The following is a 56180-nucleotide window of genomic DNA, read 5'->3' as shown; positions in this document are numbered from 1 at the left end:
CCTGCGGCACGCTGGCCGAACGCTTCGACCTGCCGCTGGCGCTCATCCCCGACGCCGGCCATGCCTGCTACATCGAGCAGGCCGCCGCGACCGCGCGGCTGATCCGCTCGGCGCTGCCGCCCCAAGGCGACGCCTGACCCTACCCGGCGCCGCCAGCCGCTTGGCGCCGCTCCCTTGGCGCGCCGCTTGCGCCACCTGGCTCCGGCTTCGCGGGTTTACCCCAGTCAATTTTTACGGTTGTGTTGTCTATAGTCGTACCTGTGTTCAATATCTAAACCAGTGTTTCATTAGTAAAACACGACGGGCGCAAAAGCAGGTCGCGCCCGGGCGGCGTCGGAACACGGTCCCCCAAGCTGCAAGACATGGAGCAAAGCGCAATGGAAAGCCTCTCGTACAACCCGAACCTGGTGCCCTGGGAGCGTCCGGCGCCGAACAACGTCGCAGGCAAGGGCCATATCGAACAACCCGGCAAGGTTGCCAACATTGTCTGGCAGACCCGCGCCACCGCGCCGAGCGCCTACGAGAACGCGCTGGGCGACGCGCTTGAGGCCGCCTTCGAAGGCGGCGCGCAGAACCCGCAGGACATCGTGCGCGCGTTCAACGCCGCCGGCTTCCTGGGCGTCGACGGCCAGCCATGGACCGAAGAGCGCTTCCTCTCCGAAATGCGCCGCCTGGGCGCCTGAACCGCGTCCGCATCGCGACCATAGCGAGAACAACATGGAATCGAACAAGCAAGCCCGCGCCGAAGCCCGCCTGAACACCGGCCTGCGCAACTACTGGTACCCGGTCGCCGCCTCGTGGGCGGTGAGCCATGCCCCGATCGGCATCACCCGCCTGAGCCAGAACATCGTGCTGTGGCGCGACGGCGCCGGCCAGGTCCACGCGCTGGAAGACCGCTGCCCGCATCGCGGCGCGCGCCTGTCGATGGGCTGGAACCTGGGCGACCGCGTCGCCTGCTGGTACCACGGCGTGGAAGTCGGCGGCGACGGCCAGGTCAAGAGCGTGCCGGCGGTGGAAAGCTGCCCGCTGGAAGGCCGCACCTGCGTGCGCAGCTACCCGGTGCAGGAAAAGGCCGGCGCGATCTTCCTGTGGTTCGGCGACCAGGCCCCGCAGGGCGAAGGCAGCCCCGACGAGCTGCGCCTGCCGGAAGAACTGGTCAGCGAAGAACACAGCAACTTCCTGTGCGTGGCGCACTGGGACTGCAATTACCGCTACGCCATCGACAACGTGATGGACCCGATGCACGGCGCCTACCTGCACGCGGTGTCGCACTCGATGGCATCCGGCGAGAAGTCCGCCGTGATGCAGATCCGCGAGACCGAGCACGGCCTGGTGTTCGAGAAGACCGGCCAGCGCGGCGTCAACTTCGACTGGGTGGAGTTCGGCGAGACCGGCACGCTGTGGCTGCGCCTGGCGATCCCGTACCGCGCCAAGGTCGGCCCCGGCGGCCCGTTCGGCATCGTCGGCATGGCCACGCCGGTGGATGAAGACCACTGCATGGTGTTCTTCTGGCGCACCCGCCACGTGCAGGGCTGGGAGCGCGACGTGTGGCGCTTCCTGTATCGCAACCGCCTGGAGCAGCTGCACTGGGACGTGCTGGAGCAGGACCGCGTGGTGCTGGAAATGATGGCCCCCAACGCACGCGACCACGAGATGCTGTACCAGCACGACGCCGGCATCACGCGCGTGCGCCGTCTGCTGAAGCGCCGCGCCGACCAGGAAATCGCCGACGAGCCGGTGGCGATGCTCAAGCCCACGCAAGCCGCCGGAGCCGCCAGCCATGCCTGAGGCCATCACCAACAACGCTCTGCTGGCCGGCCGCAAGGTGCTGGTCACCGGCGCCGCACGCGGCCTCGGGCTGGCCTTCGCGAAGTCGCTGGCGGAAGCCGGCGCCAGCGTGGCCATGGCCGACATCCTGGCCGAACGCCTGCAGCAGGAAGCCGATGCGCTGCGCGCCCGCGGCCTGAAGGTGGTGCCGGTCCTGCTGGACCTGTCGGACCCCGCCTCGGTGCAGGCTTGCGCCGATGCCGCGGTGAAGGCACTGGGCGGCCTCGACGGGCTGGTCAACAACGCCGCCGTGACCGACTCGGGCGGCCGCGATGCCAGCGCCATCGACATCGCCACCTGGGACCGCGTGATGAATGTCAACGTGCGCGGCACCTGGCTGATGACTTCCGCCTGCCTGCCGGCGCTGCGCGCCAGCGGCCGTGGCGCGGTGGTCAACCTGGCCTCGGACACGCCGCTGTGGGGCGCGCCCAACCTGCTCGCCTATGTGGCCAGCAAGAGCGCCATCATTGGCATGACCCGTTCGCTGGCGCGCGAGCTGGGCCGCGACCAGATCACTGTCAACGCGGTGGCCCCGGGCCTGACGCTGGTGGAAGCCACCGAGTACGTGCCCCAGCACCGGCACGACCTGTACCGCGAGCAACGCGCGATCTCGCGCGAGCAGCTGCCCGACGATGTCTGCGGCGCGGTGCTGTTCGCACTGTCCGACCTTGCCCGTTTCGTGACCGGCCAGACGCTGGCGGTCAACGGCGGCTTTGTCATGCATTGATCCGAAATCCACTGAAGAAAACCGAAGGAATCCAAATGAGCGATCTTTCCCAACAGCAAAACATCAAGCGTTCCTGGGACCAGCCGGACGGCGCCTCGTTCGACCAGTGGATGGAAAGCCGCGTGGCGCGCTTCTCCACGCGCAAGTACGACTGGGACGCGCTGAAGTTCCAGGCCGACTACGACCCCAAGTACCGCCGCGCGCAGATGCGCTACCTGGGCACCGGCGGCACCGGCGTGGCCGCGGACACCAACACCGTGCCGTCGGAGCACTTCACCTTCTCCACCATGATCATCCCGGCCGGCCATGAAGGCCCGTCGCATATCCACACCGACGTGGAAGAGGTGTTCTTCGTCCTGCGCGGCAAGATCAAGCTGATCCTGGAAAAGGATGGCGAGCGCTTCGAGACCGTCCTGACCGACCGCGACCTGGTCTCGGTGCCGCCGGGCGTGTATCGCGAGGAAATCAATATCGGCGAGGAAGACGCGCTGATGTGCGTGATGCTCGGCGCCAAGAAGCCGGTCACGCCGACCTACCCGCCCGAGCACCCGCTCGCGAAGATCAAGCGCTGATGCGCCATCGGCCTGTTCGCACGCACTGACCATGAGCACCAACGCCATCCCGACGACGCCAGCCGCCAACGAAACCCCGGACAAGTACATCGTCCCGGGCCTGGAGCGCGGGCTGCGCCTGCTCGGCGAGTTCAGCAGCAAGGACCGCACCATGTCGGCCGCCGAACTGGCGCGCCGCCTGAAGGTGCCGCGCTCCACCGTGTTCCGCCTGCTGGCCACGCTGGAAATGCTGGGTTTTGTCGAGCGCGCCGATGGCGGCCGCGATTTCCGGCTGGGCATGGCGGTGCTGCGGCTGGGGTTCGAGTACCTGGCGTCGCTGGAGCTGACCGAACTGGGCCGCCCGCTGCTGGAGCGGCTGCGCGACGAGATCGGCTATCCGACCAACCTGGTGGTGCGCGACGGGCGTTCGATCGTCTACGTGGCCAAGGCGGTGTCGCCGCGGCCCTTCGCCAGCTCGGTCAACGTCGGCACGCGGCTGCCCGCGCATGCCACGGTGCTGGGCCGGGTGCTGCTGGAAGACCTGCCGCTGGCGGAACTGCACGCGCTGTATCCGGAGGCGCAGCTGGAAGTGTTCTCAGACAGCACGCCGCGCACGGTCGATGCGCTCTTTGCCATCGTCCAGCGCGACCGCGAGCGTGGCTACGTGCTGCAGGAAGGCTTTTTCGAATCGAGCATCTCGACCATTGCCGCGCCGGTGCGCGACCGCACCGGCAAGGTGGTGGCGGCGCTGGGCGCCACCATCCCCGCTGCGCATATCGATCCGGAACAGCTGGACGCGATGGTGGAGAAGGTGAGGAGCACAGCGGGCGAGCTGTCGCGCCTGCTTGACTACCGGCTGTCGCTGCACAGCGCCGGCAAGGTCGTGAATCTGTATCGGGAGTGAGGACAATGTCCATGATTGAACTCGGCGGCAAGGTTGCCGTCGTTACCGGCGGGTCCTCCGGCATCGGGCTGGCGACCGTCGAACTGCTGCTCGAAGCGGGCGCCGCCGTCGCCATGTGCGGCCGCGACGAAGCCCGCCTGCGCAGCGCCGAAGCGCAGTTGCGCGAGAAATTCCCCGGGTGCCGGCTCCATGCCGCCACCTGCGACGTGCTCAAGCCGGAACAGGTCGCCGCCTTCGCGGCCGACGTGCAGCAGAAGCTCGGCAATGTCGACATGCTGGTCAACAACGCCGGCCAGGGCCGCGTGTCCACCTTCGCCAATACCGAAGACGCGGCCTGGATGGACGAACTGCAGCTCAAGTTCTTCTCGGTGATCCACCCGACGCGCGCCTTCCTGCCGCAGCTGGAGAAGTCGGGCCAGGGCGCGATCGTCTGCGTCAACTCGCTGCTGGCGCAACAGCCCGAGCCGCACATGGTGGCGACCTCCGCCGCGCGCGCCGGCGTGCTGAACCTGGTGCGCTCGATGGCCACCGAGTTCGCGCCCAAGGGTGTCCGCGTCAACGGCATCCTGATCGGGCTGGTCGAATCGGGCCAGTGGCGCCGCCGCTTCGAGGCGCGTCCTGAAGCAGACCGCCACCTGGACTGGGCCGCGTGGACCGCGCGCCTGGCCCAGCAGAAACATATTCCCCTTGGCCGCCTGGGCCTGCCCGTCGAGGCAGCCCGCGCCATCCTGTTCCTTGCCTCGCCGTTGTCTTCGTACACCACGGGCAGCCATATCGATATCTCCGGAGGACACTCCCGTCATGCCTAATCAACACCAGTACGAACAACAGCAGGTCACCGTCGGCTGCGCCATCACGGCGTTTCTCGAGCAGTGCGGGGTCAAGGCCGCGTTCGGCGTGATCTCGATCCACAACATGCCGATCCTCGACGCCATGGGCGAGCGCGGCCACATCCGCTTCGTGCCGGCACGCGGCGAAGCGGGCGGCACCAACATGGCCGACGCCTACGCCCGCACCACCGGCGGCCTGGGCGTGTGCCTGACCAGCACCGGCACCGCCGCGGGCAATGCCGCCGGCGCCATGGTCGAAGCGCTGACCGCCGGCACGCCGATGCTGCATATCACCGGCCAGATCGAGACGCCGTACCTGGACCAGAACCTGGCCTACATCCACGAAGCGCCGGACCAGCTCACCATGCTGAAGGCCGTGTCGAAGGCCGCCTTCCGCATCCGCAGCGCCGACACCGCGATCAGCACCATCAAGCTGGCGGTGCAGACCGCGCTGACGGCGCCGACCGGCCCGGTCAGCGTGGAGATCCCCATCGACATACAGGCCGCGCTGATCGACCTGCCGGCCGACCTGCAGCCGCTGCCGGTGCCTAAGCATGTGCCGTCGGCGCACGCGCTGGACGCGCTGGCCGAGCGCCTGGTGAATGCCAAACGCCCGCTGCTGTGGCTGGGCGGCGGTGCCCGCCACGCCAGCAAGCAGGTGCAGCGCCTGCTGGACCTGGGCTTCGGCGTGGTCACCAGCACGCAAGGCCGCGGCATCGTGGCGGAAGACGATCCGCGCTCGCTGGGCGCCTACAACCTGCACAAGCCGGTCGAGGCCTTTTACCAGACCTGCGACGCGATGCTGGTGGTGGGCTCGCGCCTGCGCGGCAATGAAACGCTGAAGTACGAACTGAAGCTGCCGCGCCCGCTGCTGCGCATCGACGCCGATCCCGCCGCCGAAGGCCGCTGCTACCAGAGCGATTACTTTGTCAGCGGCGATGCCGCGCTGGCGCTGGACGCGCTCGCAGACCGGCTCGAAAAGCGCATGAATGTCGATCCGGCCTTCGCCGCCGACCTGCGCCGCGCGCATGACGTCGCCGTCAACGGCCTGGTCGATGGCCTGGGCCCGTACTCGGCACTGGTGCAGGCGCTGCAAGGCGCAGTCGGCCGCAACTTCAACTGGGTGCGCGACGTGACCGTGTCGAACAGCACCTGGGGCAATCGCGAACTGCGCATCTTCGACTCGCGCGCCGGCGTGCATGCGCTGGGCGGCGGCATTGGCCAGGGCCTGGCCATGGGCATCGGCGCCGCGATCGGCGCGGCGGCCACCGCGTCGGGCAAGAAGACCTTCACGCTGGCCGGCGACGGCGGCTTCATCCTGAACCTGGGTGAGCTGGCGACTGCCGTGCAGGAACGTGCCGACATGGTCATCGTGCTGATGAACGACAAGGGCTACGGCGTGATCAAGAACATCCAGGACGCGCAGTACGGCGGCCGCCGCCACTACGTCGACCTGCATACGCCCGACTACGCCGCGCTGGCCAGGTCGCTGTCGCTGCGCCATGCGCGCGTCAGCAGCCTGGCCGAAGTCGGCGCCGCGCTGGAGCAGGCCACGGTGGAGCCCGGCCCGTTCCTGCTGGAAATCGACATGCTGTCGATCGGCAGCTTCAAGACCGTGTTTGCCGGCCCGCCGGTGAACAAGGAAACCCCGGCTTCGGAACAGGCCACCGTCAGCGCCTGAGGAGAGCAGAAAAATGCTGCATGTGTCCATGATTGGGTGCGGTGCGATCGGCCGGGGCGTGCTTGAGCTGCTCAAGAGCGATCCCGACGTCGCCTTCGACGTGGTGATCGTGCCCGAGAGCGCGATGGACGAGGCCCGCGGCGCGCTGTCCGCGCTGGCGCCCAGCGCCCGCGTGGCCACGCACCTTGACGACCAGCGCCCCGACCTGCTGGTCGAGTGCGCCGGCCACCATGCGCTGGAAGAGCACATCGTGCCGGCGCTGGAGCGCGGCATCCCGTGCATGGTGGTGTCGGTGGGCGCGCTGTCCGAGCCCGGCATGGCCGAGCGGCTGGAAGCGGCGGCACGCCGTGGCGGCACGCAGGTGCAGCTGCTGTCCGGTGCCATCGGCGCCATCGACGCGCTGGCCGCGGCGCGCGTCGGCGGGCTGGATGAAGTGATCTACACCGGCCGCAAGCCGGCGCGCGCCTGGGCTGGCACCCCGGCCGAGAAGCTGTTCGACCTGGATGCGCTGACCGAGGCGACGGTGATCTTCGAAGGCACGGCGCGCGACGCCGCGCGCCTGTACCCGAAGAACGCCAACGTCGCCGCCACGGTGTCGCTGGCCGGCCTCGGGCTGGATCGCACTGCGGTGAAGCTGCTGGCCGATCCGCATGCGGTGGAGAACGTGCATCACGTGGAAGCGCGCGGGGCGTTTGGCGGGTTCGAGCTGACGATGCGGGGCAAGCCGCTGGCGGCGAATCCGAAGACGTCGGCGCTGACGGTGTTCAGCGTGGTGCGGGCGCTGGGCAACCGCGCGCATGCGGTATCGATCTAGTTCCGGCAGCCACGCCCCACAGACTTAGCAGGCAACGACATGAACCCACAAGAAGTCCTCCCCATCTGCATCGCCGGCGAATGGCGCCTCGGCACGGGCGACCGCTACGGCACGCGCTATCCGGCGACCGGCGAGGTCGTCGCAGAACTGAATGCCGCCAGCCCGGCTGACGTGGAAGAAGCCGTGCAGGGCGCGCACCATGCCTTCCTTACCAGCGGCTGGGCCCAGCGCAAGCCGCACGAGCGTGCCGCTGTGCTGTACCGCGTGGCCGAACTGATCCGCGCACAAGCCGAGCCGCTGGCACAACGGCAGCGCCTGGACAACGGCAAGCCCATCAGCGAAACGCGCGCCCTGGTCGCCAGCGCAGCCGGCACCTTCCAGTTCTTTGCCGCCGCCTGCGAAACGCTGGAAGAAACCATCACGCCGCAGCGCGGCGACTGCCTGACCATGAGCGTCTACGAGCCGATGGGCGTGGTCGCGGCGATCACGCCGTGGAACTCGCCGATCGCCAGCGAGGCGCAGAAGATGGCCCCCGCGCTCGCCGCCGGCAATGCCGTGGTGGTCAAGCCGGCCGAAGTCACGCCGCTGATGGCACTGGAACTGGCGCGCATTTGCGAAGAAGCCGGCGTGCCCAAGGGCCTGATCAGCGTGCTGCCGGGCAAGGGCTCGGTGATCGGTGATGCCATCACCAAGCATCCGCTGGTGCGGCGCGTGTCGTTCACCGGCGGCACTACCACCGGCAAGCACATCGCGCATATCGCCGCCGACAAGATGATGCCGGTGTCGCTGGAGCTGGGCGGCAAGTCGCCGACCATGGTGTTCGACGACGCGGACCTCGACCACGCGGTCAACGGCGTGCTGTACGGCATTTTCAGCTCGTCGGGCGAGTCGTGCATCGCCGGCTCGCGCCTGTTCGTCGCGCGTTCGCAGTATGAGCCGTTCATCGACCGCCTGGCGGCCGCCGCTTCGCACCTGCGCGTTGGCGACCCCGCCGATGAACGTACCCAGATGGGCCCCCTGATCACCGACCGCCACCGCGACAGCATCGAATCCTACGTCGCGACCGGCGTGCACGAAGGCGGCCAGCTGCGCACCGGCGGCGTGCGTCCCGACGTGGCCGGCCTGCCCAACGGCTACTTCTACACGCCCACCATCATCGAAGGCCTGGATAACAACGCCCGCATCTGCCAGGAAGAGATTTTCGGGCCGGTGCTGGTGGCGATCCCGTTCGACGACGAGGACGACCTGATCGGACAGGCCAACGACAGCGTCTACGCGCTGGCCGCCGGCATCTGGACGCGCGACTACAAGCGCGCCTGGCGCGTGGCCCGTGCGGTGCAGGCGGGCAATGTGTGGATCAACACCTACAAGCAGTTCTCGATCTCGACGCCGTTCGGCGGCTGGCGCGACAGCGGCCTGGGCCGCGAGAAGGGACGGCTGGGCATCCTGCAGTACATGGAGCAGAAAAGCGTGTACTGGGGCCTGAACGAACAACCGCTGCCGTGGGCCAGCCACTGAGCCCGGCAGGCAGGAGAGAAGCAATGATCAAGGTATTGGGAATCGACGAGATCGTCTACGGCGCGGATGACTTTGACGCCTGCCGTGGCTTTTTCTCGGACTGGGGCCTGGCCATCAAGCGCGATGACGCGCAGGGCCTGGACTTCGAAACGCTGAACGGCTGCCGCGTGCTGGTGCGCCGCATCGACGATGCTTCGCTGCCGCCTGCGATCGAGGCCGGCCCGACGCTGCGCGAAGTGGTGTGGGGCGTCGAGTCGCAGGCATCGCTCGACCATCTGGCTGACGCGATCGCCGATGCGCCGGGCTTCGTGAAGCAAGGCGAAGGCGCCACGCTGCGCATCGGCTGCACCGACCCGAACGGCCTGGCGGTGCGCTTCCAGGTCACGCGCAAGCATGACGTGCAGGTCGAATGCGCGCTGATGAATACGTGGAACGACAAGCCGCGCCTGAACCAGCGCAGCCCGATCTACGACCACGCCACGCCGATCGAAGTCGGCCACGTGGTGTTCTTCGTGAAGGACGTCAAGGCCACCGAGCAGTTCTATGTGGAGAAGTTCGGCTTCGTGCCGTCGGACCGCTACCCGGACCGCGGCGCGTTCCTGCGCTGCACCGCGGATGGCGGCCACCACGACCTGTTCCTGCTACAGCTGCCGGAACCGAAGAGCGGCCTGAACCACGTCGCCTTCACCGTGCGCGACATCCATGAAGTCTTCGGCGGCGGCATGCATGTCTCGCGCAAGGGCTGGGACACGCAGCTCGGCCCGGGCCGGCATCCGATTTCCTCGGCCTACTTCTGGTACTTCAAGAACCCGGCCGGCGGCCTGATCGAATACTACGCCGATGAAGACCAGCTCGACGAGCACTGGGAGCCGCGCGCCTTCGAGCCGGGTCCGACCATGTTCGCCGAATGGGCGATCGAGGGCGGCATCGACGGCAACACCCGCCGCCAGAAGAACGCAGGCGGCCCGGCAGGCAAGTTCCTGACCGAGAAGCGGTAAGAGAGAGAAGCGCGACAGAAGGAAGCAGCAATGAGTGCCCACCAGTCCCTGACCCTGCGCGTCCAGGCCATGCGTTTTGAAGCGCGCGGCGTGGTCAGCATCGAACTCCAAGATCCCGAAGGCAAGACCCTGCCCGAGTACAGCCCGGGCGCCCATATCGACCTGCACCTGGGCAATGGCCTGGTGCGCAGCTACTCGCTGTGCGGCGCGCCGGAAGCGCGCAACCGCTACACCGTGGGCGTGCTGCTGGACCGCGGCAGCCGCGGCGGCTCGCGCTACGTGCATGAGCAGCTGCGCGTGGGTGCCACGCTGACGGTGGGTGCGCCGCGCAACAACTTCGAGCTGGACGAGAGCGCCGCGCATACCGTGCTGGTGGCCGGCGGCATCGGCGTCACGCCGATCGTCTGCATGGCGCGCCGGCTGGCGGAGCTGGGCAAGTCGTTCACGCTGATCTACTGCGCCCGTTCGCGCGCCGAGGCGGCATTCGTCGAACCGCTGTCGGCCTATGGCGATGCGGTGCGCTTCCACTTCGACGACGAAGCGGGCGCGCCGCCGGACCTGAAGGCGATGCTGGGCGGACAGGACGCGCAGACGCATTTCTATTGCTGCGGCCCGGGCCCGATGCTGAATGCGTTCGAGGCCGCATGCGAGGCGCATGCCTACCCCAATGTCCATATCGAGCGCTTTGCCGCCGACCCGTCGACCGAGGCGGTGCAGGAGGGCGAATACGTGGTGCAGCTGTCGCGCACCGGCTCGCTGGTCAAGGTGCCGTCGGGCAAGTCGCTGCTCGATGCGCTGCTCGATTCCGGCGTGGAGGTCGAGTACAGCTGCCGCGAAGGCGTGTGCGGCTCGTGCGAAACCGCCGTGCTGGAAGGCTGCCCGGACCACCGCGACAGCGTGCTGAGCAACAGCGAGCGCGCCAGCAACAAGACCATGATGGTATGCGTGTCCGGGTGCAAGGGCAGCAAGCTGGTGCTGGACTTGTAATTCGCGATTGCTCGTTCCGAGAGTGTTTTCGCCCCTCTCCCGCGCGCGGGAGAGGGGCGGGGGAGAGGGCCAGCGCTGGCCGCAGCCAGCGCGTTGCCAGGTCCCGATTTCCTCATCCAAGGCCGCCGGGCAAGCCGGGCGTATGCCGCCTGCAGCGCCTGCCCTCTCCCCAAACCCCTCTCCCGCAAGCGGGAGAGGGGAGCAACCCCCGAAGAATCAAACCGAGAAGTACCGTGTTCACACAGAGACAAGACGCAGCGTCCCCCGGCGCACCGGTGGCCGCCACCGCAGGTATCGTGACCACGGCCGACAGCGCCGGCCAAAGCGCTGCGGCTGCCCGCAGCGGCCCGGTCACGCGCGGCAACATCGTCGCCCGCATTGAACGCATGCCGGGCAACGCCATGCATATCCGCGCCCGGCTGCTGATCGGCCTGGCCACCTTCTTCGACGGCTTCGATGTCATCGCCATTGCCGCCACGCTGCCGCTGCTGATCGCGCAATGGTCGCTGACGCCGGCGCAGATCGGGGTCCTGATCGCCGCGCCGTCGGTCGGCCAGCTGGTCGGCGCGCTGCTGTTCCCGGGGCTGGCCGAGCGCTTCGGCCGGCTGCGCTCGATCGGCTGGAGCGCGGGCATCATCGGCCTGATGAGCATTGCCTGCGGCTTCGCGCCGTCGTTCGAGATCTTCCTGCTGCTGCGCATCGTGCAGGGCCTGGGCCTGGGCGGCGAGCTGCCGGTGGCCGCCACCTATATCAATGAAGTCACACGCGCGCATGGCCGCGGCCGCTTCGTGCTGCTGTACGAGGTGGTGTTCCCGATCGGCCTGATGGTGTCCAACGGCGTCGGCGCCTGGCTGGTGCCGCACTACGGCTGGGAGGTGATGTACTTCATCGGCGGCGTGCCGCTGGTGCTGTTCTTCATCCTGAAGCGCGTGATCCCGGAATCGCCGCGCTGGCTGGCCGAGAAGGGCCGCCTGGAAGAAGCCGACGCGGCGCTGCGTGCGTTCGAGGCACGCGCCAGGGGACCGCTGCCGCCGCCGCAGAATGCCAGCGCCTATGACCGCATGACCCAGCATCCGCGCCGGCGCGTGCGCGACCTGGTCAGCAAGGCCTACCTGGGCCGCACGATCGCGGTGTGGATGCTGTGGGCAACCTGCGGCTTTATCCAGTACGGCCTGTCGACCTGGCTGCCCACGGTCTACAAGACCGTCTACCACGCGCCGCTGCAGCTGGCGCTGAACCTGGCCGCGGGCGCCTCGGTGCTGGGCGTGGTCGGCTCGCTGGTGTGCGCGATGATCGTCGACAAGGTCGGCCGCAAGCCGGTGATCAACGTGTCGTTCCTGCTGTGCGCGCTGTCGCTGGTGCTGGCCGGCGTGTTCCACGCCGCGTCGGTGTATGTGGTGGCGACCTTCTGCGCGCTGGCGATGGGCTTTTTGGCCAGCGGCTTTATCACCGCCTATGTCTATACGCCCGAGCTGTACCCGACCAGCGTGCGCGCGATGGGCTGCGGCCTGGGCGGCGCCTGGCTGAAACTGGCCGCGATCTTCGCGCCGACGCTGATCGCCGGCACCATCGGCAACGGCACCCTCAACGTGGCGTTCTTCGCGCTGGCCGTGGTGCCCGCGCTGGCAGCCGTCACCGTTCACTTCTTCGGCATCGAGACCAAGGGGCAGGTGCTGGAGGAACTGGAGGTCTGAACGGGCGCGTGCTTGTCCCGTTTATCTTTGAAGGCCGCGCCGGGATCCGGGGCGGCCTTTTTCTTTTGCTGTGCGACCTGGCGCTGCGCTATCCCTGCGCCCGCAGCAGCTTGCGCAGCCCCTGATAAACCGCCTCCCTTTCCTGCGGCGACAGCATCCGGATCACTTCTGCCTGGCCCTTGCGTGCCAGCGGCATCACCTGGTCGTGCAGCGTCGAGCCGGCCTCGGTGATGGCGCAGATCAGCTTCTTGCGCGGCGTGTTGCCGGCCGAAGTCAGGCGTACCAGCCCGCGGTCTTCCAGCAGCCGCAGCGTGCGGCTGACCAGCGCCTTGTCCGAGGTCGATTGCGTGACCAGCTCGGAGAAGGGCAGTTCTTTCGCATGCGCCAGCAGCGCCAGGATGCGCCACTCCGGCACGGTCAGGCCGAACTGCTCGGCGTAGGGCTTGGTGACGGTGCTGCGCAGCGCGGTCACCAGCTGGCTCAGCATGGTGGTCAGGAAATTGTCGACAGTCAGGCCGTTGCCGGCCTCGTCGAGATCGGTCCAGGGGCTGGCGGTCAGTTCTGGCGCGGGCTGGCCCTGGGCGGGCGCGGCGTCACGGGGCATGCGGTCCTCTTGTCTGGGGTCTGCCGGCAGGTTGGTCGGGGCCGGTGGGCGGGCCAGATTGTCTCACAGGCCGCAGCGAGTCCGGTGCCAATGTCTCGTCATTACCACCAGAAAAAATCAATGAGCGAATATAAAAAGTCAATTGGTGTTTTCAGTAAGTTGAGTTGTCAATATTTGCCACCTACAGTAGTCACGTTCCTGATGTGAACATGTGTTTTACCAATAAAACAACCGCAGTGTTGTGATCCATAAGCCAACCCTGTTTCGCGGTGTGCACAACAGCCCACCTCCAACGCCGCGACTGCGCCCCCTCAGGAGCTGTTGATGAGACATGATCGCCCCCGCCGCCATTTTCTCGCCGCCACTGCCATGGCCGCGCTCGCACTTGCCGCGGGCAGCGCGGTGGCCGCGCCCTATCCGGCAAAGACCGTGACCATGGTCGTCGCCTATCCGCCCGGCGGCGATACCGACGCCATGGCGCGGCTGTATGCCGACAAGCTGTCCGCGCGCCTGAAGCAGCCGGTGATCGTCGAGAACCGTCCCGGCGCCGGCGGGGTGGTCGGCGCCAGCTTTGTCAGCCGGGCGCCCGCCGACGGCTACACGCTGCTCTACACGCCGAACCCGTTCACGCTCGCGCCGATGGTGCTCAAGCTGGCGCCGGCCGCCAGCTACGACCCGCTGCACGGTTTCACGCCGGTGATCCAGACAGCGGTGCAGGCGGTGCTGCTGGTGGCCAACCCGGCCGCTGGTGTCAAGACCCTGCCGGAAATGATCGCGGCGGCCAGGGCGGGCAAGACCTTCACCTACGGCAGCCCGGGTGCCGGGTCGCCGATGCACATCGCCGGTGAAATGCTGAACCGCGCCGCCGGCGTGAAGATCCAGCACGTGCCGTACAAGGGCGTGGCGCCGGCGGTCAACGACGTGGTGGCGGGGCATGTGAACTTCGCCTACGTCACGCTGGGTCCGGTGGCCCAGTACATCAACACTGGCCGGCTGATCCCGCTGGCGATCACGGACGCGAAGCGCTCGCCGCTGCTGCCCAACGTGCCGACGCTGGCCGAGCTTGGCTACAAGGACGTGGTAGTCGGTGCCTGGCATGGCGTGATGGCGCCAAAGGGCACGCCGCCGGAAGTGGTCAAGGTGCTGAACCAGCAGCTCAATGACGTGATCCGCCTGCCCGACGTGGCCGAGAAGATGGCCACGTTCGGTGCCATCCCGGTGGGCGGCGCGCCGGCCGCGCTCGACAAGGTCAATGCGGGCGACTACGAGCGCCTGGGCAAGGTGATCCGCGACCTCGGCATCACCGCGGAGTGAGAGCAGCCAGCGCATCGATTCATGCAACACGCTATTTGCAGCACGACACGCAGGAGGCCGGCATGAGCAAGGCCATCGTGGGAACGTCCACGCCGCAGGTGACCGCGCGGGAAAAGGTCATGGGGCGCGCGCAGTATGCCGGCGACATCAAGCTGCCCGGCATGCTGCACGCCAAGGTGCTGCGCAGCCCGCACCCGCATGCGCGCATCGTCGGCATCGACACGTCGGCGGCGCGCGCATTGCCCGGCGTGAAGCTGGTGGTAACGGGACACGACGTGCCCACCCGCAGCTGGGGCCCGCACCGCAAGGAACAGCGCATCCTGGCCTGCGGCGTGGTGCGCCACGTGGGCGAGGAAGTGGCGGCCGTGGCGGCAGTCAGCGACGAGGTGGCGCGCGATGCGCTGGACCTGATCCGCGTCGAGTATGAACCGCTGCCGGCATTGCTGACGCCGGCAGCGGCGCTGGCCGAAGGCGCGCCTGAGCTGCACCCCGGCACGCGCAATATCGGCCACCAGATGCGGATCGAACGCGGTGACGTGGAAGCGGGCTTCGCCGGCGCCGCCGTTGTGTATGAGGCCACCTACGACATGCATTCGCAGTACCCGGGCTACCTGGAGCCGATGGCGTCGGTCGCGGCGCAGGACGGCAACGGCCGGCTGACGCTGTGGGCCTCGACCCAGTCGGTGTTCCTGGCTCGCATGCGGCTGGCCGAGGCGCTGGACCGGCCGGTGTCGACCATCCGCGTGGTGCAGGCCACCACCGGCGGCGGCTTTGGCGCCAAGATCGTCGAGGAGAACAACAGCCTGATCTGTGCGTTCCTGGCCAGCAGGCTGGACCGGCCGGTGCGGCTGGTCAACAGCCGGCTGGAGGACTTCCAGGGCGCGCGCGCCAGCGTGCCGATGACGGTCTGGTTGCGCATGGGCCTGTCCGCGGACGGCATGATCGTGGCCAAGGACGTGCGCATCACCGCCGAGTGCGGCGCGTATGCCGGCCTGGCCGGCGACGTGATGCATGTCACCGCCATGCGCAGCGACAACATGCACCAGGTGCGCAACGTGCGCTCGCACGCGGTGATGGCCTATACCAACAACCCGCCGCGCGGCGCGTTCCGCGGCTTCGGCGGCCAGCAGATGCAGTTTCCGCTGAACTGCCACCTGACGGTGCTGGCCGGCATGCTCGGCATCGACCCGATTGAAGTGCACAAGCGCAATGCGATTCCCGCCGGCGCGACCAGCGTGCATGGCTGGAAGATCAGCAGCACCGGCATGGCCGAGTGCCTGGAGATGACGCGCAAGGCGATCGGATGGGATCAGAAGCGCGCCACCCTGAACTTCGCCGCGCGCGGCACCGGCACGCGCCGGCGCGGCGTCGGCATCGCGGCGGCGATGCATGTCAGCGGCAACCGTACGCTGGGCAACTGGGACGGCTCGACTATCCTGCTCAAGCTCAACGAAGACGGCCGCGTGATGCTGCAGACCAGCGAATGCGACATGGGGCAGGGCGCCAACACCATGCTCAGCCAGATCTGCGCGCAGGAGCTGGGCATCCCGCTGTCGCACGTGACGGTGATGGTGCCCGACACCGACACCGCACCGTTCTGCCTGGGATCGCTGGCGTCGCGCGTGACCATCATCGCCGGCAACGCGGCATTGCGCGCCGCGCGCGAGGCGCGGCAGAAGCTGCTGGCGCTGGCGGCGGAGAAGCTGGGCGTCGCGGCCGAGCTCCTGACGATTGCCGATGGCCGCATCGTTGCATCCGGACAGACGGACAAATCCGCCACGCTGGCCGAGATCGCGCGGCTGCACATCTTCCGCCACGGAGGCGAAGGCATCCATGTGCGCGCCACCTACGACGCGCCCACCGTGATGCATGACGACAACTACTACGGCAACGTCGCGCCGTCGCACTCGTTCGCGGCGCATGCGGTCGAGGTGGAAGTCGATACCTGCACGGGCCAGGTCACCGTGGTCGACAGCTTTGTCGCCGACGACTGCGGCAAGGCCATCAACCCGCTTGCGGTGCATGGCCAGACCCATGGCGCCACGGTGCAGGCGATCGGCTGGACGCTGTACGAAAACCTGCACTACGAGGAAGGCCGCCTGATGAACGGCAACCTTGCCGACTACACCATGCCCACCGCCGACGCGGTGCCGATGCTGCGCACCGACGTGGTTGAATCGAACGATCCCAACGGGCCGTATGGCGCCAAGGGTGCCAGCGAAACCGCGATCCTGCCTGGTGCGGCGGCGATCGCCAATGCCGTATTCGACGCCGTGGGCGTGCGCATCCAGTCGCTGCCGATCACGCCGGAGAAGGTGCTGGCGGGTTTGCGCGCCTTGCAGCAGCAGGACGGGGAGGCCGCCCATGCGTGATTTCGAGTTCCTGGAGCCGGCGTCGGTGGCCGAGGCCAGCCGCATGCTGGCCGACCTTGGCGACAGCTGCCGCGTCTTTGCCGGCGGCACCGCGCTGATGCTCGGCATGCGGCAGCGCATGCTGACGCCCGGCCACCTGGTGTCGCTGGGCAGGCTGGAAGCGCTGCGCGGCATCAGCTTCGATGCGCGCGAGGGCCTGCGCATCGGCGCGCTGACGCGGCATGCCGAGGTGGCGCGTTCGACGCTGGTGCAGGCGCATTACCCGATGCTGGCCAGCATGGCCGCGCGCGTGGCCAACCCGCAGGTGCGCAACCAGGGCACCATCGGCGGCAACCTCTGCTACGCCGACCCGGCCACCGATCCGCCGGGCTGCCTGCTGGCGCTGGGGGCGCAGGTCGTGGTCAGCGGCAGCGGCGGAGAGCGCGCGATCCCGATCGAAGATTTCCTGGTCGACTACTACGTGACCGCGCTGGCGCCCGACGAGGTGCTCACGCAGATCCGCGTGCCCGCGCCGGGCGCAGGCGCCGACGGCCGCTACGCGCGCTTCCTGCGTACCGCCGCCGAGCACCGGCCGCTTGCCAGCGTGGCGCTGGCGGTGCGCCGTGAAGGCGCTTTCTGCGTGGAAGCGCGGCTCGCAGTGGGCGCGTCGACGCCGATCCCGGCGCGGCTGGGCCGCGCCGAAGCGCTGCTCGCCGGCAAGATCGTGACCGCCGAACTGGCTGCCGAGACGGCCGCCATCGTCGCCACCGACATCAATGCGGTCTCGGACATGCGCGGCTCGGACACGTACCGCCGCGAGATGGTGCGCGTGGTCGCGCGCCGCACTATCGCCGAGTTGTTCGGCGTGGCCTCGGAGTAAGGAATCGCCATGAACAAAGTCAGCATCGAACTCACCGTCAATGGTGAAGAACACCAGGTGGAAGTGCCGGCCCGGCGCCTGCTCTCCGACCTGCTGCGCGACGGCCTCAACCTGACCGGCACCAAGCGCGGCTGCGAGACCGGCATCTGCGGCGCCTGCTCCGTGCTGGTCGACGGCGAGGTGGTCAAGTCCTGCCTGATGCTTGCCGTGCAGGCGCGCGGGCGTCATGTGATGACGGTGGAAGGGCTGGCCGCCGACGGCCAGCTGCATCCGCTGCAGCAGTGCTTCATGGACAACGGCGGGCTGCAGTGCGGCTATTGCACGCCGGGCTTCCTGATGGCGTCGTGCGCGCTGCTTGCCAACAATCCCAACCCGACGGAGGACGAAGTCCGCCACGGCCTGAACGGCAATCTGTGCCGCTGCACCGGCTATGTGGGCATCGTCGAATCCGTGCTGTCCGCCGCGGAGAAAATGCGTGGAAATTGAAAAGACCCTTGTGACCGCGGCGCCGCCGGCGCGCGTATGGGAACTGCTGCTCGACCCCAACGTAATGGGCGCGTGCGTCCCCGGCATGGAATCGATCGAGGTGCTGAGCGATGTCGAGTACATCGCGCACATGGCGGTGAAGATTGCCTTTATCAACGCGCGCTTCCGGCTGCATACGAAGATCGTCGAAACCCGCGCCCCGCATTACCTGCGCACCGAGGGCACCGGCGAGGATGCGTCGGTGGCAAGTTCGCTGCGCCAGTCGAGCGAGATCTTCCTGACCCCACAGGAAGATGGCTCGACGCAGCTGCGCATCAGGGTGCAGGTGGATGTATTGGGGCGGCTCGGCACGTTCGGGCTGAGTGTGATGAAGACCAAGGCAGACCGGATGTGGGATGAGTTTGGCGCCAACCTGCTGGTGCGGTTGTCGCCGCAGGGGCAATTGCAGGCTCCGCCGCAAGGGCAGGCACAACCGCAGCTGTCTTCGGCGGTGCGCTTGCAACCCGCTGCCGTGCCTGCGGCCAATGGTCATGCGGTTCGGGCGCCAATTGCTGCGCCGGGACTGTTTGCGCGGCTGCTTGGGCGTGGCGATGCTAGGCCGTTGAGCGATATTTGCGTTGAGTTGCGGCGTCGCGACGAGACCATTGTGGTGCGGTGGCCGGCGGCGCAGGGGGAGCAGTGTCTGGCTTGGTTGCGGGAGTATTTGCGGTGAGGCTCTTGGGGGCTAGCGCTGCGGCTGATATCTGGTGGCGCTTGGGATGCCCGGTTCCGCCCGCGTGGCGCCGTCGCGGCGCTGCCCGCAATCCCTTCTATCCCGCTTGTTTGCTCCCCTCTCCCGCTCGCGGGAGAGGAGCGGGGGAGAGGGCCGGAGCAACAACAAAGTGCTGGTCGTCAAGCCCCCAAACCTGGCCGAATCGCGGGTCTCATCCCCGGAACAGGTACCCTATCGGTTTCAGGCGTGGTATATGAAAGCGTTACGCCAAGACCGAAACCTGCAGAGACAGACCATGACCACCGAAACGCCGCCAGAGGACGACAAGGACAGCGGCCAGGACAAGTACATCGTGCCCGGCCTGGAGCGCGGCCTGCGGCTGCTGGGCGAGTTCAGCAGCCGCGAGCGCACGCTGTCCGCCGCCGACCTGGCGCGCCGCCTCAAGGTGCCGCGCTCGACCGTGTTCCGGCTGCTGGCCACGCTTGAAATGATGGGATTTGTCGAGCGCACCGATGGCGGGCGCGAATTCCGCCTGGGCATGGCGGTGCTGCGGCTGGGCTTTGACTACCTGGCTTCGCTGGAACTGACCGAACTGGGCCGGCCGCTGCTCGACCGGCTGCGCGACGAGATCCACTATCCGTGCAACCTGGTGGTGCGCGACGGGCGCTCGATCGTCTACGTGGCCAAGTCGGTCGCGGCGCGGCCGTTCGCCAGCACGGTCAACGTCGGCACGCGGCTGCCGGCGCACGCCACCGTGCTGGGCCGGGTGCTGCTGGAAGACCTGACGCTGGAAGAACTGCGCGCGCTGTATCCCGAAGACCGCCTTGAAGTGTATTCCGAGAGCACCCCGCGCACGGTCCAGGAGCTGTATGAGATGGTCCAGCGCGACCGCGAGCGCGGCTACGTGCTGCATGAAGGCTTCTTCGAGGCCAGCATTTCCACCATCGCGGCGCCGGTGCGCGACCGCACCGGCAAGGTTGTGGCGGCGCTCGGTGCCACCATCCCCGCCGCGCGCATCGAACCCGACCAGCTGGACGGCATGGTCGAGAAAGTCCGGCAGGCGGCGGCAGAGCTGTCGCGCCTGCTCGACTACCGTCCGGTCATGCCGAAACCGTTTGTATAGGCGTTTGTACAGGCAGCGACATGCAGCAATCCAGGCAATCGAAGCATTCGCCGCGACGACGCCGATGGCTGGGCGCGGCAATCGCCCTGGCGGCGATGCCGTGGACCGTGGCGCAGGCGGCCAGTTGCGCCAATGTGCGTATCGTGGTGCCGTTTCCCGCCGGCGGCCCGGCCGACCAGCTGGCGCGCACGCTCGCGCACGGCCTGCAGCAGAAGCGCGGCACGCCGTTCGTGGTCGACAACAAGCCGGGCGCCAACGGCAATATCGGCATCGACACCGTGCGGCGCGCTCCTGGCGACGGCTGCACGCTGCTGGTGGCGCCGGCCGGCAACCTCACCATCAATCCCACGCTGATGCCGGCGCTGACCTACAGCGTCGAACGCGATTTCCGCGCGGTGTCGCTGCTGGCAGGGTCGCCCAACGTGCTGGCGGTGCATCCGTCGGTCAAGGCCAACAGCGTGCAGGAGCTGGTGAAGCTGGCGCAGCAGGCGGACAAGAGCGGCAAGCCGCTGGGCTACGCCAGCCCAGGCGTCGGCAGCGGGCTGCACCTGGCGGGCGAGCTGTTCCGGCACAAGGCCGGCATTGCGCTGCTGCACGTGCCGTACAAGGGCACCACGCAGGCGCTCAATGACGTGGTGGGCGGGCAGGTGCCGATCTTGTTCGGCACCTGGCCTACGCTGGCGCCGTTCATCCAGTCGGGCCAGCTGCGCGCGCTGGCCGTGACGCAGGCCAGACGCTCGCCTGCGGCACCGGGCGTGCCGTCGCTGGCGGAGCAGGGCGTGGCCGGCATCGATGTCAGTTCCTGGTATGCGCTGCTGGTGCCCAGGGCGACGCCGCAGCCGGCGGCGGATGCGCTCAGCGCTGACGTGCGCGCGTTGCTGGCTACGCCGGCAGTGCGAGAGGAACTGCAGCGCCAGGGCATGGAGCCCGCCGGCAGCACGCCGCAGGCGCTGGACGCGCGCATTCGCCAGGAGACCGCGTCGTGGGCAAAGCTGATCCGCGAGTACGGGATTACCGCGGAATGACGGCGAAATAGCTGCCGCTGGCGTCAGCGCTGGCGCTCGGGGCGATGGCCGAGCAGCGCCGACAGGTCGCGCGCCGCTGCCTTGACTTCCTTTTCCACGCGTGCGCGCAGCGTGCCGTCCGACTCGAAGCGCTGCTGCGGTCCCGCCACGCTGAGGGCCGCGACGACTTCGCCATCGGCGCCGCGCACCGGCGCCGCGCACGAATCGATCCCCGGTTCGTAGGCCGAAAAACTCCACGCGCAGTCGCGCTCGCGGTCGGCGGCCAGGATATCGGCCAGCCGCGCATGGGTGGCCGGGCTCTGGCCGGTGACGGTCGGCAGCGGGTCCGGGCCCAGCAATTCCTTCAGTGTTTCCGGCGGCAGGCCGGCGATCAGCATCCGGCCGGGCGTGGTCAGGTGCGCCGGCACGCGGCTGCCCACCTGGATATTGCTGACCAGCGTCGCTGCCGGCATGTGGCGCAGCAGGTAGAGCGCGTCGCCGCCGTCGCGCACCACCAGGTACGCGGACAGCTGCAGCGAACCGCTCAGCGTGGCCAGCACGCGCGCGGCCAGGCTGGTCAGGTCGTTCGATGCCAGCACGCGCGACGCGAGCTTCAGGAAATTGAAGCCGACCTGGTGGCCGCCATGAGGCAGGCGTTCGACCATGCCTTCGTGCTCCAGCGTGTCCAGCAGCCGCATCACGGTGACGCGGTTCACGTCGATGCGGCGGCCGACCTCGCTCAGGTTGGCGGTGGGACCGCCTTCGGCGATATAGCGCAGCAGACGCAGGCCGCGGATCACCGGCGAAACCAGCTGGGCTTCGCGGGCGTCTTCGGCTTCGGCGCTGTCGTCGAGGTCGGGTTCGGTCGGCGGACGGGACTTGGGCATCTGAGGTTTTGGTGTTAACGGAAGACGGCCGCGCGCGCGGCCGTCAGGCTGGTGATCTCTAGTGCGGGCCCGTTGGTATGTGAGCGCGCTATGGTTCACTACCACCCCTGGCAGGCGCTCCCCGCAAGCGGGAGTGGGGGAGCAACCCCCCAAAGGATACGTTCACCCCAGCGCCACGTTCCAGGCGTCGTAATCGTACACCCAGTCGGCATTGCCGCCTTCCTTGAGCCACGCATTGCTGCGCGAGCCGATCTGGATGCGACTGGTGCGCTCATGGCGCGCAGCCTGGTAACGGTCCAGCGCCGCGGGCACGGCGGCAGCGCCATCTTTCGCCGCATCGGCCAGGCAGCGCGCCAGCACCACCCCATCCTCGATCGCCATGCCGGCGCCCTGCGCCATGAACGGCATCATCGGATGGCAGGCATCGCCCAGCAGCGTGACCGGGCCGGACGACCATCGCGGCAGCGGATCGCGCACGTACAGCGCAGAAATCAGCACGTCGTCGCAGGCATCGAGCAGCGCGCGCGCTTCCTGATGGAAGCCGGCATAGGCGCTGCGCAAGTCTTCCACGCGGCCCGGCGTGGTCCACGACTCGTGCCGCCACGCTTCCTGTGCCACGGTGGCAAAGACAAAGATGTCGCGGCCACGGTTGAGCGGGAAGGTGACGATCTGCGTGGCGGCATCCGGACCCCACCATTTGGTGAAGGCGCCCAGGTTGGGCACGCCGGCCAGCTTATCGGCGGGCACCACGGCACGGTACGCGACCACACCGGTGAAGATCGGGCTTTCCTGGCCCAGCAGCGCGGTGCGCACCGTGGAATGGATGCCGTCGGCGCCGACCAGCACGTCGACACGCTCTTCCGTGCCGCTGGCAAAGCGCAGCGTGGCGCCGTCGGCGTCCGACACGATCGCCACGGCCTTGTGATCCAGGCGTACGGTCGCGGCGGGCACCGCGGCTTCCAGCGCAGTCATCAGGTCGGCGCGGTGCATGGTGAGCTGCGGAGCGCCGTAGCGGCGCTCGGCATCTTCCTGCATCGGCAGGCGCGACGTTTCTTCACCGGTATCCCACATGCGGCTGATCCGGTGCGAAGGCCGCGCGGCGGTCTCGCGCAGCGCGTCGCCGACGCCAAGGCCGTCCAGCGCGCGCACCGCGTTGGGCGTCAGGTTGATGTCCGCGCCGACCCGGGCAAAGCGGGGCGCCTGTTCATACACCACCGCGTCCAGGCCGAGCCTGCGCAGCGCGATGGCCGCGGCCAGTCCGCCGATGCCGGCGCCGTTGATGCCGATCTTCAAAGTCATGTTGCCGTTCCGGTAACGCCAGCGGGGCGTTCCGGAATCGGTCGGGCACGCGCTGACTTTTATGTTCATAAATGAACTATATGTTCATAAAAAGTCTATGCGCGAGTGGGGCAGCGGGTCAACCAAGGGTTAACGCGTAGCGAATGCAGCTAGTCCGGTTGCCGCCCGAAGCTGCCGACAATGCCTTTGCGGAACGCCAGCACGCAGATGACAAAGATGAAGCCGGTCACCATCGACACCGATTCGCCAAGCCCGTTGAACCACTGGAGCCCGGTGGCCGAGGCCAGCAGGTTGCCGATGTCGCCCAGCTTGTTCTCCAGCGCCACGATCACGAAGGCGCCGACGATGGGGCCGGCCAAAGTGCCCAGCCCGCCGACCAGCGTCATCAGGATCACCAGCCCCGACATCGACCAGTGCACGTCGCTGAGGGTCTCGAAGCCCAGCACCAGCGCCTTGACCGAACCCGCCAGACCCGCGAGCGCCGCCGACAGCACGAAGGCAGCCAGCTTGAAGCGGTCGACGTCATAGCCCAGCGAGATCGCGCGCGGCTCGTTCTCCTTGATCGCCTTCAGGATCTGGCCGAACGGCGAATGCACCGTGCGCACGATCAGCGCGAACGCCGCCACGACGATCGCCAGCGCCACGTAGTACAGCGTCAGGTCATTGGACAGCGGCAGCACGCCGAACAGCTTGCCGCGCGGGATGCCCTGCAGCCCGTCCTCGCCGCCGGTGAACGGCGCCTGCAGGCAGAGGAAGAACAGCATCTGCGCCAACGCCAGCGTGATCATCGAGAAGTAGATGCCCTGGCGCCGGATCGCCAGCGCCCCCATCACCAGGCCGACCAGCGCGCCGGTTCCCGTGCCCAGCAGCAGCCCGATCTCGGGCGTCACGCCCCACACCTTTATGGCGTGGCCGGCCGCATAGCCCGCACCGCCGAAGAACGCCGCATGGCCGAACGACAGCAGGCCGGCATAGCCGATCAGCAGGTTGAACGCGCACGCGAACAGCGCGAAGCAGAGCACCTTGAGCACAAACACCGGATACGCGCCAGCCAGCGGCGCGGCCAGCAGGCAAGCCAGCAGCGCGCCGTAGAGCGCCCGCTTCGGCAGGCGGCGCGCGGCCTGTGCCGGCTGCATGCCGAGGGTAGCGATAGTCGATCCGTTCATCACTTCTCCTTTCCAAACAGTCCGGCCGGGCGCAGCAGCAGCACGACCACCATGACCACGAACACCACCGTCGACGACGCCTCGGGGTAGACCACCTTGGCCAGCCCCTCGATCACGCCCAGCCCCAGGCCGGTCAGGATCGCGCCGAGGATCGAACCCATGCCGCCGATCACCACCACCGCGAACACGACGATGATCAGGTTCTGCCCCATCAGCGGCGACACCTGCATCACCGGCGCCGCCAGCACGCCGGCGAAGCCGGCCAGTGCGACGCCGAAGCCGTAGGTCAGCGTCACCATCCTCGGCACGTTGACGCCGAATGCCTCGACCACCTTCGGGTTCTCGGTGCCGGCGCGCAGATACGCGCCGAGCCTGGTCTTCTCGATCACGTACCACGTCGACAGGCACGACGCCAGCGATGCGACCACCACCCACACGCGGTAGTTCGGCAGCCGCATGAAGCCCAGGTCCGTTGCGCCCTGCAGCGCTTCAGGCGGGGCATAGGGCAGGCCTGAAACGCCATAGGCCGAACGGAGCACGCCTTCGATCACCAGCGTGATGCCCAGCGTCAGCAGCAGGCCGTAGATATGGTCGAGCCTGTAGATCCAGCGCAGCATGGTTTTCTCGATCAACACGCCGACGCCGGCCACCGCAAGCGGCGCCAGTGCCAGCATCGCCCAGTAGCTCAGGCCGGCATACGACATGCCGGCCCAGGCCAGCACCGCGCCCAGCATGAACAGCGCGCCGTGGGCAAAGTTGATGACATTGAGCAGGCCGAAGATCACGGCCAGGCCCAGGCTCAGCATGGCGAAGAAGGCGCCATTGACGAGCCCCAGCAGCAGTTGCGACAGCAGGGCCGGCAGGGGGATTTCAAACAGGTTCATGGGTGCTCCTCGTCAGACTCATACGCCCAGCAGTTCATGCAGCACCGGCATCTTTGCCTGCAGATCGCCGGCATCGAAGCGCTCGACGATGCTGCCGTGCTCCATCACGTAGAAGCGGTCGGCCAGCGGCGCGGCGAAGCGGAAGTTCTGCTCCACCATCACCACCGTGTACCCCTTCTGCTTGAGCATCCGGATCATGCGCGCCAGCGCCTGCACGATCACCGGTGCCAGCCCTTCCGAGATTTCATCGAGCAGCAGCAGGTTGGCGCCGGTGCGCAGGATGCGCGCCACCGCCAGCATCTGCTGCTCGCCGCCCGACAGGCGCGTGCCCTGGCTCTGGCGGCGCTCCTTCAGGTTGGGGAACATGTCGTAGATCTCGGACTCGCTCATGCCCGCGGTCGTCTCGCCACCCTTGCCCTTGAGCTGCGGCGGCAGCAGCAGGTTCTCCTCGCACGACAGGCTGGAGAAGATCGCGCGCTCTTCCGGGCAGTAGCCGATGCCGTAGTGCGCGATCTTGTGCGTGGGCAGGCCGATGGTCTCGTTGCCGTTGACCTTGATCGAGCCCTTGCGCGCGCCGGTCAGGCCCATGATCGCGCGCAGCGTGGTGGTGCGCCCGGCGCCGTTGCGGCCCAGCAGCGTCACCACTTCGCCGCGGTTCACCGTGAGGTCGACGCCGTGCAGGATGTGCGATTCGCCATACCAGGCCTGCAGGCCCTTGATTTCGAGGGCGGGAGTGTTGTTCGTGCTGATCGTACTCATTTGCTCGTCCCCCGCTTCAGTGCGCGCCCTGCAGCTCGGCATCGGCCGTGCCCATGTAGGCCTCCATCACGCGCGGGTCCTTCGACACCTCGGCGTAAGGCCCCTCGGCCAGGATTGCGCCCCGCTGCAGCACGGTGATCTTGTCGGCGATCGACGAGACCACGCTCATGTTGTGCTCGACCATCAAAATGGTGCGGCCGGCGGAGACCTTCTTGATCAGCTGCGTGACGCGGTCCACGTCCTCGTGGCCCATGCCCTGCGTGGGCTCGTCGAGCAGCATCAGCTCCGGCTCCATCGCCAGCGTGGTGGCGATCTCCAGCGCGCGCTTGCGCCCGTACGGCAGGTTCACCGTCAGCGTGTGCGCGAACTCGGTCAGCCCCACCTGCTCGAGCAGCTCCATGGCGCGGTCGTTGAGCACATCGAGCGAGCGCTCGCTGCGCCAGAACTGGTACGCGGTGCCAAGCTGTCGCTGCAGCCCGATGCGCACGTTCTCCATCACCGTCAGGTGCGGGAACACCGCCGAGATCTGGAACGAACGGATCACGCCGCGGCGCGCGATCTGCGCGGGCTTCTCGCGGGTGATGTCGATGCCGTTGAATACGATGGTGCCGGTGGTCGGCTCCAGGAACTTGGCGAGCAGGTTGAAGCAAGTGGTCTTGCCTGCGCCATTAGGGCCGATCAATGCATGGATCGAGCCGCGCCGGACTTGCAGGTTGACGCCGTTGACCGCGGTAAAGCCGCGGAACGACTTGCCGAGATCGCGGGTCGCCAGGATCAGGTCGTCATGCGGCATGGCCGTGCCTCCTTATCGTTGGCTGCCACGTTGCCGTGGCGAAAGAGATAGCGCGCCATGCTTAGCCCTCCACCGGCAGCGTCGCGATCGCGTACGCGTGGCGCAGCGTGCGGCCCAGCACCGGGTCTTCCAGCTCGATCTCGAAACGCTGCGCCGGGCGGATGCCGCCGATGGCCGGCAGCGTGCCGCACAGCATCGCCGAGCCCTCGCCAAAGCTGCCGCCATGCCCGGCAAAGCGGTCGAGCAGGTCGGCCGGCGAGCGCATCGCCGTCACCGCGCCTTGCTGGTACAGCACGCGTTCGCCGTCGATGGTGGCGTAAGAGCGCAGCACCAGCCGGTCCCAGTGGCCTTCCACTTCAGCCAGCTTCCACAGGGTCTGCGCACAGGGCTTCTCGCACATCTGCTTGGACACAGTGATGCCATAGATCTCGGCCTCGCGGTCGGTGTGGTCCGAGGCGATGCCCACCAGGATCTCGCCGCCGTCGTTCACGAGCAGGAATTCCGCTTCGCCGCTGCTGGCTTCGCCGCTGACCTGGATCTCCGGCGCGGCGCCCAGCCGTTCTGCGGCGACGCGATAGAACACGGGCGTGTAGGGCGGGCGCTTGACGCCAAGTTCTTCCAGTTCGCGGATATGGGCTTCCATGGCCTCGACGTCGCGGCCGGTCCATCCCGCCACCACCAGCTGGCGAATGGCGACGGCGCGTTGCGACTTGCCCTGGCGGCTGTCGATATCAAAGGTAAGGGTCTTCATGTTCGGGGGCTCTCTGTGCGGGGGAGGGGCGGCCAGCGTCAGCGCCGGCCGCATGGACGGGTTGGCTTACTTCTTGACCAGCGGACAGGCGCTGGCGCTGAGCGGCCGGAACGCTTCGCTGGCGGGGATCACGCTCTTGATCTTGTAGTAGTCCCACGGGCGCTTCGATTCCTGTGGCCGCTTGACCTCGACCAGGTACATGTCATGCACCATCAGGCCATCGGCGCGAATGGTGCCGTTGGTCGCGAAGAAGTCATTGACCGGCGTGGCGCGCATTTTGGCCAGTACCGCGTCGCTTTCGTCGGTGCGCGCGGCCTGGATCGCCTTCAGGTAGTGCATGGTCGACGAATACACGCCGGCATGGACCAGTGTCGGCATCCTGCCGGTCTTGGCGAAGTAGCGCTGCGACCACGCGCGCGTGGCGTCGTCGCGGTCCCAATAGAACGAAGTCGTCAGCGTCATGCCTTGCGCGGCCTGCAGCCCCAGGCTGTGGATGTCGCTGATGAACATGTGCAGGCCCGCCAGCCGCTGCTTGCTGCCGTTGATGCCGAAGTCCGCCGCGGTCTTGATCGCGTTGACGGTATCGGCGCCGGCGTTGGCCAGCCCGATCACGCTGGCGCCGGACGCCTGCCCCTGCAGCAGGTACGACGACAGGTCGGCGGAGTTGATCGGATGCTTCGCCTTGCCCTTGAGCGTGCCGCCGACACTCGACAGCGCCTCGGTGCCATCCTTCTCCAGCGACGCACCCAGGGCGTAGTCGACAGTCAGGAAGTACCAGCTGTTGTCGCCGCGGCGGGTCAGTGCCTTGACCGTGTTGGCGGCGAAGGCGTAGGTGTCGTACGAGTACTGGATCGTATAGGGCGAGCAGTCCTCGTTGCTCAGCCGCGTGGTGCCGGCACCACTGGCAATGACGATCTTGTGCTTGAGCTTGCCCAGGTTGGAAACGGCCAGCGCCACCGACGACGGCAGCGCGTCCTGGATGACATCGACCTTCTGGTTGTCAAACCAGCCGCGCGCAAGCGTGGCGGCGACGTCGGTCTTGTTCTGGTGGTCGGCGCTGACCACCTGCACGGGTGCGCCGAGCACCTTGCCGCCGAAGTCGTCGACAGCCATCTGCGCGGCGATCACCGAGCCCTTGCCGCCGATATCGGAAAAGATGGACGACATGTCGGTGAGCACGCCGATCTTGACGACGCCATCGCTGACGGGGGCGGGATCGGCCGCCACGGCGGTTCCCGAGATGAGGGCGGCGCAGGCGAGCGCGGCCGCGCCGATGCGGATATCAGGCATGTTGTCTCCTTGGGTTTTGTAGGAATAGTGAGTACTGCTCAGGCTGCGGCTACCTGTGGCACTGCCGCAGCGCCGCTTCCACGGCCATGCCGATCGCCAGCAGCCTGCGGTCGGCGCCGTGCCGGCCGAACAGCATCAGGCCCACCGGCGCTTCGCCAGGGCGATGGCAAGGGACCGACAGCGCGCAAAGGTCGAGCATGTTGGCGATGGCGGGGTTGCGCAGCAGCAGGCGGTTGGTGGCGAAAAAGGCGTTGTCGTCATCGAGGTCGGCGATGCGCGGCGCCAGGATCGGCACGGTTGGCAGCACCACGGCATCGAAGCCCGCCAGTTCGGCATCCGCCTGCCGGCACAGCGCGGTGCGGCGGTCGCGCATGCGCAGGTAGTCGGCGGCGAGCTGCCCGTCGGCCAGCCGGATGCGCGACAGCACGCGCGGGTCGTAGCGGTCGGCGTGCGCCGCCATCAGCTTGCCGTGCCAGGCGCTGGCCTCGGCGGCCACCAGCCCGCCGCCGTGGCCGAGGTCGCCGAGCTGGCCCCAGGTGTCGAAGTCCACGTCGTGCAGTAGCGCGCCGGCGGCGGAAAGCCGGCGCAGGGCGTCGCTGAACGCCTGCGCTACCGCATAGTCGATGGCATCCAGCACCATCCCGCCGGGCACGGCCAGGCGCAGTCCGGCCAGGCTGGCCGGCGCCGCGGGCGGCGCTGCGCCGGCCATTACCGCGTCGACGGCGGCGCAGCACGCCACGGTATTGGCCAGGCAGCCGACCGAGTCGTAGCTGGGCGACAGCGGCACCGCGCCTTGCAGCGGCACCCGGCTCGCGCTGGGCTTGAATCCGACGATCCCGCACAGCGCTGCCGGGATGCGGCACGAGCCGCCAGTGTCCGACCCAATCGCGGCCAGCGCCATGCCGTCGGTTACCGAGACCGCAGCGCCGGACGACGAGCCGCCCGGAATGCGCCCGGCTTGCCGGTCGAACGGGTTGCGCGGCGTACCGTAGTGCGGGTTGATGCCGACGCCGGAATAGGCGAACTCGGTCATGTTGGTCCGGCCGACGAAGACCGCGCCCGCGGCGCGCAGCCGCGCAATGGCCGGGGCATCGGCGCTGGCGGCGCGTTCCGGCAGTACCTTCGCGCCGGCGCGGGTCACATCGCCCTGCACGTCGAACAGGTCCTTCACCGACACCGGCACCCCCGCAAGGGCACCGGCCACGCCCTGTTCGCGCAGCATGTCGCTGGCCTGCGCCTGCTTGCGGGCGGCCATGCTGACGCCGTGCGGGAAGACGCGCGCGCCTTCGCCGCCCGGATTGCAGATGCGTTCGACACAGGAGGCCAGCAGGGACAGCGCATTGGCGCTGCCGTCGGCAAGCTGGCGCCTGGCGGTGGCTACGGTCGCTTCCATGATCAGGCCGGGTCGTAGTAGTGGATTTCCAGCAGCATGCAGCCGCCGTTGGACCGGAACGGGCCGTGGAACGCGCCGGGAGGGCGGCAGGCGTAGGTATTGGGCGCGAAGGCTTCGCCGCCGTCGCCGTTGGCATCGTTGCCGACGGTCAGGTCGCCGCTGAGCAGGTACACCTCCTCCCAGTAGTCGTGGACGAACGGCGCCCTGGTGAAGATGCCCGCGTCGAAGCGCAGCAGGCGGGTACGGCTGCCGCGGCGGCCGCTTTCGTCCAGCGCGCCGGACAGGATCTTCTGCTGGATGCCGGCGGGGTAGCCTTCGGGCACTTCCCAGCCGGAGGCCAGGTCCAGGGTATGGAACTCGTCGTGAAGTTTGTTGATCGCCATGCTGATCTCCGTTATCGAGGCAAGGGTGGGGAACGGGAGGGGAGCGGGTCAGGCGGCCTGCGGCAGCCGGGCCAGTTCGTCCTGCAGGGAATAGCTGCCGAGCATGCTGTCGACCAGGCCCGACGCGCGCTTCCAGTCGTAGGTGCGGTAGGCATGGCCCTTGGTGACGAAGGTGGCGCCGGCGTAGAACATCTCGTACTGGTTGTGGCGCGAGGCAAACTCGGAGCCGACCGCGTCCCAGGCGAGCTTGAAGAACTTGACGCGCTCCTCCGGGCTGCACACCGGCGATTTCTGCGTCTTGGCGATGATGTCGGCCAGCGTGGGATTGGCGAAATCCTCGATGCTGGAGGGCAGCATGATCATGCCGCCGCCGGCCAGCTCGCGCAGCGTGTTCAGCACCTTGGCGTAGAGCTGTTGCGTCACCACCTGCGAGCCGTACAGCATGCCGCGGTCGGGAATGAAGTAGCCGTTCTGGTTGACCTGGCCCTTCGCTTCCATTCCATAGACCCAGGCCTCGACCATGCCTGCCTCGGCGGCGAGCTGGCCCAGAAGCTCCTTGACCTGCGGGAAGCCGGCAGTGCCGTTGATCTCGGTGATGCGGTGCGCCAGGCCGACCAGGAAGCGCAGCTTGACCATCAGCCGCACCTGGCACTGGTAGTTCTGGTAGACGTGCGCCGGCGTGGCATGGAACTGCTTCGCGCACATAGCGACGTCGCCCGCGACGAAGATCCGTTCCCAGGGCACCTTGACGTCGTCGAAGTAGAGCACCGCATCGTTCTCGTCGAAGCGGCTCGCCAGCGGGTTGTCGAAGACCGAGGTGGCGCTGGCCTCGTACGACTTGCGCGACATCACCTTCAGGCCCTTGCTGTTCATCGGCACCGCGAAGGACAGCGCATACATCTCGTCGCCCTCGCGCAGCGGCTGGATGCAGCTGCAGAACACTTCGTTGGCCATGATGCCGCTGGTGGCGAGCATCTTGGCGCCGCGCACGGTAATGCCTTCCGCGTCCTGGTCGACGATGCCCACCGCCAGGTACTTGTCTTCCTGCTCGTGCGCCGCCTTGGCCTGGTTGGCCTGCGGGTTGACGATCACATAGGTGAGGAACAGGTCGTTGTCGCGGGCGTAGCGGTAGTAGTCGCGCAAGGCGCCGGCGCGCGCCGGATCGGCCTGCTCGAGCACGTCGATGCCCATGTACATGCCGGAGATGCACGACGCGACATGATCGGGCGAGCGGCCCATGAAGCCGTAGTGCAGCGCGGTCCAGGCTTCCAGCATCTCGCGGCGCTCGACCAGTTCGTTGTAGCTGGTGGGCAGCTCCCAGATGCGGCTGACGCGCCGGTCGCTGCCTTCGGGCCGGAAAGTCATCTTGTCGGCATTCTCTGGACGCGCCTGGAAGTCGTAGAGATTGGCATAGCTGCGGATCGAGTTGCGGAAGGCGGGGTGCGCCGTGACGTCGGTGACGCGCTTGCCATCGAGGTACACTTCGCGCCCATCGCGCAGCATGGCGATGTGCTGGGTGCCGGTCTTGATCATGTCGTTCTCCTGTAGCTGACTGCTTGTGTTGTTGGGTTCAGGCCGCGGTGGGGCTGTATTCCAGCGCCCGGTACTTGCCGCCAAAGAAGATCAGCGGCCGGCCGTCATGCCGGGCCTGATGGCGGACCACCCGACCGATAAAGATCACGTGGTCGCCGCCGTCATGCATCGCATAGGGCTCGCACTCGAACGTCGCCAGCGTGTCTGGCAAGAGCACATGGCTGTCGCTGACGTTGCCGAAGTCGATGCCATCCCACTTGCCCGAGCTGGCGCGGGCAAAGCGGTTCGAGAGATCCTGCTGCGCCTCGGCCAGCACGTTGACCGCGTAGCGCGGCGCGCTGCGCAGGTCAGCCAGGCTCAGGCAGCGGCGATCGACCGAGAACAGCACCAGCGGCGGATCCAGCGATACCGAGTTGAACGACGCCACCGTGATGCCGACCGGGACCTCGCCGGCGCGCGGCGCGGTGATCACGGCGACGCCGGTGGCGAACATGGCCAGCGCGTTGCGAAAGCGGCGCTGCGCATCGGCGTCCGTTACGACGCCCTGATCGACAGATGACTCAGCCATCACGACTCCTACGCATGTTTGGGCAACCGCTGTGGCTGCCGCGGTTTGTTTTCTTAATTAGCTTTGTAACTTAGGTTTCATTGAATGCTAACAAACTGCGGTATTCAAGTTGGTGGAAACCCTAGGCGAGGAGCCTGGCGCGCACGCTGCGCCGCCGCGTGAATGCCGGAAAGCCTTGTGGCACAAAGGTTTTCGGGAAGTGGAATTGGGGGTTGGGGCGTTGCGGATGGCGCGTGCGACAGCACGGAGCAACCCTATCGGCAGCATGGCGGCCCGCCCCCGGCCGCGCGGCCCGGTGCTAGACTCGGCCGCACTTTCCCTGACCAGCGGGTTCGCGCGGTTCGCGCGGTTTCACTTTCTCCCCCGGTCGTACTCCCTCCGCAGCCAGGAATGCGCCCCATGCAAAACCAGCAAGACAACCTTCCCATCTACATGGACTACAGCGCGACGACGCCGGTGGACCTCCGCGTCGTCGACAAGATGGTGCCGTTCCTTCACCAGCAGTTCGGCAACCCGGCATCGCGCAGCCACAGCTATGGCTGGCAGTCGGAAGCGGCGGTGGAAACCGCGCGCGCGCACGTCGCGGCGCTGCTCAATGCCGACCCGCGCGAGATCGTCTGGACCTCCGGCGCCACCGAAGGCAACAACCTCGCGATCAAGGGCGCGGCGCATTTCTACCGCGGCAAGGGCAATCACATCGTCACGGTCAAGACCGAACACAAGGCCGTGCTCGATACCTGCCGCGAACTGGAGCGGCAAGGCTTCGAGGTGACGTATCTCGATGTGGGAACGGACGGCCTGGTCGATCTCGATGTCCTGCGCGCGGCGCTGCGGCCGGACACCATCCTGGTGTCGGTGATGATGGTCAACAACGAGATCGGCGTGATCCAGCCGGTCGCGCGGATCGGCGAGATCTGCCGCGCTGCTGGCATCGTGTTCCACTGCGACGCGGTGCAGGCCGCCGGCAAGATCCCCATCGACCTGGCGGCGCTGAAGATCGACCTGCTGACCGTGACCGCGCACAAGGTCTACGGGCCCAAGGGCATCGGCGCGCTGTACGTGCGCCGCAAGCCGCGCATCCGGCTGGAGGCGCAGATCCACGGCGGCGGCCATGAGCGCGGCATGCGTTCCGGTACCTTGCCGACGCACCAGATCGTGGGCATGGGCGAGGCGTTCCGGCTGGCGCGGCTGGAACTGGAAGAGGAAGGACGCCGTGTCGGTGCGCTGCGCGACCGGCTGCTGGCGGGCCTGTCGCGGCTGGACGAGGTCTACGTCAACGGCAGCCTGGAACACCGCATCCCGCACAACCTGAATATCAGCTTCAACTACGTCGAAGGCGAGTCGCTGATCATGGGCATCAAGGACGTGGCGGTGTCTTCGGGATCGGCCTGTACCTCGGCCTCGCTGGAACCGTCGTTCGTGCTGCGTGCGCTGGGCCGCAGCGACGAGCTGGCGCACAGCTCGATCCGCTTCACGCTGGGCCGCTACACCACCGGGGCCGAAGTCGACGAAGTCATCCGCCAGGTCAGCGCCACGGTGTCGAAGCTGCGCGAGCTCAGCCCGCTATGGGAGATGCATCAGGAGGGCATCGATGTCGGCACGGTGCAATGGGCCGCGCATTGACAGGGGCATGTCCCTAGCCTTTCAGGCGGCGCGCCTGCAGGTGCTCAAGGTCGAGCGCGGCACGGTCGCCGTTGGCGACAAGGCGATCGACCACCGAGCACAGCACCTTGAATTCGGTGCGCGTGACGCCGTCGAACAGCACGTCATTGATCTGCTGCTGCACCGGCAGCAGTTCATTGAGCAGCTTGTTGCCCGCCGTGGTGATGGTCAGGCGCATCTTGCGCTTGTCGTCGGGGTGCGCCTTCTTGTCGATCAGGCCGAGCTTCTTCAGCTTGCCGGTCTCGATGGTGATGAACGGCCCGCTCAGGTGCAGGTGGTCGGCCAGCTGGTTCACCGTCACCTCGCCCTGCTGCGACAGGTGGGCGATCGAGCGGATCAGCGAATATTGCACGCCGGTCAGCCCGACCAGGTTGCCAAAGCCGTCCCGCACCGACAGCAGCCGCGCGGCAAACGGCAGCAGGCCATTGACGAGGTGCCGGAACTCGCGGTCCGAGCCATCGATCAGGCAAGCCGGATGCGTGATTGTCAGGGTCTTGTTTGCAGGAGTCGTAGCCATCGGCGGATTGTTCAATTAGCTTGTAATGCAAGCTTTGTGCCAAATTCTACCAAACTCGCCGCGCGGCCTGCCGTGCTGCCCGGCCTCACTTTTTACGCCAACGCGTTGCCTGTATGAACCCGATCTCCCTACCCGAAGCGCAAGCGCTGCTGGCCAGCTATGTCGAGGCCAAGGACAACAACCGTCCCGCGCTGATCCACGAGGCGTTCGCGCAAGATGCGACGCTGACCTTCTCGATCGACACCGACACCATCAGCTTCCCGGCAAAGACCGAAGGCGCCGCGGCGATCGCGGCGACGCTGGTGACTGACTTCGCGCAGACCTTCGACCGCTGCCGGACCTACTACGTCGGCGACCTGTCGCTGGCGGAGGCGGGAGCCACGCTGACGGTGCCGTGGCTGGTGCTGATGCGCGAGAAGGCGGCGCATACCTTGCGCGCGGGGAAGGGCGTCTACCGCTGGGGCTTTGCGCGGCAGCAAGATGGGACGTACCGCATCGGCAGCCTGCACATCCATATCGCGCGGATGGACGTGGTGCCGGATGCCGGCGCGGCCATGCTGGCGGCCTTGCAGGCTGCCTTGCCGTATCCCTGGCTGCCGTCGCAGACGCTGCAGGCGGCAGTTCACGCCCAGGTATCGGCTGACGCCAGGCTGGCGTTCCTGAAGGAATTTGTCTGAGGCCCAGCCGGCAGGACCAACCTGCCGGCACGCCACGTCAAAGCCCCAGCACTAGCTTGGCGATGATATTGCGCTGGATCTCGTTTGATCCGCCGTAGATCGACGCCTTGCGGTAGTTGAAGTAGCGCGGCGCCAGCACGGCCGCATAGTCCGGCCCCACGCGCAGCGCGGCCTCGCGGCCCTGGATTCCGGCCCAGGTGTCCTGCACGAACGGCAATGCCGCGGGACCGGCGGCCTCGACCGCCAGCTCGCTGACGGCCTGCAACGTCTCCGTGCCGGTGAGCTTCAGCATGCTCGACGCGGCCCCGATCGACGTGCCCGATTCCACGCCCGAAAACACGCGCAGTTCGACCGCCTCCAGCGCGGCGGTGCGCACGTGCAGCGTGGCCAGCTTGCGCCGGAAGGAGGGGTCGTCGAGCAGCCGCCCGCCATCGTCGGCGGTCTGCTCGGCGGCGATCTGCGCCACCTTGGCCAGTTGCTTGCGCAGCATCGGGCTGTAGGTGCCGCCGCGTTCGAACTCCAGCAGGTACTTGGCATAGGTCCAGCCCTTGCCTTCGTCGCCGATGCGATTCTCCGCCGGTACGCGCACGTTCTCGAAGAAGACCTGGTTCACTTCCTGTTGCCCGGCCACCGGGCCGTCCAGCGTCGGCAGAGGTGACACCGTGATGCCGGGGGTATGCATGTCGAGCAGCAGGAACGAGATCCCTTCCTGCCGCTTCGACTCGCGGCTGGTGCGGACCAGGCAGAACATCCAGTCGGCCCACTGCGCATGCGTCGTCCAGATCTTGGAGCCGTTGAGGATGTAGTGCTCGCCGTCGCTGTCGGTGCCGGGATCGGCGCGCAGCTGCAAGGACGCGAGGTCAGAGCCGGAATTGGGCTCTGAATAACCCTGGCACCACCACACGTCCGATGCCAGGATCGGCGGCAGGAAGCGCGCCTTTTGCGCCGGCGTGCCGTATTTCATGAGCACCGGCGCCACCATCTTCAGCCCCATCGGCGATACCGGCGGGCAGCCGGCCGTGGCCAGCTCGGACTGGAAGATAAAGCGCTGCGTCGGCGTCCAGCCCGGGCCGCCGTATTCCTGCGGCCAGTTGGGCGCGGCCCAGCCGCGCGCATGCAGTGCCTTTTGCCAGCGCACCTGGCCGGCTTTGTCGAGATAGCCGTTCTTGGACTGCGCCATCATCGCGCGCAGTTCGTCGTCATACGCCTCGGTGATCCAGGCGCGCACGTCTTCACGGAATTGCTGGTCTTGCGGGGAAAAATCGAGATGCATCGACGGGCCTCGCTGGGGTAGTCGTCAGGGGTTGGCGGTTCAGGCCGCGACGGGATAGAGCAGGTCGGCGTAGCGGCGCAGGTGGTGCTCGGCCGAGCCGAACTGCAGGTCGATCGCCGTGACGCGCTTGAAATAGTGGCCCACCGCCAGCTCCTCCGTGACCCCCATGCCGCCGTGGATCTGCACGGCGCCCTGGCCGACGAAGGCCCCGGCCTGGCCGGCCTGGACCTTGGCCGCGCACGCCGCCTGCGCAAAGTCCGCCTGCGCGCCGTCGGCCTGCATCGCCGCGACCTGCGTCAGTGCCACGGATTGCTCCAGCTGCATATACATGTCGGCCATGCGGTGCTGCAGCACCTGGAACGTGCCGATCGGCACGCCGAACTGCTTGCGCTGGCGTGCGTAGTCGATGGTGTCGGCCAGCATGCGCGCCATCGCGCCGTTGGCTTCCGCGGCCAGCGCGACCAGGGCGTGGTCGCACAGCCGCTCGATCAGCGCTAAGGCCTCGCCTTCTGCGCCGATGCGCTGGCTGGCCGGCACCTGTACGTTATCGAGCAGCACCTCGGCCGCGCGCATGCCGTCGAAGGTGGGATATTCGCGCAGGGTCACGCCGGGCGTGTCGCGTGCGATCCAGAACAGGCTGATGCCCTCGCGGTCGCGGCGCGCCCCAGCGGTGCGGGCGCTGACCACCAGGTGCGACGCGGAAGGCGCGCCCACCACGGCGTGCTTGTGTCCGCTCAGCTTGTAGCCGTCGCCAGCGCGCGTGGCGCTGGCTTGCACGTCATGCCGGCAATAGCGGCTGGCGGGCTCGGCATGCGCCCAGGCCGCGGTGACCTCGCCACCGATGATGGCGGGCAGCCACTGCGCCGCCAGTTCCGGGCTGCCTTGCGCCAGCGCGCCGCCAGCCAGCACCACGGTGCCGAGATAAGGTTCGAGCACCAGGTGGCGGCCGAACTGTTCCATCACGATCATGTGCTCGGCAGCGCCGCCGCCCAGCCCGCCGACCGACTCGGCAAAGCCCGCGCCCAGGATGCCGAGGTCGCGCGCGAACGCACGCCAGCAATCGGGCCGCCAGCCCGTTGCGGACTGGACCGCGGCGCGGCGCGCTTCAAAAGCGTAGTGGTCGGCCAGGTAACGCGCGAGCGTGTCGCGCAGCATCGATTGTTCTTCGCTGAACTTGAAATCCACCTCGGCTCCTTCGGGAATGGGGGATGGCGTGGCTGCGATAGTTTGCGTCAGCATGATCCGGGCACGCCGACGGGCGGCGCATCGTCGCATCGGACGAAGGTGCGCAGGCGCCGCTCAACGCCCGCACTTGCTCGTTTCATGCGGCGCCGCATCAAAATGCCGGCGCCACGCTTCGTCGCTTCCGACGATGGTTGAACCGGCGGGTCGTTCACAGAATGCGGGATCACCATCCCAATCCAGCGAACCCCTGTCGAGGAGCCCAACGCCATGCATCCGTCCATCCACGCGCAGCGCACGCCGGAGAAGCCGGCCGTCATCATGGGCAGCAGCGGCGCAGTCGTCACGTACCGCGAGCTGGACGAGCGCTCGAACCAGGTGGCGCACCTGTTCCGCACGCTGGGCCTGCGCCCTGGCGACCGTGTGGCGTTCATGCTGGAGAACCATCCGCGCATGTTCGAGCTATGCTGGGGCGCGCAACGCAGCGGCATCGTCTATATCTGCCTGAGCACCAAGCTGAACGCGGCCGATGCCGCCTACATCGTCAACGACAGCGCCGCGCAGGTGCTGGTGACCACGCACGCCCAGGCGGAGATCGCGGCCGCGCTGGTGGCGCAGACGCCGGCGCTGAAGCGCCGGCTGATGCTGGACGGCACGGTGCCCGGCTACGACGCCTATGAACCGGCCCTGGCAAGCTGCCCGACGACGCGCGTCGCGGACGAGGTGACTGGCGGCGACATGCTCTATTCGTCGGGCACCACGGGCCGGCCCAAAGGCGTATTCGCGCCGCCGGGCAGCCCGCGCATCGAGGATGCCACCACGTTGACCAGCCTGTGCCAGCGGCTCTATGGCTTCGATGCCGAGACCCGTTACCTGTCGCCGGCGCCGCTATACCATGCCGCGCCGCTGCGCTACAACATGTCGGTGCAAGCGCTGGGGGGCACCGCGGTGGTGATGGAGCATTTCGACGCGGAGAAATACCTGCAACTGGTGCAGCAGCACCGCATCACGCATACGCAGCTGGTGCCGACGATGTTCTCGCGGATGCTCAAACTGCCCGAGGCACAGCGCCGGGCCTATGACGTGTCGTCGCTGCGCGTGGCGATCCATGCCGCGGCGCCATGCCCGGTGCAGGTCAAGGAGGCGATGATCGCGTGGTGGGGGCCGGTGATCTGGGAGTATTACGCCGGCACCGAAGGCAACGGCGTGACCGTGGTCAGCACCCAGGAATGGCTGCAGCGCAAGGGCACCGTCGGCCGGGCCATGGTCGGCAAGCTGCGCATCTGCGGCCCCGACGGCGAACTGCAACCGCCCGGCGAGCCCGGCACCATCTATTTTGCCGAAGGCCGCGCCTTCGAATACCACAACGACCCGGCCAAGACGGCCGAATCGCGCCATCCCCGGCATCCGGACTGGAGCACCATCGGCGATGTCGGCTATGCCGATGCCGACGGCTACCTGTTCCTGACCGACCGCAAGGCCAATATGATCATCTCCGGCGGTGTCAACATCTACCCGCAGGAAGCCGAGAACCTGCTGATGACGCACCCCAAGGTGCTTGACGTGGCGGTGATCGGGGTACCTAACGAGGATTTTGGCGAAGAGGTCAAGGCTGTGGTGCAGCCGGCCGACATGGCGCAGGCCGGGCCGGAACTGGCAGCCGAGCTGATCGCGTTCTGCCGCGCCAACCTGTCCACCATCAAATGCCCGCGCTCGGTCGATTTCGAGTCCGAGCTGCCGCGCCTGCCGACCGGCAAGCTGCTCAAGCGGCTGCTGCGCGACCGCTACTGGACCGGCCACGGCAACAAGCTGGTGTGAAGGCGGCGCCGGCATCCGGCTTGTGCCCGGCGAGCGCAGCGGCGCTGCGGTCCGGGAGCCCCTTAATCCAGCCGGAAGGCCGCCTGAAGAGACCCCGAACCCTCGGCGGCGCGCGGCCGCGCGCGTTTACGCCATAATTCCGTGTTCCATCACAGTCACGCCCGCCCGCGCTGCTGCGCGGGCGGGCGCATCGCTTCGCATTGCCCTTCGCATTGCCGCAAGGGCGCTGCGGCGCGGAAGACGACAAATCGCCAATGGCAAGTATCGAGGAGACCGGGCGGCGCATGCCGTCCGCCACCGGCGCCGCTGCGCTGGCCGCCAAGCTGCGTCCACCGCTGCTGACGCCGTTCCAGGTCGAGCGCGCGTCGATCTGCGACGCCGTGTGCGCCGCGGACTTCGTCAAGCTCGTGCTGGTGCGCGCGCCCGCAGGCTTTGGCAAGACCACCGCCATGCTCCAGTGCCGTGCGCGCCTGGAAGCCGCGGGCGGGCGCACCGCCTGGCTCACCCTTGACCGCTCCGACAACGATGCCACCCGCTTCCTGGGCTCGGTCGAGGCCGCCATCGCGCAGGCGCTCGGCGCAGCGGCCCAGCCGCCCCGCTCCGGGCTGATGCAGGATCCCGGCGAGCAGGCGCTCGCGCTGATCGACCGGCTGGGCAGCCACAGCGGCGCCTTCACGCTGTTCCTCGACGACTTCGAATCGATCCAGAACGCCGCCGTCAGCGGCCTGGTGTGGCAGATGGTCGAAAGCCTGCCGCCGGGCTGCCGTGTCGTAATCGGTACGCGCTGGGTGCCGGAGAGCGGCCTGGGCCGGCTGCGCGCGCGCGGCGAGCTGCTCGAGATCGAGCCCGCGCAACTGCGCTTCAGCGCCAGCGAGACCGAATCCTTCCTGCGCGAGGCCCGTGGGCTCAAATTGCAGCCAGCCGCGATCAGCGCGCTGCACCGGCGCACCGAAGGCTGGGCCACGGCATTGTGGCTGGCTTCGGTGGCGATGGAGCGGCGCAGCCAGCCCGAGGGGTTCATTGCCGGCTTTTCCGGCTCCAACGCGGCAATTGCCGACTATCTGGTCGAAGACGTCTTCCTGCACCTGCCCGATGCGGTGCGGGACTTCCTGTTGCGGACCTCGATCCTCGACCAGCTCTGCGGCCCGCTGTGCGACGCGGTCTGCCAGGCCGCTCCGCCATCCGGGGGCGGCGCCGGCAGCAGCGACGAAATCCTGGCCTGGCTGGAGCGCGCCAACCTGTTCCTGCTGCCGCTGGAGAGCGAGCGCTACGGCGAGCGCGGCACCGGCGCGGCAGCGGAGCAGTGGTACCGCTATCACAGCCTGTTTTCCGGCTTCCTGCGCGGCCAGCTGGCGCAGTCGATGCCCGACGCCGTGCCGCCACTGCACCTGGCTGCCTCGCGCTGGTACGAATCTCAGGGCCGCCCGGTGCCCGCCATCGAGCACGCACTCGCGGCCGGCGCGCTGGGCCATGCGCTGGAATTGCTGGACAGCGCCGTCGATGACCTGCTGGGGCAGGGCCGCATGCGGCTGCTGACGCGCTGGCTGGAGGCGGTACCGGCCGAACAGCTGGCCCGCTGGCCCAAGCTGCAGATCGCGCATGCGTGGGCGGTGTCATTCACGCGCGGCCCGGCCGACGCGATCGCGCTGCTGCAGGCGATCCCGACCGAAGGCGCGGCCGGCGACCTGCTCGCGCATATCCGCGCGCTGCGCCACGTGCTGCTCAACATGATGGACCGCTTCGACGACGCGCGTGCCTTCGCCCGCAACGAGGTGCCGCCGCTGCCGATGGGCTACGCCTTCCCGGATGCGATCCTGGGTACGTCGATGGCGCGGCTGGCCGCGGTCATCGGCGACTATCCCGAGGCGCGCCGGCTGCTCCAGATCGCGCGCCAGGCCGTGCGCGGCTCGGACAGCAACTTCAACAAGATCTTCTCCGAATCGGTCGAAGGCCTGATCGACCTGCGCCAGGGACGGCTGCAGCAGGCGCTCGGGCGCTTCCGCATCGCCGCGCGCACGATGCTGCCGAACCGCTTCGGCCCGACCAACGGCAACGCCATGGCCGGCATTTTGTTGGCCGAAGGGCTGTACGAGAGCGGCGATACCGACCGCGCCAGCCGGCTGCTTACCGTGTATCTGCCGCTGTCGCGCGACCTCGGCCTGCCGGACCAGATCATCACCGGCCATACCGTGCTGGCCCGCATCGCCTTCGAGCGTGGCGAGACCGACCAGGCCCATGAATGGCTGGCGCAGCTGGAGGCGCTCGGCCACCACCGCGGCCTGACCCGGCTGGTGATGGCGGCGATGCTGGAGCGCGCGCGGCTGGCGCTGCGCCAGGGCAACGTGCACGCCGCGCAGGAGGCGATCGAGCGCGCCGCCGACCCGGCGCTGTGGCGCACGCGTCCGGGCGTCAGCTCGTTTGCCAGCGACGTCGAGGACATTTTTGTCGGCAGGCTGCGGCTGGACGTGCATGCCCGCCCGGGGGCGCAGGTACGCGACGCGATCGAGCGCGAACTGGCGGCCGCCACCAGCAACCAGCTGATGCGCCGCGCGCTCAAGCTGCGCATCCTGCTGGCACAGGCGTGCCAGCGCAGCGGCGACGGCACGCATGCGCTGGTGGTGATGGGCGAGGCGTTGCGCTTCGGGGCAGCCGAGGGCTTCGTGCGGATTTTCGCCGACGAAGGTGACGACGTGCGCCGGCTGGTGGCCGACGCCTGCGCCCGCCAGGGCGCCAGCCTGCCATCCGCCTACGTGGAAAAACTGCTGCATGCATGCGGCCAGCAAGCCGGCGAAGCGCCTGGCGGGGCGGCCGGCCGCCCCGCACCGCCGGCGCTGGTGGAGCCGCTGACGCCCAAGGAGCAGAAGGTGCTGCAGTTGCTGGCGGAAGGCTTTTCCAATGTCGCCATGGCCGAGCGCCTGTTCGTGTCCGAGACCACGGTGCGCACGCACCTGCGCAATATCAGCGCCAAGCTGCACGCCAGCAACCGCACCCAGGCGGTGGCGATCGCGCGGCAGCTGGGGCTGCTCTGATCCTGGCGCCGCGTGCGTAACTGCGCGCGGTGCCAGTTCTCAGATGCCGATGAACTCGGCGAACTCCGCCAGCGGTGCGCGCGCCGCGCGCAACTGGTTGGCCGGCGCCTCGGGATCCTCGAAGCCGATCGCCATGCCGGTGAACAGCATGCGCTCGGCCGGCAGCTGCAGGAAGCTGCCGATGGTCTCCGGATACATCGCCCAGCATTCCTGCGCGCAGCTGTCGAGCCCTTCCTCGCGCAGCAGCAGCATCACGGTCTGCAGGTACATGCCCAGGTCCGACCACTGCGGCGGACCCATGCGCCGGTCCACGGTGCAGAACAGCGCCAGCGGCGCGCCGAAGAACGTGAAGTTGCTGGCGAACTGGGCGAGGCGCCGCGCCTTGTCTTCACGCGGGATGCCAAGGTAGTGGTAGAGCGCCTCGCCCACCTCGAAGCGCCGGTCGCGATAAGGCGCAACCAGTTCGGGCGGATAGACGTTGTATTCGCGGTCTTCACCCTTGGGCGTGTGCGCGATGCGCTCGCGCATGATGCCGCGCAAGCGCTCCAGCGCCTCGCCGCCGATCACGTGGATATGCCACGGCTGCAGGTTGCCGCCCGACGGCGCGCGCGCCGCGGCGTCGAGCACGCGGCGGATGGTGTCGGCTGGCACGGGCTTGTCCAGGAAGCCGCGAACGGACTTGCGGCTGGCGACGGCTTGACTGACTTTCATGCTGACTCCGGTGGGTACGTGGTGGCGCCGGCTTCAGGCGCTTCAGGCGAACGGCGGCTCGCCGCGCCAGTCGAAGAAGTCCGGCAGGTCGTGCGAGACGGTGTCGGGGAACGCGGCCAGGCGCTTTTCCAGGAATGCGCTGACGCCTTCCTTGACGTCGGCGGAGCGCCCGCGCGACTGGATCGCCCGGCTGTCGAGCTTGTGCGCCTCCATGGGGTGGCTGGCCCCGGCCATGCGCCAGATCAGCTGGCGGGAGATCGCGACCGAGACCGGCGCGGCGTTGTCCGCAATCTCCCGCGCGATCGCCCGCGCTGCCGGCAGCAGGTCTTCGGGCGCGTGCAGCGAGCGCACCAGCCCGCGCTCATGCGCCTCCTGCGCCGAGAACACCCGCCCCGTATAGCACCATTCCAGCGCCGTCGAAACGCCGACCACGCGCGACAGGAACCACGATGATGCGGCCTCGGGCGTGATGCCGCGGCGCGCGAACACGAAGCCGAACTTGGCGTCGGTCGAGGCCAGCCGGATGTCCATCGGCAGCTGCATGGTCACGCCCACGCCGACCGCGGCGCCGTTGACCGCGGCAATCACCGGCTTGAGGCTGCGGAAGATGCGCAGCGACACGCGGCCGCCGCCGTCGCGGTGCGCGGTGTCGGGGCTGGCGCCATAGCGCTTCTCGAAATCGAAGGTCGAGCTGCCGCCGGACAGGTCGGCACCGGCGCAGAAGGCGCGGCCCGAGCCGGTGACGATCACCGCGCGGACGTTGTCGTCGGCATCGGTGGCGTCGAAGGCGGCGATCAGGTCCTGCATCATCTGCGCGGTGAAGGCGTTGAGCTGGTCCGGGCGATGCAGCGTGATGGTGGCGACACCGTCTTCGACGGCGTAGCGCAGGGTTTCGAACGAAGGCGTGGCTTGCGTCATGGCGACTCCTGCTGAGGGAAGGGGGCGGGTGCCGCGGGCCGGAGGGCGGCAAGGGCCCGGAACGGCGCGGGGGCAGCCAACACTAGTGCAGAATGCGCCGCCCGCAATCGTCGCTTCCGACGAAGCATCGCGCACGCGCGCGCCGTAGACTGGCCCGAACGCCGGCAAGGCCCGCTAGCTGACAGCAAAAAGGACAATCATGAAGACTCGAATCACCGAACTGCTTGGCATCCGCTACCCGATCATCCAGGGCGGCATGCAATGGGTCGGCTATGCGGAGATGGCCGCTGCCGTCTCCAACGCCGGCGGGCTGGGCATCCTCACCGCGCTGACGCAGCCGACCCCCGAGGCGCTGGGCGAGGAAATCCGCCGCTGCCGCGATATGACCGACAAGCCATTCGGCGTGAACCTGACGCTGCTGCCTTCGATCAACCCGCCGCCATACGCGCGCTACCTCGACGTCATCATCGAAAACGGCGTCAAGGTGCTGGAGACCGCCGGCAACAACCCCAGGGAACACATCGCGCGCGCCAAGGCCGCAGGCATGAAGGTGATCCACAAGTGCGTGGCGATCCGCCATGCCCAGTCGGCCGAGCGCCTGGGCGTCGACGCGGTGTCGATCGACGGCTTCGAGTGCGCCGGCCACCCGGGCGAGGACGATGTCCCCGGCATGGTGCTGATCCCGCTGGCGGCACGCAAGCTGTCGGTGCCGGTGATCGCCTCGGGCGGCATCGCCGACGGCCGCGGCATGGCCGCCGCGCTGGTGCTCGGCGCCGAGGGCGTGAACATGGGTACGCGCTTCTGCGCCACCCAGGAAGCGCCGATCCACGACAACGTCAAGCGGGCGCTGGTGCAGGCCAGCGAGCGCGACACCAACCTGATCTTCCGCACGCTGCACAACACCGCACGGGTGCTGAAGAACGCCGTGTCGGATGAGGTCGTGAGCATCGAGCGCCGCCCCGGCGGTGCGCAGTTCGAAGACGTCAAGCACCTGGTTGCCGGTGTGCGCGGCAAGGCAGCGCTGAAAGCGGGCGAGACCGACGGCGGCATCATCAGCGCCGGCCAGTGCGTGGGCCTGATCGACGACGTGCCGAGCTGCGAGGAGTTGCTCGCACGCATGGTCCGCGAATGCCGCGAGCAACTTGGCTCGGCCTCGCGCTACTTCGCCTGACGCCATGGCTGAAGCCGGAATCGAGGCGGCGATGCCGCAGGCGGCCGAAAGCTCCAGTGGCTCTGCCGTGCCCGAGGGCTTCGTGCCGCTGCGGCAGCCGGGAGGCTACATGGCCAACTTCGGCCAGCTTTACCTGAACCGCGAACGCCGCACGCTGGCGGTGCGCATCGACGAGAGCCATCTCAACAACCTCGGCATCCCGCACGGCGGCATGCTGGCGACGCTGGCCGATACCGCCATCGGCATGATGATGTCGCTGGAGACCGGCCGCGAGAAGAGCGCGGTCACCGCCAACCTGAGCCTGGACTTCCTGGACTCGGCGCGCCTGGGCGACTGGGTCGAGGCGCGCGTGGAGTTCGACAAGCTCGGCTCGCGGCTGCGCTACGGCAGCTGCCGGCTGGTCAGCGGCGAGCGCTGCCTGCTGCGCGCCACCGCGATCTTCGCGGTGCTCGGCCCGCGCAGCTGACACCGCGCTGACTTGGCCCTGACATCGCCCTGACATCGCCCTGAGGCGGCCGGCCAACTTCGTCGCTTCCGACGACGCTGGCCGGCCGGCCCGGGACAACAATAGGGTCCAACCTGCCGGCAGCCGCCGGCACCCCGCATCAAGCACCGGCCGGCCGCGGGGCGGCTGGCACCGAACAAGGAGATCAAATGGCAGAGGCATATATCGTCGCCGCGGCACGGACCGCCGGCGGGCGCAAGGGCGGCAAGCTGTCGGGCTGGCATCCGGCCGACCTCGCCGCGCAGGTGCTCGATGCGCTGGTCGAGCGCACCGGCGCCGATCCCGCGCTGGTCGAAGACGTCATCATGGGCTGCGTCAGCCAGGTCGGCGAGCAGGCTGGCAACGTGGCGCGCAACGCCATCCTCGCGTCGCGGCTGCCTGAAAGCGTGCCGGGCACGTCGGTCGACCGCCAGTGCGGGTCGTCGCAGCAGGCGCTGCACTTTGCCGCACAGGCGGTGATGTCGGGCGCGATGGACATCGTGATCGCGGCCGGCGTGGAAAGCATGACACGCGTGCCGATGGGCCTGTCGTCGCAGTTGCCGGCCAAGAACGGCTTCGGCGTGCCCAAGAGCCCGGGCGTCGAGGCGCGCTACCCCGGCGTGCAGTTCAGCCAGTTCACCGGCGCCGAGATGATTGCGCGCAAGTACAACCTGTCGCGCGAGCAGCTCGATGCCTACGCGCTGCTCAGCCACCAGCGCGCCGCGGCAGCGACCAGGGCGGGCCGCTTCAACGCCGAGATCGTGCCGGTCGAAGTGCGCACCGCCGAGGGCGCCAACGGCGAAATGCATACCGCGGACGAAGGCATCCGCTATGACGCCACGATGGACAGCATCGGCGCGGTCAAGCTGATCGCCGAAGGCGGGCGCGTGACCGCTGCCTCGTCGAGCCAGATCTGCGACGGCGCCGCCGGCCTGCTGGTGGTCAACGAGGCTGGCCTGAAGAAGCTCGGCGTCAAGCCGCTGGCGCGCGTGCACCATATGACCGTAATCGGCCACGACCCGGTGGTGATGCTCGAAGCGCCGCTGCCGGCGACCATGCACGCGCTGAAGAAGGCCGGCCTGAGCATCAACGACATCGACCTGTTCGAAGTCAACGAAGCTTTCGCACCGGTGCCGCTGGCCTGGCTGCAGGCAACGGGCGCCGATCCGGAGCGCCTCAACGTGCATGGCGGCGCGATTGCGCTGGGCCATCCGCTGGGCGGCTCGGGCGCCAAGCTGATGACGACGCTGGTGCATGCGCTGCATACGCACGGCAAGCGCTACGGCCTGCAGACCATGTGCGAAGGCGGCGGGCTGGCCAACGTGACCATCGTCGAACGCCTGTAAGGCACTGGCGTCCGTGTCGGGCGCCCGAGCAGGAATGCAGCAGAAAAGGTAGTAAAGGGAGAAGGACCGGCGGCGCGGGCATGTCAAAGTGCCCGCGCCAGTTGCCGGAGCGATTGCCGCCGCATTCCACGCCAAACAGAAACCTGCCGTCAGGCGGGTTTGTCATTGTTGCGCGTGGTGCCTGTGGCCTTCAGGCGAAGGTCAGCGCGCTGCGGCGTTCCGGCCGGTCCAGGTGCGGGATATTGTTGAAGCTCAGCAAGCGCTGCACGCCGCGGCCGACGATGATTTCGCAGAACGCGGTATTGCGGAACTGCAGGTTCATTTCGATGGCAGTGGCCGCGGGGGCGCCGAGCAGGTCGGCCGTGGCGCGGCCGATGGCGCCGCCGGAGCTGACCACGAGGATGGCGTCTTCGCGCGTGGTGCCTTCGCAGGCTTGCGTCAGCGCGCCGGCAATGCGCGCGCCGAAATCGGCCCAGCTTTCCGTCATGTCGGTCAGCCCATCCTGGGTCCAGGCATGGTAGGCGGCGCGGAAAGTGCGCCAGTAGTCGTTGTAATCGCCGTTCTGGTGGGCGCGATGGTCGGCGCCGCCGGTGTGGCAGCGGTACAGCGCCTCGCCGTCATATTCGTTCAGGCCGGTATGCGTGGCAATTTCCGCTTGCGGCTGGCCCATCGCGGCCAGGATCTCGCGCGCGGTGTCCTGCTGCCGCACGAGGTTGCCCGCGGCCACGCGTGCGAAGCGCAAGCCGCGCTCGCTGAAATACTCGCCCAGCCAGCGCGCCTGCTGGCGGCCTGTCTCCGACAGGCAATCGTAGTTGGCGGCGCCAAACGAGGCTTGTCCGTGGCGGACGAGGAAAAGCGTGGCCATGTGCGGTATCAGTGGGCGTGGATGCAGTCAGCGTGGACGCATTCTAGAGAGGACGTGCGCCGCCGCCAAGCAAGCACCACCGAATTCATAGCGGCCATGGGCGCGCTGCATTACCAGACTGCACTACGGCGCGAATTCAGGCCTGGGCGTTGCCTGTGACGCCGAGGTACCCCGCCATCATGCGGCTCAGTTCGGGGATCATTCGCTCATCGTCGAGATGCAGCGGCCCCGAATCGTTCAGCACCGCATTGACCAGCACGCTAAAGACCGCCTGCATGGCAAAGCGCACACGCAGATCGGCGATATCCGCGGGCAGCGACAGCCGTGGCACCAGCAACTGCACCATCCGCTCGACGATCGCTTCGCCATTCTGGCGGTGCGGCTGCCACTCTTCCGGCTTCGTCGAGGCATGCCGCAGCGAAGCGCGCATCACGCCGCGATTGGCCAGCGTGCCCAGCACCATGAAGCGCGCGGCCTTGTCTAGCAGTATGGCGGTCGGCACGTCTTCCCAGCGCTCCTGCGCGAGGTAACGGTCGATCGATGCCGAGGTTTCCTCCATCACCAGCGCGCGCAATGCCTCGAAATAAGCCATCTTGTCGCGGAAGCGGCCATAGAAAGCGCCCACCGACACCTGGCACGCAGCGGCGATCTGGGCCACCGAAACCGCGGCGAAATCGCGCTTCGCCAGCAGTTCACGGCCCGCGCCGAGCAGCGCCTGCTCGGTCTCGCGCGCGCGCCGCTGCCGCGGCGGCTGCAGGATCGAGGGCGTATCGATACGGGGGAAGGAAGAGGTGGCCGGAAGGCCGGACGACGTCGCTGGCATAGGGATTTTCCGTATTCGAATGCAGATTCGCTTTTGAAAAATACCGGTGCGCGCCGCGCGGCGTCAAGGCTTTTGTCGGGTGGCCGGTCGCTGCGAACGGGTGGGTCGCCACTCGTGCGCGCAAGGTACGCATGCCTGTTGCTCCGCGTCGTGGATACCCTGGCGGGCAGCATCAGAGCGAGCCGAATACCATATCGAGCGTGGCGCGCGGATCGCGCATGATCTCGTCGGCGGCACGTTCCGCATCCGCCGGAGGCATGCCTTTGCCAGACAGCACCGCCACCAGCCGCTGCCGCGCGCGGGCGGTATCGTGCGCGATCTGTTGCGCCATGTCGCGCAGCCGCTTGTTGTTCATCTCGCGGCTGTTGGTGACCGACAGCCATTCGCCCAGTGCCATCGAGCAGGCACCCGCGGTCAGGCCGGCGAGCCCTGCCAGGATCACGGCTTCACGCGTGGCGGCCGCGCCCTCCAGCCCCATCACCAGGCAGACGAGGCCGTCGTTGACGCCAAGCACCGCCGCGCGCAGCGCATTGCCGCTGGGTCGGCGGATGAGGTGGCGCAAGCGGGCGCCGAAGCCCGTCGGAGTTGGAGCGCTGGCCAGGGGCATGGAATCGGCATCTCTGCGTCTTGGTCTTGCTCTCGCGCACCGCGGGAACGCTGTCTCAGCGAAAGCGCGGACCGAGGTCGTCGCGCATCCAGTCGATAAAGGCGCGCGTGCGCGCCGGCAGCAAGCGCGCATGCGGATAGATCAGCGACAACGGCCAGGCGGGCTGCTCGAACGTCTCCAGCACAATGCGCAGCTTGCGCGCCTGCACCAGTTGCGCCACCTGGTACGACAGGAAATTGCCGAAGCCGGCGCCTTCCGCGCAAGCGGCCACGGCCGGCGCGGTCTGGTTGAATTCGAGGTTGCCCGTCACCTGCACCTGGAACGGCTTGCCGTTTTCCTGGAACGTCCACCAGTGCGCGGCATTGCCGGTGAAGCGCACGCAATTGGCGCGCGCGAGGTCGTCGGGATGGCGCGGCGTGCCATGCTTGCGCAGGTAGGCGGGGGTGGCCACCACCACGCGCCGGATATGGCCGACCGGCTGCGCCACCAGGGTCGAATCCGCCAGCGGGCCGATGCGTACGCCGACGTCGAGTTCTTCTTCCAGCAGGTTCACCACGCGGTCGGTGAATTCCATGCGGCAGCGCACGCGCGGATAGCGCTGCACGAAGCGCGTGACTGCCGGCGCGATATACATCTGCCCGAACAGCACCGGCGCGGTCAGCGTGAGCTGGCCGCTGGGCTCGACATGGCTGGCGGTCAGGCCGGCCTCGACTTCATCGATGGTGGCCAGGATGCGCCGGCAGCTGTCCAGGTAGCTGCGCCCCTCGCCGGTCAGGGACAGCCGCCGCGTGGTGCGGTTGAGCAGCCGCACCTGCAGCTCGGACTCGAGCGCGGCCAGTGTGCGCACCACCGCGGGCAGGGAAGTGTGCAGAGTCGCCGCGGCGGCAGTCAGGCTGCCCGCGTCGACGATGCGCACGAAGGTCTGCATGGCTCGAAGCTTGTCCATGGCGCCACACATTACTCCGATTTTTGGAGTAGTCAAATATCAGGCGCCCCATTTATTGCAGCGCCTTTCGCGTCCAGAATCCCGGTATCCCAACCCCCGAGGAGTGTGTCATGCAAGCCGCCAGCCATCCCGCCGAGCCCCGCGTTCCGCTCGTCCTTTATCGCTCGCCGCTCTCGGGCCACGCCCATCGCGCCGAACTGTTCCTGTCGCTGCTGGGACTGCCGTACCGGCTGGTCGACGTCGACCTGCGCGGCGGCGAACAGCATCGCGAGCCGTTCCTGCGGCTCAATCCCTTCGGGCAGGTGCCGGTGCTGGACGACAACGGCGCGGTGATCGGCGATTCGAACGCGATCCTGGTCTACCTGGCCACGCGCTATGACGATGGCCGCTGGCTGCCGCGCGACCCGGTCGGAGCCGCGCGCGTGCAGCGCTGGCTGTCGGTGGCCGCCGGGGAAATCGCCTTCGGCCCCGCCGCGGCGCGCCTGGGCGTGCTGTTCGGCCGGCCGGTGCCGCTGGACGACGCCATCGCGCGCGCGCAGCGCCTGTTCGTGCTGATGGAATCCCTGCTGGCCGAGCAGCCGTTCCTGGCAGCCAGCCATGCCACGCTCGCCGACGTCGCCGCCTACAGCTACATTGCCCGCGCCGAAGAAGGCAACGTGCCCCTGGCGCCGTATCCCGCACTGAACGCGTGGCTGCGCCGCATCGAGGCGCTGCCCGGCTTCGTGCCGATGATCGTATCCCGGCCCGGCAGGGCTGCCTGAGGCCGGATAACCGGACGCCGCCGCGCGAGCGCCGGCTGCATCAGCCAAGGAGTCCATCATGGAATTGCCCGTCTGGCCGCATGCCGGCCTGCCTTTCCACGCCGGGGAACTGGCCGCGCAGGAGCGCGCCGGCAAGCGCGAGCGCATGGCTGCGGCCGGCGCGCGCGTGATCCGCGGCGAAATGCCCGCACAGCATCGCGACTTCTATGCCCAGCTGCCGATCCTGCTGGTTGGCGCGGTCGATGCCGGTGGCTTGCCGTGGGCATCGGTGCTTGCCGGTGCGCCGGGGTTTGCATATAGCCCCGATGCCACGCACTTGCGCATCGACTCCTTGCCGCTGCCTGGCGATCCGCTGGAACAGGCCCTGGAGCACGGTGCGAGCGTTGGCTTGCTGGGCATCGAGCTGTCCACGCGCCGGCGCAACCGGATGAACGGCATCATCGTGGCGCGCGACCAGCGCGGGTTCACGGTCGAAGTCGAGCAGAGCTTCGGCAACTGCCCGCGTTATATCCAGCTGCGCGAAGGCACCATGGCTCAACCGGGAGCTCCCGTGCCCGCATGGCACGGCACGGTGCTGGACGACGCCGCGGCAGCGTGGCTGCGGGCCGCCGATACGCTGTTCATTGCCACCAGCCATGCTGCCTCGCCGGAGGAGGGCGCGCACACCGGCGGCGTCGATGTATCGCACCGCGGCGGCAAGCCGGGTTTTATCCGCGTGGACGGCGATGGCACGCTCACCTTCCCGGATTTCAACGGCAACAACTTCTTCAATACCGTCGGCAACTTGCTGCAGAACCCACGCGCCGGGCTGGTGGTGCCCGATTTTGCCGAAGGCGCGCTGCTCCATGTCGGTGGCCATGCCGAAGTGATCTGGGACGGCGCCGAGCTGGCGACATTCGCCGGGGCGGAGCGGCTGGTGCGGCTGCATGTCGAGCAGGTGATGCGGCGCCCGTCGGTGCTGCCGATGCGCTGGCAGTTGCGCGAATACTCGCCGGTCCTGGCTGCCACCGGCGCGTGGCCGGCGGCCTGAATGGCGCTTCCGCTCTGCGACGGGAGGGCAGGCGCAGCTGATGGCGGCCCCGGTCCTGCTGGTCATGCAGTACTTCAAGGACTTCAAGGCGCCGTGCCGCCGGTCAGCCGGGCCCTCGGTATTTCAGTGCGGCACAGCGGCCGACCAGCGTGCTGATGCAGCAGGCATCGCCGCTCCATTCGCCGCCGATGACAATGCCGTCCGGGCCCGCGATCAGCTTGCGCTGGCAATGGCCCGGCACCGGCGTGCGTTCCATGCCGGCATCGCGGGGGCCGCTGCCTGGCGCGCGGGCTGCCGGGATGGTCTCGTTCCAGACATAGGCGGTGCCGGACGGTATCGCCTGAACCGCCTGTGGCGGTCCCCACTGGCGCTTGGCCTCGTCGACCGAGACGTTCTTCCAGGAGTCGAAGATTTCCTGCATGGCGCCGCCGCCCAGGTTGGCACACGCGCCGGTGAAGGCTCCGGCCCAGAGGATGGCCAGGCACGCGCGCACCCGCGCGGCGCCGCGGGCCGATTCGGCAGGACGGAACAGTTTGGCAGGCATTGAGACTCCGCATCGGCGCGCCCGGCGGCAAGGGCGGTCCGTCGAGACTAACGGAAGGGCACGCCTGCCCACAAGCACGGTCTGCGCGCCAGCCCACACAGCGGGCAGCCGGCGGCGCGGTTCAGTCCGCGAACAGATCCAGGGCTTGCTGACCGGCCGCGCGGGCTGGCCTGCGTGGGGCGGTCGCCGCGGTAGCACGCACCGGCCGCAGTACATCCTGCTCCTGCGGCTTCGCCGGCGGGGTCAGCTCGAACAGGCTCGCTACCGGCAGCGGGACCGTTTCCGGCATCCACTGCGCCATGCGCGGGGCGAGGATATGGTAGGTGTCCAGGTCGAAGTGCGCCGGCGCAACGGCCAGCGCGCGGGCCTCGTCCAGCGTGAGTGAGCAGCCCAGATAGCACCAGTCGTTGGCGACATGCCACCACGTGCGTCCGGCATGCTCCTCGCGCCATGCCACCGGACCGTCAAATGGCCACGGCACCAGTGCCAGCGGCGCCAGTGCGGTGGCCAGGCGCGCGCGATGCGCGGCGGCCGGCTCGGCGCCGACGCAGGCGCCGGCGCAGCGGTGTACCTGCCGCGCGAAGCACGGGTTGCCTCGCGGCGTGGTCTTTTCCAGCGACAGCGTGGCCATGCACAAGCCGTGCTCTTCGGCCAGCGCACGCAGGCGCGCCTCGGCCGCACCGCGGCTGCCAAAGGCGCCGAACAGATCGCGATGCCGGCAGAAATCGGTGTCGCGGCTGGTGCGCAGGCGCGGCACCGGCAACTGCGGCGGCAGCTCCCATGCGTAGAGCCGGGCATTGCTGCGCAGCAGCTGGTTGTGGACAGGCTGCATCGTCTTGACCAGCCTGGCCTCGAGCAACAGCGCGCCGGTCTCGCCGCCGGTCTCGCGCCACTCGACCCGGCGCACCAGCCGCGCCAGCCGCATATCCTTGCCGTAGCGGTAGTCGCCCGAGAAATGGGCACCGATGCGCTGGCGCAGGTGCACGCTCTTGCCTACATACAGCGGGACGTCGTCATCGCCGTAGAAGATATAGACACCGGGAGCGGCGGGCACGTCTTCCAGCGCGGTCTCGTCCAGGCCAGCCGGCAGGCTGGCGCGACGCACCAGGGTGCGCACCGCGGCCTCGACCAGCTCGACCGAATAGGTGTCGTGGATCTTCTGCCAGAACTGCCAAAGCAGCTCGGCATCGGCCAGGGCGCGGTGCCGCCCCTTAGGCGTCAGGCCAAAGCGGGCGATCAGCGCATCGAGACCATGGCGTTCCACCGACGGGTACAGCGAGCGCGACAGGCGTACCGTGCACAGCACATCCGCACGGAACGTAACGCCGGCGCGGCGGAATGCGTTCTTCAGGAAGCCATAATCGAAGCGTGCGTTATGGGCTACGAAAAGCCGGCCCTGCAGGCGCTCGGCAAGTGGCTCGGCGAGTGACTCGAACGTCGGCTGGCCACGCACCATCTCGTCGGAGATGCCGGTCATGCGCTGGATAAACGGCGGGATCCCCATGCCGGGGTCCAGCAAGGTATCCCATTCGGTAATTCCGTCCGGGCCGACCTCGACGACGCCGATCTCGGTGATCCGGTCCCGCTGGGCATCGGCGCCGGTGGTTTCGAGGTCGACGAAGACGATCGGGCGCGACAGCGCCGCGGCGAGCGCGAGGGCGTCTGCAAAGTGCTTGCCGTCCGCGGGCATGCGCGACGGCAGGTAAGTGGGCATATCCGGCATCAGCCGATTTTAAGTGCCTGGCGATGGCGGCACGAAGAAGTTTTCAGAAACCCCTTGCCAAGCCACCTCCGGGTCCCTTAATATTCGCCCCCTCGCAACACAACGCGGCGCTGCAAGGCAGACGCAGCAAGGGTTGCGGGGTCGACCGCAAGGTTGGCGCAGCGAAGTTGGCAGCGCTGGCCGCAGCAAAAAAAGATTGCTGCAACGGTTGACGAAACGAAGAAAGCTCTGCATAATCTCGTTTCTCTGCTGCAGACAACGCAGCGCGCTGAACGGCAAAGCCGGGAAGCGAAGTTCTTTAACAAACAAACAACCGATAAGTGTGGGCGCTGGGTAGCGGACGCCGCTGTCTTCGGACAGTGTTGCTTCACAAGTTATACAGTGCTCGCACAGCAAAACGTGACCGGGTCTTCGGATCTGGTCAGTCAGTTTTCTGAGAGTGAGCGACCGCTCGAAAGAGCGAGGGTCTTCGGACCCACACAGAGATTGAACTGAAGAGTTTGATCCTGGCTCAGATTGAACGCTGGCGGCATGCCTTACACATGCAAGTCGAACGGCAGCACGGGCTTCGGCCTGGTGGCGAGTGGCGAACGGGTGAGTAATACATCGGAACGTGCCCTGTAGTGGGGGATAACTAGTCGAAAGATTAGCTAATACCGCATACGACCTGAGGGTGAAAGCGGGGGACCGTAAGGCCTCGCGCTACAGGAGCGGCCGATGTCTGATTAGCTAGTTGGTGGGGTAAGAGCCTACCAAGGCGACGATCAGTAGCTGGTCTGAGAGGACGATCAGCCACACTGGGACTGAGACACGGCCCAGACTCCTACGGGAGGCAGCAGTGGGGAATTTTGGACAATGGGGGCAACCCTGATCCAGCAATGCCGCGTGTGTGAAGAAGGCCTTCGGGTTGTAAAGCACTTTTGTCCGGAAAGAAATCGCGCTGGTTAATACCTGGCGTGGATGACGGTACCGGAAGAATAAGCACCGGCTAACTACGTGCCAGCAGCCGCGGTAATACGTAGGGTGCGAGCGTTAATCGGAATTACTGGGCGTAAAGCGTGCGCAGGCGGTTTGATAAGACAGGCGTGAAATCCCCGAGCTTAACTTGGGAATGGCGCTTGTGACTGTCAGGCTAGAGTATGTCAGAGGGGGGTAGAATTCCACGTGTAGCAGTGAAATGCGTAGAGATGTGGAGGAATACCGATGGCGAAGGCAGCCCCCTGGGACGTCACTGACGCTCATGCACGAAAGCGTGGGGAGCAAACAGGATTAGATACCCTGGTAGTCCACGCCCTAAACGATGTCAACTAGTTGTTGGGGATTCATTTCTTCAGTAACGTAGCTAACGCGTGAAGTTGACCGCCTGGGGAGTACGGTCGCAA

At 67.8% G+C, this 56180-nt stretch carries 53 protein-coding genes and 1 rRNA gene (2 of these 54 running past the window's edge); 30 read left to right on the top strand and 24 right to left on the bottom strand.

Annotated features, from left to right (window positions below):
• The 13 genes from AC5WJ1_RS19700 to AC5WJ1_RS19640 form a co-directional block, all read left to right on the top strand.
• On the top strand, window positions 1-137 hold the end of the coding sequence (locus AC5WJ1_RS19700) for an alpha/beta fold hydrolase (protein WP_135703651.1). It extends 751 nt beyond the left edge of the window; the window shows 137 of its 888 coding nt (coding positions 752-888); its start codon lies off the left edge, out of view; its stop codon occupies window positions 135-137.
• Between the two features lie 240 nt (window positions 138-377).
• On the top strand, window positions 378-683 hold the full coding sequence (locus AC5WJ1_RS19695; protein WP_371704171.1) for a recombinase-like helix-turn-helix domain-containing protein: 306 nt from the start codon (window positions 378-380) through the stop codon (window positions 681-683).
• Between the two features lie 34 nt (window positions 684-717).
• Window positions 718-1788: an aromatic ring-hydroxylating dioxygenase subunit alpha gene (locus tag AC5WJ1_RS19690; RefSeq protein ID WP_133094902.1), complete on the top strand. Its 1071-nt coding sequence runs from the start codon at window positions 718-720 to the stop codon at window positions 1786-1788.
• Window positions 1781-2554 (top strand): SDR family oxidoreductase, encoded by a 774-nt coding sequence (locus AC5WJ1_RS19685; RefSeq protein WP_135703652.1) that lies wholly within the window; start codon window positions 1781-1783, stop codon window positions 2552-2554. Before AC5WJ1_RS19690 ends, AC5WJ1_RS19685 begins: the two co-directional genes overlap by 8 nt.
• A gap of 35 nt (window positions 2555-2589) precedes the next feature.
• Window positions 2590-3126, top strand: coding sequence for a cupin domain-containing protein (locus AC5WJ1_RS19680; RefSeq protein ID WP_133094904.1), 537 nt, complete (start codon window positions 2590-2592; stop codon window positions 3124-3126).
• Window positions 3127-3157: 31 nt separating this feature from the next.
• The gene (locus AC5WJ1_RS19675) at window positions 3158-4009 is read left to right on the top strand and encodes an IclR family transcriptional regulator (RefSeq protein ID WP_133094905.1); all 852 of its coding nucleotides are present in this window, start codon (window positions 3158-3160) and stop codon (window positions 4007-4009) included.
• A gap of 5 nt (window positions 4010-4014) precedes the next feature.
• Window positions 4015-4818 carry an SDR family oxidoreductase gene (locus AC5WJ1_RS19670; RefSeq protein ID WP_135703653.1) on the top strand — a complete coding sequence of 268 codons (804 nt, stop codon included), beginning with the start codon at window positions 4015-4017 and terminating at the stop codon, window positions 4816-4818.
• On the top strand, window positions 4811-6520 hold the full coding sequence (locus AC5WJ1_RS19665) for a thiamine pyrophosphate-binding protein (RefSeq protein WP_135703654.1): 1710 nt from the start codon (window positions 4811-4813) through the stop codon (window positions 6518-6520). The genes AC5WJ1_RS19670 and AC5WJ1_RS19665 overlap by 8 nt, the downstream gene beginning before the upstream one ends.
• 13 nt (window positions 6521-6533) lie before the next feature.
• Window positions 6534-7334, top strand: a complete 801-nt coding sequence (locus AC5WJ1_RS19660) for an aspartate dehydrogenase (RefSeq protein ID WP_135703655.1) — start codon at window positions 6534-6536, stop codon at window positions 7332-7334.
• 39 nt (window positions 7335-7373) lie between these two features.
• A complete protein-coding gene (locus AC5WJ1_RS19655) occupies window positions 7374-8852 on the top strand; it encodes an aldehyde dehydrogenase (protein ID WP_135703656.1) in 1479 nt (492 codons plus the stop codon).
• A 23-nt stretch (window positions 8853-8875) separates the two neighbouring features.
• A complete protein-coding gene (locus tag AC5WJ1_RS19650) occupies window positions 8876-9850 on the top strand; it encodes a VOC family protein (RefSeq protein WP_135703657.1) in 975 nt (324 codons plus the stop codon).
• Window positions 9851-9880: 30 nt separating this feature from the next.
• Entirely contained in the window at window positions 9881-10837 is a 957-nt protein-coding gene (locus AC5WJ1_RS19645) for a PDR/VanB family oxidoreductase (protein ID WP_133094911.1), read from the top strand.
• Between the two features lie 275 nt (window positions 10838-11112).
• Window positions 11113-12531 carry an MFS transporter gene (locus AC5WJ1_RS19640; RefSeq protein ID WP_135704011.1) on the top strand — a complete coding sequence of 473 codons (1419 nt, stop codon included), beginning with the start codon at window positions 11113-11115 and terminating at the stop codon, window positions 12529-12531.
• Between the two features lie 88 nt (window positions 12532-12619).
• Here AC5WJ1_RS19640 and AC5WJ1_RS19635 read toward each other — a convergent pair whose 3' ends face one another.
• Window positions 12620-13135 carry a MarR family winged helix-turn-helix transcriptional regulator gene (locus tag AC5WJ1_RS19635; protein ID WP_133094912.1) on the bottom strand — a complete coding sequence of 172 codons (516 nt, stop codon included), beginning with the start codon at window positions 13133-13135 and terminating at the stop codon, window positions 12620-12622.
• A gap of 324 nt (window positions 13136-13459) precedes the next feature.
• On the opposite strand from AC5WJ1_RS19635, the gene AC5WJ1_RS19630 reads away from it, so the two are divergent.
• From AC5WJ1_RS19630 to AC5WJ1_RS19600, 7 genes are all read left to right on the top strand, one after another.
• Window positions 13460-14449 (top strand): Bug family tripartite tricarboxylate transporter substrate binding protein, encoded by a 990-nt coding sequence (locus tag AC5WJ1_RS19630; protein ID WP_431189856.1) that lies wholly within the window; start codon window positions 13460-13462, stop codon window positions 14447-14449.
• Window positions 14450-14511: 62 nt separating this feature from the next.
• Complete coding sequence (locus AC5WJ1_RS19625; protein WP_494476918.1) at window positions 14512-16821, top strand: xanthine dehydrogenase family protein molybdopterin-binding subunit; 2310 nt, start codon at window positions 14512-14514, stop codon at window positions 16819-16821.
• Complete coding sequence (locus AC5WJ1_RS19620; RefSeq protein ID WP_195427910.1) at window positions 16814-17680, top strand: FAD binding domain-containing protein; 867 nt, start codon at window positions 16814-16816, stop codon at window positions 17678-17680. Before AC5WJ1_RS19625 ends, AC5WJ1_RS19620 begins: the two co-directional genes overlap by 8 nt.
• Before the next feature lie 9 nt (window positions 17681-17689).
• Entirely contained in the window at window positions 17690-18166 is a 477-nt protein-coding gene (locus AC5WJ1_RS19615; protein WP_133094915.1) for a (2Fe-2S)-binding protein, read from the top strand.
• The gene (locus AC5WJ1_RS19610) at window positions 18156-18878 is read left to right on the top strand and encodes an SRPBCC family protein (protein ID WP_494476917.1); all 723 of its coding nucleotides are present in this window, start codon (window positions 18156-18158) and stop codon (window positions 18876-18878) included. Before AC5WJ1_RS19615 ends, AC5WJ1_RS19610 begins: the two co-directional genes overlap by 11 nt.
• 295 nt (window positions 18879-19173) lie before the next feature.
• Window positions 19174-20001, top strand: coding sequence for an IclR family transcriptional regulator (locus AC5WJ1_RS19605; protein WP_133094917.1), 828 nt, complete (start codon window positions 19174-19176; stop codon window positions 19999-20001).
• A 20-nt stretch (window positions 20002-20021) separates the two neighbouring features.
• A complete protein-coding gene (locus AC5WJ1_RS19600; RefSeq protein ID WP_135703661.1) occupies window positions 20022-21026 on the top strand; it encodes a Bug family tripartite tricarboxylate transporter substrate binding protein in 1005 nt (334 codons plus the stop codon).
• 23 nt (window positions 21027-21049) lie between these two features.
• Here AC5WJ1_RS19600 and AC5WJ1_RS19595 read toward each other — a convergent pair whose 3' ends face one another.
• The 12 genes from AC5WJ1_RS19595 to AC5WJ1_RS19540 form a co-directional block, all read right to left on the bottom strand.
• A complete protein-coding gene (locus AC5WJ1_RS19595) occupies window positions 21050-21892 on the bottom strand; it encodes an IclR family transcriptional regulator (protein WP_135703662.1) in 843 nt (280 codons plus the stop codon).
• 162 nt (window positions 21893-22054) lie between these two features.
• Window positions 22055-23191 (bottom strand): FAD-dependent monooxygenase, encoded by a 1137-nt coding sequence (locus AC5WJ1_RS19590; protein ID WP_135703663.1) that lies wholly within the window; start codon window positions 23189-23191, stop codon window positions 22055-22057.
• A 149-nt stretch (window positions 23192-23340) separates the two neighbouring features.
• Window positions 23341-24357 carry a branched-chain amino acid ABC transporter permease gene (locus AC5WJ1_RS19585; protein ID WP_135703664.1) on the bottom strand — a complete coding sequence of 339 codons (1017 nt, stop codon included), beginning with the start codon at window positions 24355-24357 and terminating at the stop codon, window positions 23341-23343.
• Window positions 24357-25241 carry a branched-chain amino acid ABC transporter permease gene (locus AC5WJ1_RS19580; protein WP_494476916.1) on the bottom strand — a complete coding sequence of 295 codons (885 nt, stop codon included), beginning with the start codon at window positions 25239-25241 and terminating at the stop codon, window positions 24357-24359. The genes AC5WJ1_RS19585 and AC5WJ1_RS19580 overlap by 1 nt, the downstream gene beginning before the upstream one ends.
• Before the next feature lie 18 nt (window positions 25242-25259).
• Window positions 25260-25991 carry an ABC transporter ATP-binding protein gene (locus AC5WJ1_RS19575; RefSeq protein WP_135704013.1) on the bottom strand — a complete coding sequence of 244 codons (732 nt, stop codon included), beginning with the start codon at window positions 25989-25991 and terminating at the stop codon, window positions 25260-25262.
• Window positions 25992-26016: 25 nt separating this feature from the next.
• A complete protein-coding gene (locus AC5WJ1_RS19570; RefSeq protein ID WP_494476915.1) occupies window positions 26017-26793 on the bottom strand; it encodes an ABC transporter ATP-binding protein in 777 nt (258 codons plus the stop codon).
• Between the two features lie 61 nt (window positions 26794-26854).
• Complete coding sequence (locus AC5WJ1_RS19565) at window positions 26855-27544, bottom strand: DUF2848 domain-containing protein (protein ID WP_133098402.1); 690 nt, start codon at window positions 27542-27544, stop codon at window positions 26855-26857.
• 66 nt (window positions 27545-27610) lie between these two features.
• Window positions 27611-28834: an ABC transporter substrate-binding protein gene (locus AC5WJ1_RS19560; protein WP_135703667.1), complete on the bottom strand. Its 1224-nt coding sequence runs from the start codon at window positions 28832-28834 to the stop codon at window positions 27611-27613.
• Window positions 28835-28883: 49 nt separating this feature from the next.
• Complete coding sequence (locus tag AC5WJ1_RS19555) at window positions 28884-30227, bottom strand: amidase (RefSeq protein WP_135703668.1); 1344 nt, start codon at window positions 30225-30227, stop codon at window positions 28884-28886.
• A gap of 2 nt (window positions 30228-30229) precedes the next feature.
• Window positions 30230-30610: a cupin domain-containing protein gene (locus AC5WJ1_RS19550; RefSeq protein WP_135703669.1), complete on the bottom strand. Its 381-nt coding sequence runs from the start codon at window positions 30608-30610 to the stop codon at window positions 30230-30232.
• 48 nt (window positions 30611-30658) lie between these two features.
• Entirely contained in the window at window positions 30659-32143 is a 1485-nt protein-coding gene (locus tag AC5WJ1_RS19545) for a 4-hydroxyphenylacetate 3-hydroxylase family protein (RefSeq protein WP_133098406.1), read from the bottom strand.
• A 37-nt stretch (window positions 32144-32180) separates the two neighbouring features.
• Window positions 32181-32711 carry a flavin reductase family protein gene (locus AC5WJ1_RS19540; RefSeq protein WP_133098407.1) on the bottom strand — a complete coding sequence of 177 codons (531 nt, stop codon included), beginning with the start codon at window positions 32709-32711 and terminating at the stop codon, window positions 32181-32183.
• A gap of 399 nt (window positions 32712-33110) precedes the next feature.
• Between AC5WJ1_RS19540 and AC5WJ1_RS19535 the strand changes: the two genes are divergently transcribed.
• Window positions 33111-34334 carry an IscS subfamily cysteine desulfurase gene (locus AC5WJ1_RS19535; RefSeq protein WP_135703671.1) on the top strand — a complete coding sequence of 408 codons (1224 nt, stop codon included), beginning with the start codon at window positions 33111-33113 and terminating at the stop codon, window positions 34332-34334.
• A gap of 13 nt (window positions 34335-34347) precedes the next feature.
• On the opposite strand, the gene AC5WJ1_RS19530 is transcribed toward AC5WJ1_RS19535, so the two are convergent.
• Complete coding sequence (locus tag AC5WJ1_RS19530; RefSeq protein WP_133098409.1) at window positions 34348-34890, bottom strand: MarR family winged helix-turn-helix transcriptional regulator; 543 nt, start codon at window positions 34888-34890, stop codon at window positions 34348-34350.
• Between the two features lie 113 nt (window positions 34891-35003).
• On the opposite strand from AC5WJ1_RS19530, the gene AC5WJ1_RS19525 reads away from it, so the two are divergent.
• Window positions 35004-35567, top strand: coding sequence for a nuclear transport factor 2 family protein (locus AC5WJ1_RS19525; RefSeq protein ID WP_135703672.1), 564 nt, complete (start codon window positions 35004-35006; stop codon window positions 35565-35567).
• A gap of 37 nt (window positions 35568-35604) precedes the next feature.
• Here AC5WJ1_RS19525 and AC5WJ1_RS19520 read toward each other — a convergent pair whose 3' ends face one another.
• Entirely contained in the window at window positions 35605-36840 is a 1236-nt protein-coding gene (locus tag AC5WJ1_RS19520; protein WP_135703673.1) for an acyl-CoA dehydrogenase family protein, read from the bottom strand.
• 39 nt (window positions 36841-36879) lie between these two features.
• Window positions 36880-38025, bottom strand: a complete 1146-nt coding sequence (locus AC5WJ1_RS19515; protein ID WP_135704014.1) for an acyl-CoA dehydrogenase family protein — start codon at window positions 38023-38025, stop codon at window positions 36880-36882.
• A gap of 267 nt (window positions 38026-38292) precedes the next feature.
• Between AC5WJ1_RS19515 and AC5WJ1_RS19510 the strand changes: the two genes are divergently transcribed.
• Window positions 38293-39840: an AMP-binding protein gene (locus AC5WJ1_RS19510; protein ID WP_135703674.1), complete on the top strand. Its 1548-nt coding sequence runs from the start codon at window positions 38293-38295 to the stop codon at window positions 39838-39840.
• Between the two features lie 254 nt (window positions 39841-40094).
• On the top strand, window positions 40095-42869 hold the full coding sequence (locus tag AC5WJ1_RS19505) for a winged helix-turn-helix domain-containing protein (protein WP_135703675.1): 2775 nt from the start codon (window positions 40095-40097) through the stop codon (window positions 42867-42869).
• A gap of 39 nt (window positions 42870-42908) precedes the next feature.
• On the opposite strand, the gene AC5WJ1_RS19500 is transcribed toward AC5WJ1_RS19505, so the two are convergent.
• Window positions 42909-43580, bottom strand: a complete 672-nt coding sequence (locus AC5WJ1_RS19500; protein WP_133098414.1) for a nitroreductase — start codon at window positions 43578-43580, stop codon at window positions 42909-42911.
• Window positions 43581-43622: 42 nt separating this feature from the next.
• Window positions 43623-44498 (bottom strand): crotonase/enoyl-CoA hydratase family protein, encoded by an 876-nt coding sequence (locus AC5WJ1_RS19495; RefSeq protein ID WP_133098415.1) that lies wholly within the window; start codon window positions 44496-44498, stop codon window positions 43623-43625.
• Window positions 44499-44694: 196 nt separating this feature from the next.
• Here AC5WJ1_RS19495 and AC5WJ1_RS19490 point away from each other — a divergent pair, with 196 nt between their 5' ends.
• From AC5WJ1_RS19490 to AC5WJ1_RS19480, 3 genes are all read left to right on the top strand, one after another.
• The gene (locus tag AC5WJ1_RS19490; protein WP_494476967.1) at window positions 44695-45669 is read left to right on the top strand and encodes an NAD(P)H-dependent flavin oxidoreductase; all 975 of its coding nucleotides are present in this window, start codon (window positions 44695-44697) and stop codon (window positions 45667-45669) included.
• 4 nt (window positions 45670-45673) lie between these two features.
• Window positions 45674-46135, top strand: coding sequence for a PaaI family thioesterase (locus AC5WJ1_RS19485; RefSeq protein ID WP_133098417.1), 462 nt, complete (start codon window positions 45674-45676; stop codon window positions 46133-46135).
• Window positions 46136-46323: 188 nt separating this feature from the next.
• Window positions 46324-47499 carry an acetyl-CoA C-acetyltransferase gene (locus tag AC5WJ1_RS19480; RefSeq protein ID WP_135703677.1) on the top strand — a complete coding sequence of 392 codons (1176 nt, stop codon included), beginning with the start codon at window positions 46324-46326 and terminating at the stop codon, window positions 47497-47499.
• Between the two features lie 190 nt (window positions 47500-47689).
• Here AC5WJ1_RS19480 and AC5WJ1_RS19475 read toward each other — a convergent pair whose 3' ends face one another.
• The 4 genes from AC5WJ1_RS19475 to AC5WJ1_RS19460 form a co-directional block, all read right to left on the bottom strand.
• Window positions 47690-48364: a histidine phosphatase family protein gene (locus tag AC5WJ1_RS19475; protein ID WP_135703678.1), complete on the bottom strand. Its 675-nt coding sequence runs from the start codon at window positions 48362-48364 to the stop codon at window positions 47690-47692.
• Window positions 48365-48500: 136 nt separating this feature from the next.
• Window positions 48501-49187, bottom strand: coding sequence for a TetR/AcrR family transcriptional regulator (locus AC5WJ1_RS19470; protein ID WP_494476914.1), 687 nt, complete (start codon window positions 49185-49187; stop codon window positions 48501-48503).
• A 172-nt stretch (window positions 49188-49359) separates the two neighbouring features.
• Window positions 49360-49749 (bottom strand): VIT1/CCC1 transporter family protein, encoded by a 390-nt coding sequence (locus AC5WJ1_RS19465; protein WP_255519971.1) that lies wholly within the window; start codon window positions 49747-49749, stop codon window positions 49360-49362.
• A gap of 100 nt (window positions 49750-49849) precedes the next feature.
• On the bottom strand, window positions 49850-50752 hold the full coding sequence (locus AC5WJ1_RS19460) for a LysR family transcriptional regulator (protein WP_084402443.1): 903 nt from the start codon (window positions 50750-50752) through the stop codon (window positions 49850-49852).
• 98 nt (window positions 50753-50850) lie between these two features.
• Here AC5WJ1_RS19460 and AC5WJ1_RS19455 point away from each other — a divergent pair, with 98 nt between their 5' ends.
• Complete coding sequence (locus AC5WJ1_RS19455) at window positions 50851-51501, top strand: glutathione S-transferase family protein (protein WP_133098423.1); 651 nt, start codon at window positions 50851-50853, stop codon at window positions 51499-51501.
• Window positions 51502-51559: 58 nt separating this feature from the next.
• On the top strand, window positions 51560-52531 hold the full coding sequence (locus AC5WJ1_RS19450) for a pyridoxamine 5'-phosphate oxidase family protein (RefSeq protein ID WP_494476913.1): 972 nt from the start codon (window positions 51560-51562) through the stop codon (window positions 52529-52531).
• A gap of 103 nt (window positions 52532-52634) precedes the next feature.
• Here the strand turns inward: AC5WJ1_RS19450 and AC5WJ1_RS19445 are convergent, their stop codons facing one another.
• Together AC5WJ1_RS19445 and AC5WJ1_RS19440 are read right to left on the bottom strand one after the other, a co-directional pair.
• Entirely contained in the window at window positions 52635-53075 is a 441-nt protein-coding gene (locus AC5WJ1_RS19445; RefSeq protein ID WP_494476912.1) for a hypothetical protein, read from the bottom strand.
• A 121-nt stretch (window positions 53076-53196) separates the two neighbouring features.
• Window positions 53197-54798, bottom strand: a complete 1602-nt coding sequence (locus AC5WJ1_RS19440) for a 3'-5' exonuclease family protein (protein WP_133098426.1) — start codon at window positions 54796-54798, stop codon at window positions 53197-53199.
• A 488-nt stretch (window positions 54799-55286) separates the two neighbouring features.
• On the opposite strand from AC5WJ1_RS19440, the gene AC5WJ1_RS19435 reads away from it, so the two are divergent.
• Window positions 55287-56180, top strand: a 16S ribosomal RNA gene (locus tag AC5WJ1_RS19435); it runs 638 nt beyond the window's last position.

The organism is Cupriavidus sp. MEYA8, assembly GCF_059278825.1.
This window is presented reverse-complemented; position numbering and strand designations above follow the sequence as displayed.

Bases quoted from the DNA above. Each gene is read 5' to 3' on its own strand.
- AC5WJ1_RS19585 (WP_135703664.1), bottom strand. From the start codon at position 24,357: ATGAACGGATCGACTATCGCTACCCTCGGCATGCAGCCGGCACAGGCC.
- AC5WJ1_RS19505 (WP_135703675.1), top strand. From the start codon at position 40,095: ATGGCAAGTATCGAGGAGACCGGGCGGCGCATGCCGTCCGCCACCGGC.
- AC5WJ1_RS19675 (WP_133094905.1), top strand. From the start codon at position 3,158: ATGAGCACCAACGCCATCCCGACGACGCCAGCCGCCAACGAAACCCCG.
- AC5WJ1_RS19550 (WP_135703669.1), bottom strand. From the start codon at position 30,610: ATGGCGATCAACAAACTTCACGACGAGTTCCATACCCTGGACCTGGCC.
- AC5WJ1_RS19460 (WP_084402443.1), bottom strand. From the start codon at position 50,752: ATGTGTGGCGCCATGGACAAGCTTCGAGCCATGCAGACCTTCGTGCGC.
- AC5WJ1_RS19470 (WP_494476914.1), bottom strand. From the start codon at position 49,187: ATGCCAGCGACGTCGTCCGGCCTTCCGGCCACCTCTTCCTTCCCCCGT.
- AC5WJ1_RS19690 (WP_133094902.1), top strand. From the start codon at position 718: ATGGAATCGAACAAGCAAGCCCGCGCCGAAGCCCGCCTGAACACCGGC.
- AC5WJ1_RS19535 (WP_135703671.1), top strand. From the start codon at position 33,111: ATGCAAAACCAGCAAGACAACCTTCCCATCTACATGGACTACAGCGCG.
- AC5WJ1_RS19510 (WP_135703674.1), top strand. From the start codon at position 38,293: ATGCATCCGTCCATCCACGCGCAGCGCACGCCGGAGAAGCCGGCCGTC.
- AC5WJ1_RS19565 (WP_133098402.1), bottom strand. From the start codon at position 27,544: ATGAAGACCCTTACCTTTGATATCGACAGCCGCCAGGGCAAGTCGCAA.
- AC5WJ1_RS19685 (WP_135703652.1), top strand. From the start codon at position 1,781: ATGCCTGAGGCCATCACCAACAACGCTCTGCTGGCCGGCCGCAAGGTG.
- AC5WJ1_RS19525 (WP_135703672.1), top strand. From the start codon at position 35,004: ATGAACCCGATCTCCCTACCCGAAGCGCAAGCGCTGCTGGCCAGCTAT.
- AC5WJ1_RS19530 (WP_133098409.1), bottom strand. From the start codon at position 34,890: ATGGCTACGACTCCTGCAAACAAGACCCTGACAATCACGCATCCGGCT.
- AC5WJ1_RS19645 (WP_133094911.1), top strand. From the start codon at position 9,881: ATGAGTGCCCACCAGTCCCTGACCCTGCGCGTCCAGGCCATGCGTTTT.
- AC5WJ1_RS19480 (WP_135703677.1), top strand. From the start codon at position 46,324: ATGGCAGAGGCATATATCGTCGCCGCGGCACGGACCGCCGGCGGGCGC.
- AC5WJ1_RS19630 (WP_431189856.1), top strand. From the start codon at position 13,460: ATGAGACATGATCGCCCCCGCCGCCATTTTCTCGCCGCCACTGCCATG.
- AC5WJ1_RS19595 (WP_135703662.1), bottom strand. From the start codon at position 21,892: ATGCCCAAGTCCCGTCCGCCGACCGAACCCGACCTCGACGACAGCGCC.
- AC5WJ1_RS19485 (WP_133098417.1), top strand. From the start codon at position 45,674: ATGGCTGAAGCCGGAATCGAGGCGGCGATGCCGCAGGCGGCCGAAAGC.
- AC5WJ1_RS19655 (WP_135703656.1), top strand. From the start codon at position 7,374: ATGAACCCACAAGAAGTCCTCCCCATCTGCATCGCCGGCGAATGGCGC.
- AC5WJ1_RS19605 (WP_133094917.1), top strand. From the start codon at position 19,174: ATGACCACCGAAACGCCGCCAGAGGACGACAAGGACAGCGGCCAGGAC.
- AC5WJ1_RS19545 (WP_133098406.1), bottom strand. From the start codon at position 32,143: ATGATCAAGACCGGCACCCAGCACATCGCCATGCTGCGCGATGGGCGC.
- AC5WJ1_RS19445 (WP_494476912.1), bottom strand. From the start codon at position 53,075: ATGCCTGCCAAACTGTTCCGTCCTGCCGAATCGGCCCGCGGCGCCGCG.
- AC5WJ1_RS19625 (WP_494476918.1), top strand. From the start codon at position 14,512: ATGAGCAAGGCCATCGTGGGAACGTCCACGCCGCAGGTGACCGCGCGG.
- AC5WJ1_RS19590 (WP_135703663.1), bottom strand. From the start codon at position 23,191: ATGACTTTGAAGATCGGCATCAACGGCGCCGGCATCGGCGGACTGGCC.
- AC5WJ1_RS19680 (WP_133094904.1), top strand. From the start codon at position 2,590: ATGAGCGATCTTTCCCAACAGCAAAACATCAAGCGTTCCTGGGACCAG.
- AC5WJ1_RS19570 (WP_494476915.1), bottom strand. From the start codon at position 26,793: ATGCCGCATGACGACCTGATCCTGGCGACCCGCGATCTCGGCAAGTCG.
- AC5WJ1_RS19695 (WP_371704171.1), top strand. From the start codon at position 378: ATGGAAAGCCTCTCGTACAACCCGAACCTGGTGCCCTGGGAGCGTCCG.
- AC5WJ1_RS19540 (WP_133098407.1), bottom strand. From the start codon at position 32,711: ATGGCTGAGTCATCTGTCGATCAGGGCGTCGTAACGGACGCCGATGCG.
- AC5WJ1_RS19495 (WP_133098415.1), bottom strand. From the start codon at position 44,498: ATGACGCAAGCCACGCCTTCGTTCGAAACCCTGCGCTACGCCGTCGAA.
- AC5WJ1_RS19560 (WP_135703667.1), bottom strand. From the start codon at position 28,834: ATGCCTGATATCCGCATCGGCGCGGCCGCGCTCGCCTGCGCCGCCCTC.
- AC5WJ1_RS19660 (WP_135703655.1), top strand. From the start codon at position 6,534: ATGCTGCATGTGTCCATGATTGGGTGCGGTGCGATCGGCCGGGGCGTG.
- AC5WJ1_RS19600 (WP_135703661.1), top strand. From the start codon at position 20,022: ATGCAGCAATCCAGGCAATCGAAGCATTCGCCGCGACGACGCCGATGG.
- AC5WJ1_RS19580 (WP_494476916.1), bottom strand. From the start codon at position 25,241: ATGAACCTGTTTGAAATCCCCCTGCCGGCCCTGCTGTCGCAACTGCTG.
- AC5WJ1_RS19620 (WP_195427910.1), top strand. From the start codon at position 16,814: ATGCGTGATTTCGAGTTCCTGGAGCCGGCGTCGGTGGCCGAGGCCAGC.
- AC5WJ1_RS19440 (WP_133098426.1), bottom strand. From the start codon at position 54,798: ATGCCGGATATGCCCACTTACCTGCCGTCGCGCATGCCCGCGGACGGC.
- AC5WJ1_RS19450 (WP_494476913.1), top strand. From the start codon at position 51,560: ATGGAATTGCCCGTCTGGCCGCATGCCGGCCTGCCTTTCCACGCCGGG.
- AC5WJ1_RS19635 (WP_133094912.1), bottom strand. From the start codon at position 13,135: ATGCCCCGTGACGCCGCGCCCGCCCAGGGCCAGCCCGCGCCAGAACTG.
- AC5WJ1_RS19500 (WP_133098414.1), bottom strand. From the start codon at position 43,580: ATGAAAGTCAGTCAAGCCGTCGCCAGCCGCAAGTCCGTTCGCGGCTTC.
- AC5WJ1_RS19455 (WP_133098423.1), top strand. From the start codon at position 50,851: ATGCAAGCCGCCAGCCATCCCGCCGAGCCCCGCGTTCCGCTCGTCCTT.
- AC5WJ1_RS19520 (WP_135703673.1), bottom strand. From the start codon at position 36,840: ATGCATCTCGATTTTTCCCCGCAAGACCAGCAATTCCGTGAAGACGTG.
- AC5WJ1_RS19475 (WP_135703678.1), bottom strand. From the start codon at position 48,364: ATGGCCACGCTTTTCCTCGTCCGCCACGGACAAGCCTCGTTTGGCGCC.
- AC5WJ1_RS19665 (WP_135703654.1), top strand. From the start codon at position 4,811: ATGCCTAATCAACACCAGTACGAACAACAGCAGGTCACCGTCGGCTGC.
- AC5WJ1_RS19670 (WP_135703653.1), top strand. From the start codon at position 4,015: ATGTCCATGATTGAACTCGGCGGCAAGGTTGCCGTCGTTACCGGCGGG.
- AC5WJ1_RS19650 (WP_135703657.1), top strand. From the start codon at position 8,876: ATGATCAAGGTATTGGGAATCGACGAGATCGTCTACGGCGCGGATGAC.
- AC5WJ1_RS19615 (WP_133094915.1), top strand. From the start codon at position 17,690: ATGAACAAAGTCAGCATCGAACTCACCGTCAATGGTGAAGAACACCAG.
- AC5WJ1_RS19555 (WP_135703668.1), bottom strand. From the start codon at position 30,227: ATGGAAGCGACCGTAGCCACCGCCAGGCGCCAGCTTGCCGACGGCAGC.